Origin of the sequence: Acetobacter vaccinii (assembly GCF_008365315.1) — a bacterium.
Classification (GTDB): Bacteria; Pseudomonadota; Alphaproteobacteria; order Acetobacterales; family Acetobacteraceae; genus Acetobacter; species Acetobacter vaccinii.
Map to the genome: position 1 here is coordinate 1,271,677 of NZ_CP043506.1, position 57,671 is coordinate 1,329,347.

Sequence of the window (57,671 nt, forward strand, 5' to 3'; positions counted from 1 at the left end):
GGCGGCATCGGCGTTAATCACGCGCACATCCACAGGCTCAGGCAGGCTGGCGCTCCACAGGCCGACAAGGGCCGTGGCAAGCTGCTGCGGCGTGTGGTTGGCCAGCAGGCGCTCTGTCAGTTCCTGCGAGGCACCTTCCCCTTCCGGGGGCAGGGCGGCCAGCACAGGGGCGTTCAGCAGGCGTTCGGCATCGGCCTGGGCAATGGCCTGGCGGGTGGGGGCACCGCTCCATTCCGCAGTGATTTTTGCGGCCTGAAACAGGCGTTCAGCCACGCGGCGGCGTGCGGGCGGCACCAGCAGCACGCACACGCCCTTGCGGCCCGCACGGCCCGTACGGCCCGAACGGTGCAGCAGTGTAGCCGGGTTGGACGGCAGGCTGGCGTGGATGACAAGCCCAAGCTCGGGAATATCAATCCCGCGGGCCGCAACGTCGGTGGCTACGCACACGCGGGCCTGCCCGTGGCGCAGGCTGTCAATGGCGCGGCTGCGCTCGTTCTGCCCCAGGTCGCCCGAAATGGCGACGGAGGAAAAGCCGCGCTCGGTCAGGATACCCTGCAACTGCCGCACGGCTTCACGCGTGTGGCAGAACACAATGGCGGTCTGGGCTTCTTCCAGCCGCAGCACGTTGACAACAGCCCCGGCCATGTCGGGCTGGTCGGCCAGAACGGCGCGGTAGGTAATGTCGGTATGCGGGGTGTTGCCGCCGCTGGTGTCCAGGCGCAGGGCGTCATGCTGGTAACGGCGTGCCAGCGACGCGATTTCCCGCGCGATGGTGGCCGAGAACAGCAGCGTGCGGCGGTCCTTGGGGGTGGCGTCCAGCAGGGTTTCCAGCTCGTCGCGGAAGCCCAGGTCAAGCATTTCGTCCGCTTCGTCCAGCACCACAGCCTTGATCTGCGACAGGTCGAGGTTGCCACGCTTGAGGTGGTCGCACAGGCGGCCGGGGGTGCCGACAACAATGTGGCAGCCCATGGACAGGGCGCGAGCCTCGCGCCGGGGCTCCATGCCACCAACGCAGGAAACAGTGCGTGCCCCTGTTTCGGCGTACAGCCAGTCCAGTTCGCTGCGGACCTGAAGGGCGAGTTCACGCGTGGGGGCCACAACAAGGGCGACCGGCGCGGTGGTGAAGGAGCAGCGCTCCCCCCCGTTCAGCAGCAGGTCGGCCAGTGTCAGGCCGAAGGCAACGGTTTTACCGGACCCTGTTCTGGCGGATACCAGCAGGTCCCGGCCCTTGGCTTCGTCAGCAAGGACGGCAGCCTGCACGGAGGTGGGGGCGGCAAAGCCGCGCGCTGCCAATGCGCGTGCAAGAGGGGCGGGGGCGTTCTGAAAGGGCATGCGTGATTAGGTCCAGGCAACAGGGGGAGAAAAGGGGATTAAAGCCTATGCCCCAGAAAGGCCAGCCCCTTGAGCCCCTTGTATGTACGTTTCTCTGGCCGCCGTTGCGCGGATGCCAGAGTTGACGTTACTGGAATGGCAGGTAGCGGAAGTCCATAAACAGGGCGCTCAGGCTTGTATCGGGGGCGGCACCCTGGCCAACCCAGGCGCTGCGCTGGGTGTAGGCAAGCTGCACGCCGCCTTCCACCGTGCCATAATGACCTTTGAAGAAGCGGTACCACGCGCCCACTGTCGCTTCTATCACGCGGCGGGTGTTGCCTGTGCAGGCGGTGGACAGTTCCACCATGCAGCCGGTGTTGTCATAGGCAGGGTTGCCGTAACCATAGGACGAGCCACTGGCGTTAAAGTAGCTGCGGCCCGCCTGCTGCATGCCAAAAAAGCCGTAAACATCAATCTTGGGCGTGGGGTGGCCGACAATGCCCGCTGTAGCCTGGGCCGAAAACAGCGGCGCGGGCGCGCCCTGGGCGTTGAGTGTGGCGTCAGGCAGCAGGACCGAGCCGTAACGGCCGATTCCCGTCCCCACAAGCCCAGCCAGCCGGATTTCCATGGTGTGGGGGATGACGGGCAGAACCATGGAGCCCCCGCCACCACCGGCAATGGCCGTGTTGTTGTGGCCGTGGCCCAGGGTGGACACGCGGTCATGCGGGAAATGCAGGATACCCTCGACCTCGTAATGGCCCCAGTGCGGGTCCCAGGCGATCTTGCCGATGATGTCGGGTGCAATTTCGTTAGAGAACAGGGCGTTGTTGGTCAGGCCGGTGCCGGGGCTGCCAATGGTGGCAAGCTGGCCGTTGGGCATGACAATCTGCCCGTCGGACGATGTGGTCATGCCTGTGGTGTCATACAGTGTTGCCGAGTTTTCGATCGACAGACCTGTCCACAGCCGGTGGTTGAAAAAGTCCTTCACGAAGCGGAACTGGAGCTGCCGCGCCCATGTCTGTCCTGCCAGCATGGAGGATTCAATGGTTTCGGGCAGGCTTTCCTGGCGCGGGGTAATGCCCACGCGGCCGGGGGTCAGCATGCTCCAGGCCTGCCCAGCCAGGAAGTGGAAGTTCAGGTCGCTGTTGTCATAGGCCATATAGGCCTGCCGCAGGCGGAAGGCGTAGCTGTTGCTCTCATAGGCATCGGTCGTGGCAGCACCAGCGCCGAAATCCATTTCAAAAAAGCCGGAAATGGTGGAGTGCGTGTCCACATTGCCACGCGCCATGAGCGAAATACGGCTATAGCGCGCGCTGCCCTCAAAGTTGTCAGTGTGGTAGCGCGCCTGATTGGCAAACGGAATGTCCTGATAATACTGGAAGGTGCCCGTGGCCGTATGCCGGTTTTCCTCCACCGCGGCAGCGTCGAGGAAGCCGCCGAGGATCAGCGTGACAGGCCCCATGTGGAACACGCCGTGGTCGCCCAGCGCACCGGCGGCCTGTGCGCCCACGGTTTCCCGCGCATGGGGGCCAACATTGTTGTCTGCCAGGCGGGAAATGACATCCTCCGCCCTGTGGCCGATGACGGAATCCACCTCGGGCGTATCGGTCGCGCCAGAAAAACTGGGCTGCACATCGGCCCCGGCCACCATGCGGGCGCGGCCATGGCGGGTGGCGCGTACGGGGGTGGGTTCCACCAGCCCTGGGCCTTCTTCTTCCTCGCTCTGGGTGCTGGCAAGGCCTGTCAGGCCGTGCAGCCCGCCTGTGGCATGGCCTTGCGCTACGGCAACCCCGCTGCCCCCGCCTGTGGCGGCGCGCGCCTGCATGCCGCCATGCCCCCGGCCTGTCCGATGTGCCGCAATCTGTTTTTGCACCGAGACAAGGGCTTTTTGCAGTTCATGCTGCTCGGCCTGGATACGGGCTACCTGCTGTTCCAGCAGGTCCAGGTCATCGGCATGGGCGGGGCGGTCCAGCCACCCGGCCAGGCTGCCTGAAAGAAGCACGGTGCCTGCGAACAGGCTTTTCCTCAGATACGGAGCCAGAAAACATGGCGACATTCCGAAAGGGCGCATGCGTTCACTTTCAGGTTTTGCAAGAGCGGGAGTGTTTAAAGATGTGTGAACCACTTTCGTGACTGTTTCGTAAAGAGGACGGTTTTTAAAAAATATTTTCAATAAAAGCTCTTTTACTTTAAATAACGCCGCCGCCAGAATTTTTACGTTTATAAAGAGGGGAGAGAACACCCATGGCCAGACTGATTCATTCCATGCTGCGTGTGCTGGAGGAGGACAGGTCCGTCCGTTTCTACGCGGCAACACTGGACCTGCATGTGGTGGAGCGTTTTGTGTTTGACAGCTTCACCCTGGTCTATCTGGCTGCACCGGGGGAAACGTTTGAACTGGAACTGACAATCAACCATGATCGTACAGAGCCTTATGCTCTGGGCGACGGCTATGGTCATCTTGCGGTTTCGGTGGCTGATGTGCAGGCGGAACACGCCCGGATCAGCGCTGCGGGCTACCCTGTCACACCCGTCAAGGCGCTGGAGCATCAGGGCCGTGTTGTGGGGCAGTTCTTTTTTCTGACCGACCCGGATGGCTACCGGATCGAGGTGTTGCAGCGTGGGGCGCCGGGGCGTTTTCTGTAACCACGGGCTGCCCCGGTTTGCCGGGGCAGTGATGACGCGCCCCCACGTTATCCGCCATGGTATCCGGTTTGGAATTCGCATATAAGGCGCGCAATGCGGACACAGTTTTACAAGATGCACGGGCTGGGGAATGATTTTGTCATTTTTGACGAACGTCCCGCCCTCCTGCCCCTGACCCCCACCCGGATTGCGGCGCTTGCCCACCGCAAACGTGGCATCGGCTGCGACCAGCTTGTCACGCTGGGCAAGCCCGAGGCGGAGGGGGCCGACGTGCTGGTACGCTTCTTCAACCCCGATGGGTCCGAGGCCGGAGCCTGCGGCAATGCCTCGCGCTGTGTGGCCGCGCTGGTGGCGGGGCAGGGTGGGGGCGCGCACCCCGTGTTGCAGACCCGTGCTGGCCTGTTGCCCGCCCATATGCAGGCCGATGGTCTGGTCACGGTGGACATGGGGCCGCCGCGCACCGACTGGCAGGATGTGCCGCTGGCCTCCGCGATGGATACGCTGTGCCTGCCCCTGCCGGGGCAGCCCGCAGCTCTGTCCATGGGCAACCCGCATGCGACATTTTTTGTGCAGGACTTCAGCCTGCTGGCACAGGGATACGCGCTGGAGCACGACCCGCTGTTTCCCCAACGGGCCAATATCGGGCTGGCCATTATGGAAAACCGCAGCCGCATGCGCCTGAAAGTGCATGAACGCGGTGCCGGGCTGACCGAGGCCTGTGGGTCCGGGGCCTGTGCCGCCGTGGTCAATGCCGTGCGGCGCGGTCTGGCCGAGCGTGTGTGTGAGGTTGTGCTCGATGGCGGCGTGCTGCGTATTGAATGGTCGGCGCAGAACGACCATGTGCTGATGACCGGCCCCGTGGCCACTACCTTTGAGGGAACGGTCGATCTCGCCGCCTTTGCATCATGACAGAGCCGACTGACCTGCCGCCCCCGCCCCCCGCTGTGTCCACGGCCTCTGGCGCGCCCGAGATCCTGACATTCGGCTGCCGCCTGAACACGTGGGAAAGCGAGGTCATGCGTAATCACGCGCAGGGGCTCGACAATGTGGTCATCATCAACACCTGCGCGGTGACGGGCGAGGCTGAGCGGCAGGCCCGTCAGGCCATCCGCCGCGCCCATCGCGCTAACCCCGATGCCCGCATTGTGGTGACAGGCTGCGCCGCCCAGATCGACCCGGCCAGCTGGTCGGCCCTGCCCGGCGTGGCCCGTGTGCTGGGCAATGAGGAAAAGCTGAAGGCCGAAAGCTGGTCCCCCGCCGCCATGGCGGAGGCTGTGGCTGTGTCCGATATTATGGCCGCGCGGGAGACGGCGGCACATCTGGTGACCGAATTTGCCGGGCGCACCCGTGCCTTTGTGCAGGTGCAGCAGGGGTGTGACCACCGCTGCACGTTCTGCATCATTCCCTTCGGGCGTGGGCCGTCGCGGTCGGTGCCGGTGGGGGCTGTGGTGGAGCAGGTGCGCGCCCTTGTGCGCTCGGGCTACCGTGAGGTCGTGCTGACGGGTGTGGATATGACATCCTGGGGTGCCGACCTGCCCGGTCGGCCCGGCCTGGGGCAGTTGTGCCGCCGGGTGCTGCGGCTGGTGCCCGAGCTTGAACGGCTGCGCCTGTCCTCGGTCGATCCGGTGGAGATTGATGAGGACGTGTGGCAACTGCTGGAAATCGATCCGCGCTTCATGCCCTATCTGCACCTGTCGTTGCAGGCGGGGTCGGACCTTATCCTCAAACGCATGAAGCGGCGGCACCTGGTGGCCGATGCCGCCCGTGTGGTGGCCCGTGCCCGCGCCCTGCGCCCCGATATCGGGATTGGCGCGGATGTTATTGCCGGGTTCCCCACCGAGGACGACGCCCTGTTTGACCAGACACGGGCGTTTCTGACCGACATGGCGCTGCCTTACCTGCATGTGTTCCCCTACAGCGAGCGCCCGGGCACGCCTGCGGCGCGTATGCGTGCGGTGCCGGTGCCAGAGCGCAAGGCCCGTGCGGCCACGCTGCGCGCCGTGGGGGAGGCTGCGGCTGCGCGTTATCATGCCAGCCTGCTGGGCCAGCCCCTGCGTGTGCTGATGGAAACCCCCACCACGGGGCATAGTGAACAGTTTGCCCCGGTGCGTCTGGCACGGGGGGAAGCCGGAGTGGGGGATATTGTGACACTGGTGCCGCTGGCGGTTGAAGGCGGCGGGCTGGTGGCGGAAAGGATTTAAGAAACATGGCGCTTGGTTTTTTCTCCCGTCTCAAGCAGGGGCTGTCGCGTTCGACACAAAAGCTGGGAGGCGGGCTGAGCGGCATGTTCACCCGGCGCAAGCTGGACGACGCCGCGCTGGAAGAGCTGGAGGAACTGCTGATAACGGCCGACCTTGGGCCAGCCGTGGCAGAACGCGTGATCGAATCGTTCCGCTCCAGCCGTTTTGGGACAGAAGTGACGGATGAGGAAATCCGCACCGCTCTGGCCGATGAAATTGCCAGTATTCTCGAACCCGTAGCCAAACCGTTTGAGCCAGATACCACCCACAGCCCGCATGTGGTGCTGGTGGTGGGGGTCAACGGCGTGGGCAAGACCACGACCATTGGCAAGATGGCACGGTTTTTTACCGACCAGGGCCGCAAGGTCATGCTGGTTGCGGGCGATACCTTTCGCGCTGCTGCGGTCGAGCAGTTGCAGGTCTGGGGCGAGCGCACAGGCTGCCCGGTGATTGCAGGCCCCCCCAAGGCCGATGCGGCTGGGCTTGCGTTTGAGGCCCTCAAGCGTGGCCGGGCCGAAGGGGCGGACCTTCTGTTCATGGACACCGCAGGCCGCCTGCACAACAAAAGCGCGCTGATGGAGGAACTGGCCAAGATCATCCGCGTCATGCGCAAATTTGATGAAACAGCCCCCCATTCCGTCCTGCTGGTGCTGGATGCCACGACAGGGCAGAACGCGGTGGAGCAGGTGCGGGTGTTTTTGGAGCTGGTGAACGTGACCGGCCTAGTCGTGACAAAGCTCGACGGTTCGGCCCGTGGCGGCATTGTTGTTGCTCTGGCCGACACATTTGGCCTGCCCGTGCATGCCGTGGGTGTGGGCGAACAGGCCGAAGACCTGCGCCCCTTTGCTGCCGCCGATTACGCCCGCGGGCTTGTCGGTGTGGCAGCGCAGGAGTGAGCACAGGCGGCGTGCGGAGGGGCAGAATGCAAGTTTTTGGTGCAAAGCCCTGTCATGCTTTCTTGACAGGACATGGTAGCGCCGTTAGCAAGCGCCTGCACCCTTCGGGAGGTGTGAGGAATGGATAAGGACCACGACGATTCCTTCAACGCTCGGTTGAAGGCGGCAGAACGCCGCCACGGCCTGGTTGAGGAGGAAAAAAAGCCTGATCCGGTTCAGGCGGCTGATCAGTCGCTTGCCAGTCTGGCGTTGCGGGCAGGGACAGAAATGATCTCGGCTCTTGTCGTAGGCGTTGCCATCGGGTGGGGGCTGGATCACTGGCTTGGTACCCGGGCAATTTTTCTTGTCCTCTTCGCGCTGCTCGGCGGCTGTGCCGGAGTGTTCAATGTCTGGCGTCTTGTCAGGCTGATTGACGGGTCATAGAAAACAGAACCCCGAGACACGGATTCGGGCGCAGTGTTTAGGAGAGCGGTTGTGGCGGGTGGTTCCAGCATCAACGTACTTGAACAGTTTGAGCTCCATCCCCTTTTTGGTGGCATGGGTGAGGCGCTGCGTTTCAGCCAGGCCCCCCTGTACATGATTGTGGCTGTCTGCATCGTGCTGGCGTTCCTGTATTTTGGCATGCGGCCTGCCGCTGTTGTGCCGGGGCGTTTCCAGGCTGCGGCAGAAGTGTGCTACGAATTCATCCGCAACATGGCGGTCGACACCATCGGGCCGGAAGGTGCGTCCTTCTTCCCGTTCCTGTTCGCGCTGTTCTTCTTCATTCTGGTGGGCAACTACATCGGTCTGCTGCCTTTCCAGTACACTTTCACCAGCCACATCGCGGTTACCTTCGCGCTGGCGCTGATGGTGTTCGTGCTGACAGTCGTGGTTTCACTCAAGACCCAGGGCCTGCGCTTCTTCGCGCACTTCATGCCCGCCGGTGCTAGCCCTTTCCTTGCGCCGCTGCTGGTCCCGATTGAAATCCTGTCCTTTCTGTCCCGTCCCGTCAGCCTCTCCATCCGACTGTTCGCCAACATGGTTGCCGGGCACGTCATGTTCGATATTTTCGCCAGCTTTGTCATCATGCTCGCCAGCTTCGGCGTGGTGGGTGACGTGTTCGCGATCGGGCCTATCGCCATCAATGTGGCGCTTATGGCTCTTGAGTTGCTTGTCGGTGTGTTGCAGGCCTATGTGTTTGCCATTCTGACCTGCATCTACCTGCGGGAGGCCGTGGCTCACTGAGGAGCTGCTTTGCCCGTTTCTTTTCAAACTGTCTTGAACAAGGAAGTGACTGATATGGACATCGCTGCAGCCCGGGAAATCGGTGCAGGTATCGCCGTGATCGCCCTTGCCGGCGTTGGTATCGGCCTCGGCAACATCTTTTCAACGCTGGTCAGCAGCATTGCGCGCAACCCGGCATCTCGCCCGCATGTGTTCGGTCTGGGCATGCTCGGCTTCGCCCTGACGGAAGCTATCGCGCTCTTCGCTCTGCTGATCGCGTTCCTGATCCTCTTCGTCTGAGGTTAGGGCTTTCAAGGAGGAGACATTTCCGTGGCTGTGACGACGAAGACAGTTCGTGCCGGACTTCTGATGACGGTTTGCGGCATTTCCCTGCTGGTCGCATCAGCGCCTGGCGCATACGCCACGGGAATGCCTCAGCTTGATTTCGCCAACCCACTTGTGACCGGTCAGGTCCTGTGGGGGGCGGTTATCTTCTTTATCTTCTACATCGCGCTGAGCCGGGTCATGCTGCCCCGCGTTGGCCGCGTGCTGGAAGACAGAAGCAAGCGTATTTCCGGTGACCTCGATGTCGCCCGTGCTGCCAAGCACGACGCGGACAAAGCCGTTGCCGAACTTCAGCAGGCCCGCAAGGACGCCATGGCAGAAGCCCAGGCCCACCTGCAGTCCGTGCTGGATGAAGAACATCGCGCTGCCGAAAAGCAGATGCAGGACATCAACGCCCGGCTGGCGACAGAAATCGCCCAGGCCGAACAGCGGGTGGCCGAAGAAAAAGCGCGCGCTCTGAGCGCCCTTAAGGAAATTGCTGCTGACACCACCCAGGCTCTTGTCCAGCGCCTGACCGGTGTCGCGCCCGATGCACAGCTTGTTGCCCAGAAGGTCCAGGGCGCTTGCGCCCAGCGGACCCTCTGAGCCTGCTTTCTGGAGAATTTTCGATATGTCTGGAATTTTTCACGAAGCCGGTTTCTGGGTCGCTGTCTCGTTTGTCCTGTTCTTTGTCCTTGTGGGCAAAAAGCTGTGGACCCCTATTGCTGCTGTGCTTGACAGCCGCGCGGAACTGATCCGTCGCGAACTGGACGAAGCCGCTCGCCTGCGCCGCGAAGCCGAGCAGATGCTTGAAGACGCCACGCGTGAGCGTGAGCAGGCTCTGGCCGAAGCACGCTCCATGGTTGAACAGTCCCGCAAGCAGGCTGAAGACATGGCCGCCAAGGCCCGTGCCGAAGCCGAAGCCGCTGTCCAGCGCCACGAGCAGATGGCCCGTGACCGCATTAGCGCTGTTGAGCGCGCTGCCCTGAAGGAAGTGCGCCAGCTTGCCATTGATGCGGCAGTTGATGCAGCCCACGCCATTATCCCCCAGACACTGGACGACAAGGCGGCCTCCGCCCTGGTTGATCAGGCTCTGGCCGGGCTGCCTGCGGCCATGGCGCGCCAGGCCGCCTGACCTGCCCTTGCAGGCCAGCTCATCTTCGCGGGGGGACGCCAAGGGCCTCCTGGCTTCCCCCGCGCTTCATGATAACGATGCCCAGCCTGTGCTGAGCATCGTTATTGCCGTTTTGGACGAACAGGATAACCTGCCCCAGGTCTGCCAGGAACTGGCCGAAGCCTTGCAGGACCTGCCCCCGACTGAAATCATTTTTGTCGATGACGGCAGCCAGGACGCCACGGTTGATGTCCTGCGCCGCTTGCGTAACGACAGCCTGCCCGGTCTGCGGGTGCTGGCGCATGACAGGCGCTGCGGTAAGTCAGCGGCCCTGCGTACGGGCATAACCGCAGCTCAGGGCACATGGATTGCCACCATTGATGGTGACGCCCAGGACGACCCGCGTGAACTGCCCGCTCTGCTGGCGCTCGCGCGTACTGCGGCCGGTGTGCCGCCGCTGGTTGTCGGCGTGCGCCAGAAACGGCGGGACGGCTGGTCGCGGCGCTTTGCCACGCGCTTTGCCAACGGCCTGCGCCAGCGCTTGTTGCAGGACCACTGCCCTGACACGGGGGCACCGATCAAGATTTTCCGGCGCGAGGATTTCTTGCGTCTGCCCCAGTTTGAAGGGCTGCACCGTTTTCTGCCTGCCCTGCTGGGGTCTTATGGCGTGCCGCTGGTGTGCCACCCGGTCACACACCGGCCCCGGCTGCATGGGCAGTCCAAATACACCAATTTCAACCGTGCGGTTGTGGGTGTGCGCGATCTGCTGGGTGTTCTGTGGCTGCGTAACCGCACGCGCCTGCCACGCTCGGTTCGTGAATGTTGAAACCGACACTCTGGTTACAAAACCTGCTGACACTGCTGGGCTGGCGGCACTCCGGGCTTAAAACCCCCATGCCGGGCCGCTGGCTGGCCATGCTCGGGCTTGTGGCCTTTGTGCTGTTCCTGCCCGGTCGCGCCAGTATTCCGCCCTTCGACAGGGACGAGCCGCGCTATATGCAGGCAACGGCCCAGATGCTTGAGAGCCACAATTTTGTGGATGTGCGCTTTCAGGACAATCCGCGCTACCTGCAACCAGCCGGTATTTACTGGCTGGAGGCCGCAGCCGTCAGCCTGGTCGGGCCGCAGTATGCCCATGCTGTGTGGCCGTATCGTATCCCCTCGCTTCTGGCCATGACGGCGGCGGTCGTGCTGACAGCCCTGATCGGCGGCCTGCTGTTTGGCCCGCAGGCAGGGCTTGGTGCCGGTATTCTACTGCTGGCCAGTGTGCTGGTGACAGCGGAAAACCGCATGGCCACCATTGATTCGTGCCTGCTGGTCAGTGTGCTGGTGGCGCAGCTTGCTCTGGTGCGCGCCCTGCTGGACAGGCAGGCAGGCCAGCCAACACCCACGGGCACGGCTGTGCTGTACTGGGTGGCCATAGGTTGTGGGCTTATGCTCAAGGGGCCGGTTATTCTTATTCCCTCGCTCGCAACTCCGCTCGCGCTTGCGGCGCTGGAACGGAACGCGAGCCTGTGGCGTAGAATGCGCCCCGGTTGGGGCTGGCTGGTGGCCGTGGCTGTGGCGCTGCCATGGTGTGTGGCTATTGGCGTTGTCAGCCATGGCGACTTTTTTCGCCGGGCCGTGGGGGTCAATTTTCTGGGCAAGGTGGCGTCTGGCCAGCAGGCGCATGGCTTGCCACCGGGCTACCACCTGCTTGTGTTTCTGCTGGCGTTCTGGCCGGGGTCGTATTTTGCAGCCAGTGTTCTGCCTCAGGTCTGGCGGGACAGACAGGCGCTGAGAGTGCGTTACCTGCTATGCTGGATTGTGCCGCATTGGGTGGTGTTTGAGGCCATTGCCACCAAGCTTCCGCATTATGTGCTGCCAGCGTACCCCGCCATTGCCATCCTGACCGCCGGACTGCTGGCACAGGGGGGTGAGGTCTGGCGCGGCGGGCCGCAGTCCCGCTGGGGGCGGGTACTGCTGGGCGTTTATGGTCTGGCATGGTGCTTGGTTGGCTGCTTTCTGGCCCTGGCTGGCCCGGTGCTGCTGTGGAAGCTTGAACACACGCTGTCGTTGCCAGCACTGGTGCTGGCCGCAGGTGTGCTGCCGCTGATCGGGCTGGCCATGTTGCAGATCTGGCGGGTGGAACTGCGCCGGGCAGTGCTGACCAGCGCTGCGGCGGCTGTTTTGCTGTATGTGGGCCTGTTTACTGTGGTGGTGCCTGCTCTGCGGACCATCTGGCTGGCTCCGCGTCTGGCCGAGCTGGTGCATGACAGGCAGCCCTGCGCGCAGACAGACGTGTATTCGGTATCGTTTTCTGAGCCCAGTCTGGTGTTTCTGCTGGGGGGGCGTGTGCGCCTGACGGGGGCGGCACAGGCCGCACAGGCCATGCGCGCCCATCCGACCTGCACGGTCGCACTGGTTGACCGGCGCGACCGGGCTGCCTTTATGGCCGCACTCGGGGCTGCACAGGGGCGGGTCACCAGCCGTGGCACTGTGAGCGGGCTTAACTATTCCAATGGCCGTGTGCTGGAAATCAGTCTTTACGCGCTGAACATCACACAGCCAGAAACCTCCGCCAGCCCCGTTGACGGACGTGTTGACAGCCAGCACCCCATGGAACAAGGCAGCCTGAGCCGCTGAGCCGCTGAGCCGCTGAGCCGCTGAGCCGCTGAGCCGCTGAGCCGCTGAGCCGCTGAGCCGCTGAGCCGCTGAGCCGCTGAGTGTGGGCGATATGCTCTGGATACAGGTCCAGCCCTTGTAAAACATGTCTGACGATATGGAGGGAAAGGGCCTGGCAGTTTTTTGGGGGCGCTTTGTTTCAACACGCGTCAAAGAGCATCGCCTTTTTGAAAAAAGGCGACACCCAAAAACTTTTATCCAGTGTTGGACACAAAAGAGCGGGGCATTACCCCGCCGGTTGTGGTTGGCGGGGTGCGACAAGCTGGAACAGTGGGCCTGTCAGCAGGGTGGACAGCACAGCCAGTACCATGAGCGAGGCAAAGGCGAAGTCCGACAGCATGCCCTGACCATGCAGGATGGTGGCGGCTACAATTTCCATCAGCCCTTTGCACTGCAACAGCGCCCCGATCGCCAGAGCCTGCCGCTTGCTCAGCCCCGGAGCAGGCGGGAAGACGTAGACTGAGGCCACCTTGGCAACAATGGAAATGGCAACAAGCGCCAGAGATGCCACAACCGAAGGCCATGTCAGCGCATCGCCATTAATGTGCAGACCACTGTGCCCGAAGAACAGGGGAGCCAACCACACAAGGCTGAATGCTCCCACGCGCTCTACCGGCAGGCGGCGGACCCAGCTTGGGGGCATAATGGCCCCGGCAAAATACGCTCCAATCAGCTCGTGCAGGCCCAGTTGCTCGCTCGCCCAGGCACCAACAGCCAGATAAGCAGGCACTGCTGCCCAGATCAGCCAGAGCGGGGGGTGCCGGAAATGGCGTGATGCCCAGGACCCGGCAAGGGCCAGCACGATGAGAGAGGCCAGAGCAACAAATTCCAGCCCGCTCCAGCCATGCAGGGCGCTGCTGCCTTTTTCCGCAAATTGCAGCGCGGCCAGCCCGATCCACAGGGCGGCATCATCCACAACCGCCAGTTTTAGCGCCAGTTGGCCCAAGGGGCGCTGGGTGCTGTCCAGTTCGCGCACAACACCGATCAGCACCGGCAGGGCGCTGACAGCCACGCACAGCCCGATAGAGGCCGCAGCCACCCAGGGGGTAGCATGGGGGGCCTGCCAGCCCGGCAGCGGCAGAAAGACCAGATAGGCCAGTGTGGTGCCGATCAGCAGCGGGCCGCCAAGGGCCACCGCCGCACCAGCCAGAAGCCTGCCAAGAGACGGGGCTGGCAGGGTATGGGGCGAACCATCCTCACCCGGGTGCTGCCACATTTCCAGCCCGGCGGTAAAAGCCAGCACCAGCACGGCAACCCAGCCAATGGTGTTGCCATAGGTGGAGGGTATTCCCGCAGCACCGACAGGGATATGCCATACGGCAATACTGATCCCGACAAGTATAGGAATGACAACAATGGGTATTGTTTTACCCAATATGCGCCATAATACCCATGGCAGGATCACAAACAGGGCCGTGTCTGCAACAAGATGGATGATATCCGCCATCCTTTCTCCTCTCCGCGTTAGATGATCGGTAGAGTAGTCGGGACGTATCCTGTTATGCAATTTTTATATTTAATTTATGATATTAATGTATTTGTTTTTCTACCATCACTCCTGCGCGATGGTGGGGTTTATGGGCAGGGCCTGCCGCCACTACCCTGCTGTATCCTGTAAAAAAACGCACGGTTATGCCGGGTGGGAGAGCAGGTAGGCTGTACGCCACAGGGCAAGGGCATAAAGGGCCAGACACCGCAGGGCAGCGTCATAAACCGGGATTTTGACTGTAAGGGGAATAACCACAGGGGAAACATGGTGCCCGCTGGCGGATTCGAACCACCGGCCCCATCATTACGAATGACGTGCTCTACCAACTGAGCTAAGCGGGCTTTCACCGTGTGTGGCAGGCTGCTTATCACGCTCCGCCACACCACGCAACTGCAAACCTGCCAAAAATGAGGCTATGGGTGCCGGAAGCTGGTTTGCGGCCTGTGTGGCAGTGGGGTCATTTTTGCAGTTACGTGGGGCTGACTTTCGCTTTATGATGGCCACTTGATGACGCTCTCGCAGATCATGGCCTTGTTCAGGCAAGCGCTGGTGCCAGGCCAGGATATGCCAGCTTCGGCGGAAGGGCATGTCCATGTGCTGAGTGGCGTTGTGGAATGCCCCTGCTGTGGCTGCTTCCAACGCCTGTCGGAACTTAAGCCCGGTACACAGGCCCGCTGCTGCCGGTGCGGGCAGGGGCTGGACAGGCGCAACCGCACATCCCCCATTGCAACACCGCTGGCTTTTTGCATCAGCTCGCTGGCGCTGTATCTGGCCATGCTGGCCTCGACATTGATGATGCTCGACCTCTACGGCAGGCAGCGCACGGTCAATATCCTGACCGGGCCGATGGAACTGCTGCACGAGGGCTGGGGCACCATTGCTGCTCTGGTGGCGGTTGTGACCATTCTCATGCCCGGTGTTGTCGTGGTCATGATGCTCATGATCCTGAGTGGCGCGCTCCGGCCCCGGCTACCCTTCTGGGTGCCGCATTTGCTCAAGTGGTACGAACTGCTGCGCCCCTGGTCCATGGTCGAGGTGTATATTCTGGGTGTTTTCGTGGCCTACACCAAGCTGGTGGACATGGCCTATGTGGAGGTCGGGACGGCGGTTTTCCTTGTGGCCGGGTTGATGCTGACCATGGCCGCCACCGACGCCACGCTGGATACCGAGCTGGTGTGGCGCAAGCGCCCGACCGACAGCACCTTCCGCAGGATGGATAACAGCCGCATTACCCTGACCTGCGAAAGCGTGCCCGCCCATGCCCACCTGCCTCCGTCGGACCATATGGCCTCATGCCTGTCCTGCGGCACCGTGCTGGAGTTCGGGCATGCCGTGTCGGACACGCAGGCGCTTGGCTACTGCCCCCGGTGCGGGCATGTCCTGCGCAGGCGCAAGGCCAACAGTCTGGCGCGCGTGCTGGCGCTGCTGGTGTCGGCTATTGTGTTTTATGTGCCTGCCAACCTCTTTCCGGTCATGACGGTCATTACGCTGGGGCGGGGCAGTGGGCACACCATTGTTGCCGGGGCCATAGAGTTGTGGAACGACGGCATGATCCCCCTTGCCCTGCTGGTGCTGTTTGCCTCGGTCACGGTGCCGGTGCTCAAGATTGCAGGGCTGCTGGGCATGGTGCTGAGCATCAAGGCGCATTCTGGCGCGTGGCTGCCCTTCCGGTCATGGCTGTTCAGGGTTATCGACATTATTGGCCGCTGGTCGATGATCGATGTCTTCATGGTGTCCATTCTGGTGGCCATGGTACGCTTTAGCAGTATGGCCACCATCCGTGCCAACGGGGGGGTTGTCTGTTTTGCCGCGGTGGTGGTGCTGACAATTTTTGCCGTGCATGTGTTTGACCCACGCCTGATGTGGGATGTCGCGGGCCGCAACGGCCCGCTGCGGGCGAAACGCCCGGAGGATGGCGCGGTACAACAGGGGGCGGTAGACCGCCCGCCTAACAGGGAGCCGGACAGGGCGTGAACGACGGGCACACTCACAAGCAGACTTCCCCCGACGGAGGGGATGGCACGCAGGACGCGCTGGTCAGGCGTATCCGTTTTTCCGTCATCTGGGTGATACCGCTTATTTCCGTGCTGATTGCGGGCTTTCTGGTCTGGCGCAGCTTTGTGGACAATGGGCCGAGTATTACCGTGATGTTTGACACGGCCGACGGGCTGACCAGCGGGCAGACGCAGGTCAAGAACAAGTCGGTCGTGCTGGGCACGGTCGAGGGCATGTCCCTGACCACCGACCTGCGGCATGTGCGTGTGCGTATCCGCATGAACAAGGGCACGGGCGGGATGCTGACCGACAAGGCCCGCTTCTGGGTGGTGCGGCCGCGCATTAACGGCGCCAGCATTACCGGGCTGGAAACCCTGATGTCGGGCGCATACATCGCCTTTGACCCCGGCTTGGGGGCCGACGGCCAGCCCGCAGGCCGCCCCTCGGACACATTTGTCGGGCTGGAAGCCCCGCCGGGCATGCGCTCCGACCAGCCCGGCCGCACCTTTACGCTGGTGGCCAGCAGCATTGGCTCCATCGGGCAGGGTGCGCCGGTTTTTTTCCGCGATGTCAACGTGGGGGAAGTGCTGGGCTACACCATGCCCCCCGGTGGGCGCGGCCCGGTGCTGATCCAGATTTTTGTGCAGCAGCCCTATGACCAGTATCTGACTGCGTCCTCGCGGTTCTGGAATGTTTCGGGCGTTAAGGTCGGCTTCGGGGCAGGGGGGCTGAAAGTGCAGCTTCAGTCGCTTCAGGCGCTGTTTTCTGGCGGGGTGGCGTTTGGCCTGCCCCCGCAGGACGACAAGGTCGAGGCGGCTCCGGCGGATTCGGTCTTTACCCTGTATGACACCCGTGAAGATGCGCAGAACGCAGGCTATCGCCAGCGGCTGCTGCTGGCCACGTATCTGACATCCTCCGTCAAGGGGCTTGCCCCTGGGGCCGAGGTGGACATGTTCGGCATCCAGGTTGGCAATGTGACCAGTGTGCGGCTGGACCTGACATCAACCCCCGGCCACCCACGGGTGCGGGTGGGTATGGAAGTGCAGCTTGAGCGTATTTTCCCATCCGGCACCATGCCGCGTGACAAGATGCTCGACCTGTTCCGTACGCTGGTGGGCAACGGTCTCCGCGCCTCGACCGACAGTGTGAGCATGCTGACGGGCGAGAGCATGATCTCGCTTAACTTCATCAAAAACCCCGGCTCAGCGACGACCAGCATGGAAGGCCCGACCCTTGTCATCCCGGGGCAGGCTGGCGGCATGAGTGGGATTATGGACAATGTGTCCACCCTGACAGCCCGCGTGGCGGCCATGCCGTTTGAGCAGATTGGTGTGAGTGCCAACAACCTGCTGACCCATCTGGATGGCACCCTGACCAGCCCGGATGTCAAACAGACACTGACCAGCCTGCGGCAGTCGATGCAGAACTTGCAGGCTCTGTCGCACGACCTGCGCAATGGCGTGGCTCCGCTGAGCAAGCGCCTGCCTGCCATGGCCGACCAGTTGGAGCAGACATTGACCAACGCCAACAAACTGCTGGCCAGCTACGGCGGCAACAGCGACTTCCACCGCAGTGTGGAGGCCATGGTGCTGCAACTTGGGCAGACAGCGCGGTCCTTGCGGTTTCTGTCTGATTTCCTGACCAACCATCCCTCCGCTCTGATATGGGGACGATAAGGGCCATGACACGTCGCACAACGGTATTTTCCGCCCATCAGCCTGCCGTGGCTGGCCCTGCACAGGGGGGGCTGACACGGCGCACCCTGCTGGCCGGGGGCAGCCTTGGCCTTATGGCGCTGGGGTTGGCGGGCTGCGCCGGGGGTGGCCCGGTCTATTACACGCTGGCCGTGGTACCGGGGGCAGTCGTGCCCCTGCCGCCCGGTGCTCCCACTGTTGTGGAAATACGCCAGCCTGGCATTGCCGGGGGGCTGAACCGCGACCGGATTGTGACAGCGGATGATGGATACCGGCTGAGTATTTCCAGCACCGGAGCATGGAGCGATTCTCTGGCCGAGCAGCTTGGCCGTGTGCTGGCCGGGGACCTGGCCCAGCGCCTGCCCAACGCTGGTGTGTTTGTTGAAAATGACGCTGTTTCCACAACGCCCCAGGCTATTGTGGAACTGTCAGTAACCCGCTTTTCCACCAACCCGCAGGGTTTTGTGGCCCTTGATGGCACGGTGCTGGTGCGCCGGGCCGGGCCGGCGGCGGCTACCCCGGTTATCCAGCGCGTAACGCTCCAGGGGGCACGGGCGGGCAATACGCTGGATATGGTGCGTGAACTCAGCACCCTTGTCGGGCGTCTGGCTGATCTGGTGGCCCGCAGCCTGTGTGCGTTGCCCCCCTTGCCAGACCCCGCACAGGGATAAAAAAAACGCCGCCGGGTCTAAAACCCCGGCGGCGTTTTTTGTCTCTGGGTGGCGGGCAAAAACCCGCCGTGATGGATCAGACCGTGGCGGAGTCGCTTTCGTTCTCATAGTCCACGAGGGGGATCGGGTATTCCCCTGTAAAGCAGGCGTCGCAGTAGCTTTTGGCGCAGCCGTCGCGGCTTTCATGCCCCATGGCGCGGTACAGCCCGTCGAGCGAGATAAACGCCAGACTGTCCACCCCGATCAGCTCCGCCATGGTTTTCAGGTCGTGCTGGGCAGCCAGCAGCTTGCTGCGTTCTGGCGTGTCGATCCCGTAAAAGCAGGAATACTCGGTCGGCGGGGAGGAAATACGCATATGCACCTCCTTGGCCCCTGCCGCGCGCACCATGTCCACGATCTTGCGTGATGTGGTGCCACGCACGATGGAGTCGTCCACCAGAATAACCCGCTTGCCGTCCAGAATGGGGCGGTTGGGGGAGTGTTTCATCTTCACGCCCAGATGGCGGATCTGGTCTGAAGGTTCGATGAAGGTGCGGCCCACGTAGTGGTTGCGGATAATCCCCAGTTCAAAGGGGATACCGCTGGCTTCGGCATAGCCAATGGCCGAGGGCACGCCGGAGTCTGGCACCGGCACCACCACATCAGCTTCCACACTGCTTTCATGCGCCAGTTCACGCCCGATTTCCTTGCGGACATTGTAAACCGGCAGCCCTTCCAGCACGGAATCGGGCCGGGCGAAGTAGATGTATTCAAACACGCAAAAACGCGGCTTGTTGGTGCCAAACGGCCGGAGGGAGCGAATACCGCTGTCATCAATAATGACCAGCTCGCCCGGTTCCACATCGCGCACAAACTCAGCGCCGATAATGTCCAGACCGCAGGTTTCCGACGCCAGCACCCAGGAGGCTTCACGCCCCTGTTCGGCAGGCAGGCGGCCCAGCACCAGCGGGCGCACGCCCATGGGGTCACGCACGCCGATCAGCGCATCCTGCGACAGCACAACAAGCGAATACGCCCCTGTGACACGCTTGAGCGCATCAATCAGCCTGTCTTCCACCGTGGCGTAGAGGGAAATGGCAATCAGGTGGACAAACACTTCCGAGTCCGTGGTGGACTGGAACAGGCAGCCACGGCGGATAAGCTCGCGCCGCAGAGTGTTGGCGTTGGTCAGGTTGCCGTTATGGGCCACACCCAGGCCGCCAAAAGCGAACTCGGCAAACAGGGGCTGCACGTTGCGCAGCAGTGTCGCACCCGAGGTGGCATAGCGGTTGTGGCCAATGGCGCGTGTGCCGTGCAACGTGGCCATGGTGCGCGGGTCACCAAAGACATCGCCCACAAGGCCCAGGCCCCGGTGGGAATGAAAGCGTTTGTCTTCAGGGTCAAAGCAGACAATGCCTGCGGCTTCCTGTCCACGGTGCTGCAGGGCATGCAGGCCCAGTGTGGTCAGTGCTGCGGCGTCACGCGCGTTCCAGATCCCAAAGACCGCGCATTCCTCATGCGGGTGGTCATCATCGCTGGAGACGGGTTCGGGCAGGGCCGTGCAGGCGTTGCCAGCAGGGCTGGTTACGCTGTCAGGCTGCAGTGCGGACAAAGGCGCGGACACGGGGGGGCGGGCGAACATGGCGGGACAGGGCCTCCCAAAAGGCTGGCAAGTGCCGTGGGGACATCAGAAGCTGGCGTCATGGCCTGTAGACAGTTTCCGCGCAACCCCTTTTAGGTCGAAATCCGGCAGATAGGAACGCAGGCCGCTTGCGCCAGACTGAATATATGGGGTTAGCCTGCTGTTGTTTTCCAGTGCCTGCAGGTCGATTGGCTGCAACAGCAGACTGGCCACGGTAAACAGGACCACCACCACCACCGCCCCGCGTGCCAGCCCGAAGGCACCACCCAGCAGGCGGTCTGGCCCGTCCAGCGGGGTGGCCCGCACCACGCGCACAAGCCCGGCCGAGGCCATGCCCCCCACCACAATCACCCCGATCAGGATTACCAGCACCGCCACAGCCTGCGCACCGAGGGGGGAGGCTACATACTGCCCCGTCCATTCTGCCATGGGGGTGTGAAAGCGCATGGCAGCCATAAAGGCCACGGTCCACAGGCACAGGCCCAGTGCCAGCCTGGTAAAGCCACGCCAGGCCCCATGGAGTGTGGAAAATGCCACAATCAGCAGGGATATGCCGTCTATTGCCGCCATATCAGCCCCTGCGTGCCCAGCCAGAAGCCTCTGGCACTGTGGTCAGGGAATTTTGCTGGTGGAAATGCGCCATGGCCGCGTGGCCCTGTTGTTGCGTTTGGAACTGTAGGGGGGGTGGTTAAGTCGGTGCAGCAGGTTGGACACCTCCAGCCTGCGTGTCAGCTCGGTCCAGACTTCGGCCGGGGGCAGGCCCTGCTGCGCCCAGATGTCCTCCAGCGCCAGCAGGAACAGAGCACTTTCCTCGGCAATGGCGGCATTCTGCCCCGCAATATAGGCGGCGGTGCAGTTCATGGCATGTTGCCCGGCCCGGCGGCTCAGGCGGGTAATATCGCGCCCTTCCGGCGGGGGTGCTGGTGTTGTGGCATCGGGGTGCTGGTGGTGCTGGTGGTGCTGTGGCCCTGGCCCGGTGGGGCCGCCTGTGTCCCCGGCTGGGGGCGGGGCGGAACCATGAGGGGGATGGACAGTCATCCCACCATCATGCGCGGTCTTGCCGGTCCAGGTCAATGTTGCGGTGTCAGATCGTAAAATACCGGGCATGCTTGTTCAGCACGACCAGGGCGGAGGTTGACTGCTCGGGGTGGAGCTGGTCGCCATCGGTCAGCGATACGCCAACCCGGTCGGCTTCCAGCAGTTTCAGGATCGGGGCCTGGTCTTCCAGCCGGGGGCAGGCCGGGTAGCCGAAGGAATAGCGCGACCCGCGATAGCCCTGCTGCAACAGTGTTTCCAGCTCCCGCGCATCTTCCCCCGCAAAGCCCAGTTCGGAGCGGATGCGCTTGTGGGTGTATTCGGCCATGGCTTCTGCCATTTCGACCGACAGGCCGTGCAGGTAGAGGTAGTCCTGGTAGCGGTTTTCCTCAAACCAGTCGCGCGCGATGTCAGAGGCTTTCTGCCCGACGGTTACAACCTGCAGGCCCACGACCCCACGCTCGGCCGCGCTGATGTCGGGCAGGAAGTCGGCAATACATTCCCCGTCCTCACGCGGCTGGCGGGGCAGGGTAAAGCGGGCGGCCTCGGTCGTGCCGTCGGTCTCAAACAGGATCAGGTCGTTGCCGTCGCCTGCGGCTTTCCAGTAGCCGTAGGACGCCCGGGGGCGCAGGATGCTGTCCTTGGCCGACAGGTCGAGCATGCGGCGCAGAATGGGCCGCAGTTCCTGCTTGGCCCAGACCAGGAAGTCATCCAGCGAGCGGCCCTGTTTGCGAAAGCCCCACTGGAACTGGTACAGCGCGCGCTCGTTCAGGAACGGCAGGACAGCCTCGGGCGTTGCCTCCAGCACACGCGGCCCCCAGAACGGAGGGGACAATGCGGGTTCGTCCGCGACCATCCGGGCACGGCGCGCACGGGCGGTTGCAGCGTCGATCGGGGCAAAGCCGCGGGTTTCGGCGGCTTCTGGCGCACGGGCGTTGCGGCGGGTGGCCTTGCCTTCGCGCCGTTTCTGGATGGCGCTCAGGTAGTCGTCAAACCGTGTGCTGGTAATCTGGTCCATCAGGGTCAGACCATCAAAGGCATCCCGCGCGTAGGCCACGCGCCCGGTGGGGGCGTAGGCGGTCACGCAGTCTTCCTCGACATAATTGCGGGTCAGGGCGGCACCCCCCAGCAGCACGGGGGTCTCCAGCCCCGCGCGGGCAATTTCCTCAAGGTTTTCACGCATGATCACGGTGGACTTCACCAGCAGGCCGGACATGCCGATGGCATCGGCGCGCTCGGTCCGTGCGGCCTCGATCATGTCCTGCACAGGCACCTTGATGCCCAGGTTGACCACCCGGTAGCCGTTGTTGGTCAGGATAATGTCTACAAGGTTTTTGCCGATGTCGTGCACATCGCCCTTGACGGTGGCCAGTACGATGGTGCCCCGGCTCTGCCCTTCGGCGCGTTCCATGTGGGGTTCCAGCCAGGCGACGGCGGCTTTCATGGTCTCGGCGGATTGCAGCACGAAGGGAAGCTGCATCTTGCCCGCGCCAAACAGTTCGCCCACCACCTTCATGCCGTCCAGCAGCACGGTGTTGATGATGTCGATGGGGGCCATGGTCTGCATGGCTTCCTCAAGGTCGGCTTCCAGCCCCTTGCGGTCCCCATCGACAATGCGGTCCTTCAGGCGTTCGGTCGCGGTTTCGGCGCGTTTGCGCGTGGCCGCCTGCGATGCCTTGCGGTCAGCGAACATGGCCAGCAGGGTCTGGAGCGGGTCATAGCCCTCGGCCCTGCGGTCGAAGATCAGGTCTTCCGCCACCTTGACTTCCTCGGGGGAGATCAGGTGCAGCGGGCGGATCTTGGACACATGCACAATGGCGGCTGTCATGCCTGCGCGCACGGCGTGGTCCAGATAGACCGAGTTCAGCACCGCGCGGGCGGCGGGGTTCAGCCCGAAGGAAATGTTGGACAGCCCCAGCACGATCTGGATATCGGGGAAGGCCTCGCGGATCAGGCGGATGCCCTCCAGCGTCCACAGGCCCAGCTTGCGGTCGTCCTCCGCGCCGGTAGCGATGGTAAAGGTCAGCGGATCAATCATCAGATCCGATTGGGGTAGGCCGTAGCGGTCGCAGGCAAATTCCACCAGACGGGTGGCAATGCGCAGCTTGTCTTCCGGCTTGCGGGCCATGCCTTCTTCATCAATGGTCAGGGCTACCATGGCCGCGCCAAAACGGCGGGCCAGGGTCATGCGGTCGGCGGCCGGGCCTTCTCCATCCTCAAAGTTGATGGAGTTGATGATGGGCTTGCCGCCATGCAGCTTCAGCGCGGCTTCGATGACCGGGGTTTCGGTCGAATCGATCACCAGCGGCGCATTGACGGAGGAGGTGAAGCGCTTGACCACCTCGTCCATTTCCGCGCGTTCGTCGCGGCCGACAAAGGCGGTGCAGATATCCAGCGCGTTCGAGCCTTCGCGCAGCTGGTCGCGGCCAAGGGCCACGCAGCCGTCCCAGTCGTGGCTTTCCTGCAGTTCGCGCCATTTTTTGGAGCCGTTGGCGTTGCAGCGTTCACCGATGGAGAAATAGGCGTTTTCCTGCCGCAGCGGTACCTGTGAATACAGGCTGGCGACAGAAGGCACCCAGACAGCGGTGCGCGGCACGGGGGCCGGGCGGTGGCGGCCTGAGGCCTCGGCCCGGCGGCGCAGCATGGCGTCCAGCGCGGCAATATGCGGGGTGGAGGTGCCACAGCACCCGCCGATCAGGTTGATGCCGTCTTCCTGGATAAAGCGCTCAACCCAGGTGGCCATGTCAGCCGGGCTCAGGGGATAATGGGTTTTGCCGTCCACCAGTTCGGGCAGGCCCGCGTTGGGCAGGACCGAGATCAGGCGCGGCCAGTTTTCCGACAGCCAGCGCACATGTTCGGACATTTCCTGCGGGCCTGTGGCGCAGTTCAGGCCGATCAGGTCGGCTTCCAGCGCGTGCACAACGGTTGCTGCGGCGGCAATGTCCGGACCGACCAGCAGTGTGCCGGTTGTTTCCACCGTGACCTGCACAAAAATGGGCATGGCAACGCCTGCCTCGGCCCGTGCGATCTTGACCCCGTTGACAGCCGCCTTGATCTGCAACGTGTCCTGGCAGGTTTCAATCAGGACAGCATCCACCCCGCCTTCAATCAGCCCGCGTGTCTGCTCGGCCAGGGCGGCTTCCAGCGTGTCGTAGTCGATGTTGCCCAGGGACGGCAGCTTGGTGCCCGGCCCGATGGAGCCCAGCACATAGCGGGCTCGGCCATCGGCAAAGCCATCGGCGGCCTCCCGCGCCAGAATGGCGGAGGCGCGGTTGATCTCCCGCGCGCGGTCCGTCAGCCCGAACTCCCCCAGCGTTATGGGGGAGGCCCCAAAGGTATTGGTTTCCACCATGTCCGCCCCGGCTTCGAAATAGCCGCGATGGATGTCACGGATCAGTTCGGGGCGTGACAGTGTCAGCACTTCGGTGCAGTTTTCCTGTCCCCAGTAATCACGCTGTATGTCCAGATCCAGCATCTGTATGCGTGAGCCCATCCCTCCATCACAGAGCAGGACCTGGTCACGCAGGGCATCAAGAAGCGGCAGACGAGAAGACATGGCGCAGAAAAACCACATAGTAGGGGAGGAAAAGCCCCGCCCGGAGCGGGCGGCAGCGGGGGATACCTTATTTCAGACCGTGGCCCCGCTGTCCACCAGTGCCGGGCCGCAGGGCGGGGCGGGGGCCGGGCGTTCTGGGCGTATTGTACTGGATATAGGGACCAGCGTGCCCGACAGCTCCACCCTGCGGCAGGCTGCGGCTGTTGTGTTTGCCGGGGTGGTGCCAACCCCAGACCAGCAGGCGGGCTGGGCTGCGGTGTGGCCATGGGCCAACCCTGCCGGGCCAGACGGGGCGGTGCATCCGGGCGGGTGTGTCTGCTGTGTGGGGCCGGGGGCCTGGGGCGGGTTGGACCGTTTTTTGCTGGTGCAGGCCCAAAATCAGGCGCGGGGCACAGGTGTTGCGTTCAGCCGTGTTGTGGTGGTCTGCCCGGCCCAGAGTGTTGAAAAATTACATAAAGCGTTGCAGGGCTCGGTTTTTTTATCGGTTTTTTACGTTTTTGGGTCATCAATACGAAAGGATGTTTCCTGAATATTTAACGAAATATCACCACTGCGGCAAAAACCACGGGCACCGCCACCGCCCCGCCGCAATGGCCCCGGACAGAAGGATCAGGCGTGGATAACAGGGATCATACGCCAGACCAGGGGGGGCCATCACCCAAGACCGCATCTGACCGGCCAGAGGGGGCTGCGGCCTCCATGCCCGGTTTTGCCCGCCTGAAAGCCGCTGCCGCTGCGGCCCGCTTCCATGGGCTTGACCCTGATTTGCAGGATTTTGTTGCCGACCCGACCGAGGCCGTGCCCTCCGCCGCCGCCCTTGCCCGCTGGCTGGACGACCAGGGGGCCGTGGCGCAGGGCATGGTGGTGCGCTGGCGGGCCTTGGTGCGTATGCGCGCAGCCCCCCCCATCGTGCTGCTGCTGCGTGACGGTGGGGCGGCGCTTATGGTCGGGGCCGACCCCGAGCGCGGCGTGGTCTGGCTGCGCGACCCGCTGGAGGACGACGCCGTAGCCCCCGTGCCGGTTGATGCCCTGCGGCTGGAACACCTCTGGGCGGGGGATATCCTGCTTGTCCGCCGCAGGCGTGACGAGACTGAGGCCGATGCCCCCATCACCATGCGCTGGCTTGCGCGGATGGTCCTGCGGGAAAAACATGCTCTGCGGGACATTGGCATTGCCTCCATGACCTTGAGCATGTTGCAGATCTTCCCGCCGCTGATTGTCATGCAGGTGATCGACCGGGTGGTGAATTACCGCTCCATGTCCACGCTGGTGTCCATTTCCGGGCTGATCATTATTTTCTCGTTCTACGAGGTGCTGCTCAGCTACGCCCGGCGCGAGTTGTCCATGGTGCTGACAACCCGGATCGATGCCCGGATCTCGCTCCATGTTTTCAGCCGCCTTCTGGCCTTGCCGCTGGAGTATTTTGAGCGCCAGCAGGCGGGCAATGTGCTGGGCCGTGTCATGGCCATTTACAAGGTGCGCGACTTTCTGACCGGGCGGTTGATGACAACCCTGCTCGACCTGTTCACGCTTGTTGTCATTCTGCCCTTCCTGTTTCTGCTCAGTCCCGCTCTGGCGTGGATGACACTGGCCGCGGCAGGCATGATCGGGCTTGTGGTGGTGGTGTCCATGGGGCCGGTGTCGCGGCTGATGGTGCGCCAGCTCAGCGCCGAGCGCGAACGCGGTGCCATGCTGTATGAAAGTGTGGCCGGGATCCGCACCATTAAAACCCTGGCGCTGGAACCTGTCCGCCGCCAGATGTGGGACGAGGCCACAGCCCGTGTCATCCGCTGGAAGCTCGATGTCGGCCGCCTGTCCAACTGGCCGCAGACACTGGCCATGCCGTTCGACCTGTTTATTACCCGCGGCATTATTCTGGTCGGGGCGTTCATGGCGCTGGAAAACCCGGCTTCGGTCGGGGTGGGGGCGCTGGTGGCCTTTATGATGCTGGGGGGCCGTGTTGCCGCCCCGCTGGTCGGCATGGCCCGCCTGCTTGATGACATGAACGAGGTTCTGGCCTCGTTGGGGGAGGCCGGGTCGGTGCTGAACCAGCCGACCGAAACCCGCGCCCTCACAACTGGCCTGCGGCCACGTATTATGGGCGGGCTGGTGTTTGAGGGCGTTACCTTCTCCTACCCCGGCGCATCCGCCCCGGCCTTGCGGGATGTCAGCTTCAGCGTGCCTGCGGGCACCATGCTGGGGCTTGTGGGGCGTAGCGGGTCGGGCAAATCCACCATCACACGGCTGTTGCAGGGGGTCAGCCGGTCCTACAGCGGCTACCTGCGGCTGGATGGCGTGGACCTGCGTGAAATCAATCTGACCCACTTGCGCCGCTCGCTCGGGGTGGTGTTGCAGGACAACTTCCTGTTTCGCGGCACCATCCGCGACAACATTACCGCCGGGCGACCGGGCCTGACGCTGGATGACGTGGTGCGCGCCGCCCGCCTGGCCGGGGCCGAGGAGTTTATAGAACGCCTGCCCGCAGGCTACGAAACCTTCATCGAGGAAGGCTCGACCAACATTTCAGGCGGGCAGCGCCAGCGGCTGGCCATTGCCCGCGCCGTCATAACCGACCCACGGGTGATGATCCTGGATGAAGCAACCTCCGCCCTCGACCCTGAGAGCGAGGCGGTGGTCAACGCCAATCTGGAGCGCATCAGCCAGGGGCGCACCATGGTCATTGTGTCGCACCGGCTGTCGTCCCTTGTGGGCTGTGATCTGATCTGCGTGATGGATCAGGGGCAGGTGGTCGATATTGCCCCCCATGCCGTGCTGCTGGAGCGCTGCGCCATCTACCGCACGTTGTGGCGGCAGCAGAACCGTCACATGTCCGACGGGCCAGAGTCCGGCCCGGCCAGCCTGCCTGTCAGCGGGGGCTAGGTCCATGCACATCGTCTATGCCGGGAGGGCCGCATGAGCGACGACCACGATCCCCCGCCCATGCCACCAGGCACAACCCCCTCCGGCCCGCCGGAGGATGACATGCTGGGCAGCCCCCCACTGCCCCGCGCGGGGGACGACCTGCACGCCCCGCCGGACATGCCGCTGGCGCTATTGGCCTTCCATTCCCCCACCACAGCTCTGGTCAACCTGCCGCCCATGGCATCGGCCCGGCATATTGTGTGGCTTGTGGGCGGGCTTATGGCGTTTTCGGTCGTGGGGATGACCGTTTTCCCCCTCAGCCGGGTGGTCACAACACAGGGCCGCATTGTCTCGCGCGAGCCTGCTCTGGTGGTGCAGTCGCTCGATACCGCCATTATCCGCTCCATTGATGTGCAACCCGGTGATGTGGTGCACAGGGGCGATGTACTGGCCCATCTGGACCCCACACAGGCCGGGGCGGATACCGATAACCTGAAAACCCAGTGCGACCAGTATCAGGCCGAGGTCAACCGTCTGGAGGCCGAGGCGCAGGGCCGCATTTACGCGGCAGACCCCGCAAATACCCAGAGCCTTCCGCAGGTGCAGGCGTTTATCCGCCGTGTGGCCGAGGACCGGGCCAGACTGAGCGAGTATGACAACAAGATCGCAAGCCTGCGGAGCGAGCTGCAAGGTTACGGGGCCAGCGCGGCCATGTATGCCGCGCGTGTGCGTGTCATGTCCGACGTGCTGGGCATGCGCCAGAAGTTGCAGCGCGAGCAGGTGGGCAGCCGCCTGTCCACTCTGGCGGCCCGGAATGACCTGATGGAGGTTGAGCGCACACAGGTGGCCTCCCGCCAGCAGGCCGCCGCCACCCAGGGCAAGCTGGAGGCTGAAACGCAGGGCAGGGAGAGCTATCTGCAAAACCACAAGGCCGAAATCTACCGTGACCTTGTGCTGGCCGAGCACAGGCTGTCCGAGGCCCAGGGTGAATACTCCAAGGCCCGCCTGCACCACGACATGGTGCTGCTGCACGCGGCGGAGGATGCGGTGGTGCTCAACATCGGCAAGGTGTCGCCCGGCGCGGTCGTCACCCCGGCCCAGACCATCATGACCCTGGTGCCTCTGGGCAAGGGGCTGGAGATCGAAACCGTGATGTCGGGGCGTGATGCCGGGTTTGTCAGGCTGGGGGACAAGGCGCTTATCAAGTTCATCAGCTTTCCCTACCAGCAGTATGGCGGGGCCGAGGCCACGGTGCGGACCATCAGTGCGGATTCCTTCGTGCCTGGCGGGGCGGGTGGCCCCACGGCGGATATGACCCCCGACAACGTGGGCACCGCCTATTACCGCGTCCGTCTGGGTATTACCCGCTACACCCTGCGCGGGGTGCCCTCCTTCTTCCAGCCGCAGCCGGGCATGCCTGTGACGGCGGATATCCACGTGGGGGAACGTACGATCATGCAGTATCTGCTCAACACCGTGGTGCCGCTGGTCGGCACTGGCATGCGCGAGCCCTAGGGCCGTGGGGGGGCTGGGCCAGTGGCTGTCGGCTACGCGTCTTTCTGCTCTGGGGCAGGGTACTGGTCAGTCACGCCTGTCGCGCAGGCTCGCGCGTATCCATGCCACCGCGCAGCATGACCCCTACGCAGCGTTTGCCGCGAGTGTAGAGCTGGCCCGCGCGGGTGAGGCCGAGGGCCAGCATCTGGTTGGTCAGGCGTATCTTGCGGGCAAGGGTGTGCCGCCAGACCTGACCGAGGGTGTGCGCTGGACCCGCCGCGCGGCGGAGGGAGGGTGTCGTGCGGCCATGATCACTCTGGCCGTGCTGTGCCTGCGCGGCATGCCCGATACCGTGGCGGAGGGGGCAGGCCCGCAGGTATTTGGCACAACCCCGCAGCCCGGCCCACCCGACCATGCCCGCGCCGCCCATTGGGCGGGGGAGGCCGCCGCCCTGGGTGATGCCGAGGCTCAGGCTCTGTACGGCTATGTTCTGTCCACAGCCCCGGCCCCTTTGCGTGATGGTACTCAGGCGCGGGAATGGTACGCCCGGGCGGCACAGGCCGGGTGCGCGCGCGGGCACCTTGGCATGGCTCTGGTCATGCTGGAGCAGGCGCAGACGCCGCAGGACTGGGCGGCAGCCGCCCAAAGCCTGCATGTGGCGGCCAGCGCCGGGCTGGGAACGGCGCTGTATCTGCTTGGGCAGTTGTATGAGCGCGGGACCGGTGTTGCCTGCGACATCGGGCGTGCCATCGGGTATTTTGCCGCCGCGGCGGAAAGAAACGTGCGCGAGGCTCAGGCCCGCTACGGTATGGCGCTGCTCAGTGGTTACGGCGTTGCGGCTGACCCGGCCCGGGGGCAGACATGGCTGCGCCGCGCGGCCTTGGCGGGTGATGCTGAAGCCGCCGCCGTCTTGGGTGACCTGTGCGGGCGTGGGCTGGATATGGCCCCCAATTATGCCGAGGCCGTGGCTTGGTACCGTCTGGCGTCCGGCCTTGGGCATGCCGCTGCCAGCCGCACATTGGGGCGCATCTATCTGGCGGGTGTGGGTGTGCCTGCTGACAGGGCAGAGGCAGGTCACTGGTTTGGTGTAGCCGCCCGGCAGGGTGATACGGTGGCCGCGGCCGAACTGGGGGCGCTGCTGGTAGCCGGGGTGGTGCCGCGTGAGGAAGGCGGCGGCCTGATGGATGTTTTTCGCAAGGCGGCGCAGGGGCAGGACATGCTGGCCATGTTCAACCTTGGGGTGGGGCTGGCCCATGGGCTGGAGGGAGACCAGAACATACAGGCCGCAACCCATTGGCTGAAAACAGCGGCCAGCAAGGTTGTCAACGCCCAGTACTGGTATGGCCGCATGGTGCTGACAGGCTGCGGCATGCCCGCCAACCCGGAGCAGGGCCGCGCCTGGATTGCTCTGGCTGCCGGGGCAGGCATGGTTGAGGCCATGGTGGAGTATGCCCACCTGCTTGTGGCGGGTGTGGGTGGGCCGCGCCATCACCCGCAGGCGCTGGCATTATACAGGCGCGCGGCGGAGGAAGGATCGGTCGCGGCCATGTTTTCCGTCGGGGCCATGCTGGGGGGTGGCCACGCGGTGGAAGAGGATAGACCCGCCGCACGGAGCTGGTTTGACCGTGCCGCCCAGCAGGGCCATGCGCTGGCGCAGCTTATGCTGGCCCGCTATCTGGCCCAGGGTCTGGGGGGCGGGGTCGATCTGGCAGGGGCGCGGCAGTGGTATCAGCAGGCCAGCGCGCAGGGTGTGGGCGAGGCCAGCGCCGAACTGGCACAGCTTGGCAGCGTATAGGCCATGGGGGCGTCCGCTGTGGGCGGGCGTGTGCGCACCGCATTTCTAACCCCGAGGGAACATAGGGTATTGGCCCGGCGGGCCAGCACACAGGCCCAGCATGCATTTGCCCAGGGGCTGGCTGCGTGGGAGCAGGGCCACGCAGCTCTGGCGTGGGACTGGCTGGAGCGCGCGGCCCGCCTTGCACCAGAGAGCGCACAGGTGTTGTTCCCCCTTGCCATGGCACAGCAGGCTGTGGGCCTGCCAGACCGCGCCATAACCACACTGCAAACCTTGCTGGCCCGCTATGATGTGCGCGAGGGCTGGCTGCTTCTGGCCTCCCTGTGTCTGGCGCAGGACAGGGCGCAGGGAGGGGGCGGCCCCTTGCTGCGCCGTGCGGTAGCGGCCGTGGGGCACCTGCTGTCGTCCTATGCCTGTCGGGCTGATAGCGCGGCCCTTGCAGCAGCGGTTGCCCAGGCAGCGGGGCTTGGCCCCTGGTGTGGGCTGCTGCCCTCGGGCCAGCTTGTAATGGGCGGGGGCGTGCTGGCTCCTGTCCTGCGGGTGGGGGGGCGTTCAGTTCCTGCGTTGGCGCAGGGCGGGGCGTGGTTCTGGCCGGGTATGGGGGAGGGGCTTCATGCCGCAGCACCCCCCCGGCATGGTGCGGTGTGGTCGCAGGGGCAGGCGGTTTTTCCGCCCTCTGGCCTGTTTCCAGCCCGTATGAGCCAGTGCGAGGGTCTGGTCTGGCGCACACGTCACGGGCTACGGGGCTGGGCCTGGTTTCCGTATGATCCAGCCCGCCTGCCAGTGCTGCGGGTGTTGGATGCCCAGAGTGGGGTGCTCTTGCAAAGCTGCACGGCAACGGCGGTGTACAGCAGGGGGGCGGTGGACAGACCTCTGGCCTGCTACCGGGGTTTTGCTGTGTCCTGCACGGGTTTACAGGCGCGACAGATCCGTGTTGTCGGCCCGGGTGGCCGCGACCTTGCGGGTAGCCCACTGCGTCTTGAGCCTCTCCCTTTGTTAAAGGGGGTTACAGCACACCACCCGACACCTGCGGATGGCCCCCACCAACAAGGTGGGGAAGGCGCGGCGATCCCTGGGACAAAAGCGTCGGCTGGCTCTTCTAAGGAGGCCGTGCCACTGGTGCCCACTGGCGCAGTATGTTCCTGCCAGCAGGATGGAGAGGTTGCGGCTGGAGACAGAGCAGCGGGAGCTTCCTCTCAGGGAACTGGGCCGCCGGTGCCCGCCGGTGCAGCGTGTTTCAACCCGCAGGGTGGAGAGGCTACGAGTGTAGCGCAATTGGTCGAGGGGTATTCTGGGGCATCGTCCCGGCCCTGGACGCCTCCAGAAGCCACGCCCCCACCGCAGGATGTACCTGCTACTGCCCCTCTGGCGGTGGTTGTGCCGGTTTATGCGGGCTATGCTCCCACTCTGGCCTGTCTGTCAGCCCTGCGGGATACGCTGGCAGATGTGCCGGAGGGCGTGCGCGTGGTGGTGGTGGATGATGCCATGCCTGACAGGCGTCTGGCGCGGGCGGTGGCGCGGCTGTGCGCGCAGGCCGGGTTTACCCTGCTGCACCACAGCGCCAATACGGGCTTTCCGGCGGCGGTCAACACCGGACTGCGGTTTCTGGCCGGGCATGATGTGATTGTTCTGAACGCGGATACGCTGGTGGCCGGGCCATGGGTGCAGGAACTGCGCAAGGTTGCTTACGCCACAGCGGATACCGGCACGGTCACGCCACTGTCGAATGCTGCGGGCATTGTGTCTTACCCCACACCAACCAGCCCTGCCCCCATGCCTGACAGCCCTGCCGTGGCCCGGCTGATGCAGGTGGCGCAGGCGGCCAATGCGGGCTGTGCTGTGGACCTGCCCTCGGCCTGTGGGTTTTGCATGTTCCTGCGCCACGATTGCCTGGCTGCAACAGGGCTATTGCGCGAGGATGTGTTTGCCAAAGGCTATGGTGAAGAAAACGATTTTTCTCAAAGAGCCAGTGCCGCCGGGTGGCGGCATGTCGCGGCAGTGGGGGCATTTGTCGCCCATGTGGGTGGGGTGTCCTTTGGCACGGCGGGGGATGTGCTGTGCCAGCATAACCAGAGTGTGCTGGCATACCTCCACCCTGGTTATCAGGCCCATGTTGCCCGCTGGATGGCGGCCGACCCGCTGCATGCGGCCCGCAGGCGGATGGATATTGTGCGCTTTTGCGCTGACAGGCTCGCTGGTCGCCCCCCTCGCGCTGTGCTGTTGCTGACGCATGATACCGGGGGTGGTGTGGCGCGTGTTGTTGCCCGCCGGGTGGCCTATTGGCGCGGGCAGGGTGTGCGGCCACTGGTGTTGCGCGCTACCGCACATGGCAGCGTGCTGGGGGAGGAGGCAACGCAAACGGCCTACCCCAACCTGCGTTTTTCTGGTGCTGCTGACATGCGCCTGCTTGAGCGCCTGCTCCGGGCGGAGGGTGTGTGCCATGTGGAGGTGCATTACCCCGAGGGTCATCCCCCCGCAGTTATCAACCTGCCAGCGCGGCTTGACTGCCCGTATGATGTGTATGTGCATGACCATCTCTGGCTATGCCAGCGTGTGACCCTGCTGGGAGCGGACGGGCATTATTGTGGGGAACCGGGGCCACAGGCCTGCGGCCCCTGTCTGGAGCGTCTTGGGCGCAGGGTTGCGGGGCGTCAGGCGGTTGGTACGTATCTGCGTCGGTCCTGGGCGGTGCTGGCACATGCCCGGCGGGTGGTTGTTCCCTGTCCGGAGGGAGCCGCCCGGCTACGCCGTCACTGGCAGGCTTACCAGCCTGGGGGCGGAGCATTCCCCTTGCGGATACACATACGTGCTTTTGAAAATGATCGTCTGATCAAAAAGAATTTTCAGAGACTTCAAAAAATAAAGCCCGCAATGGCAACCGTGCCGGGGCGTGGCGTTCTGGCGGGCGGTCGTGGCCGGGTGCGGGTGTGTGTGGTCGGGGCCATAGGGCCGGATAAAGGGTATGATCGTGTTCTGGCCGCAGCGCAGGACGCCGCACGGCGGGACCTGCCGCTGGAGTTCGTGCTGGTGGGCCACACTCCGGATGATGAAACATTGATGCAGACAGGGCGTGTTTACGTGACCGGGCCTTTTGCAGCGTCTGAGGGGCAGGCCCTTGTGCGGGCCATGCAGGCTGATATTGGCCTGCTGCCCTCGGTCTGGCCCGAGACATGGTGCTTTGCCTTGGGAGATATGTGGCGGGCGGGCCTGCGGGTTGTGGCGTTTGACCTTGGTGCGCCAGCATGGCGGATCCGTGCGACAGGGCTTGGTGACGTGCTGCCGCTGACGGCTGGCGCTGAAGAGCTTAACAATATGTTGGTAAGTTCTGCTTTTATTAAGAAATAAAAGGCGTTTACAGAGTATTTAATGGGCAACTGTTTACCTTCATTTCGACTTTCTATGTTCTACAGGAAGAATGTCGCCCGATATGATGGAAAGCAGACCCTATGTCCCCAACAGCCCAGCAGCGCATTACAGACTTGCAGGTTTCAGGCTATCTGATGACCCTGCACAACGGTCTGTTCTGTATCATGCAGGCGTCGGAACAGCAGCGGGTGGATGCATCCGGCCTGCCGGGGGTGCGTGTTGCCCTTGCCCCGCGCACGGCCGCCGGTGCTGCGGATATTCTCAGTTTTGACCCCGGCGGCTGGCTGGACGGTGCCGATGGGGCCGCTCTGGTGCGGGTGTGTCAGGGGCCAGTGCAGTTGATGGTCACGTTGTATCAGGCCCCCGGTGGCACGGGGGAAATGCCCCGCCTGAGGGTCATCCGCCTGGGGGAGGACACCCCGGCAGCACCCCCCGCAGCTCTGGCTCCGCCCCCCCTGCCAGCCGCCCGGGTGGGCGACAGGGTGGCAGAGGGTGCGGGTGTTCAGGTGGATGTGAGTGCTCATATCCAGTGCGTGGGGGATGTTGTGGCGGGTGCGGGCCAGTGGGTGGGCACGCCGGGGAGTCAGGCCTGGATCGAAGGGTTTGGCATTGCGCCACAGGCCGGGCTGTCGGGGGATGATATTGAATATCAGGCCGTGCTGGGCAAAGGCTGGCAGTCTCCCTGGGTTGATGGGGGGGAGTATTGTGGCAGTCGCGGCATGGCCCTGCCGGTGCTGGGCCTGTGTGTGCGCCTGAAAGGGCAGGCTGCTCAGGCATGGACCTGCCGGGTGAGTGCCAGCTTTATGGATGGCACGCGCCTTGGCCCGGTTGAGGGCGGGCAGGTGCTGGAAGCCGAAAGCCTTGCCCCGCTGGAGGCGTTCCGTGTGGAGTTTCTGCCCGTGGTTGCCCCAACTCCGGCGCTGCCGCCCCCAGTTGAGGGGCAGGCCGATGGGCAGGCCGTGCCGCCGCGTGGTAAAAAGACATCCCGCCGCACGGGGGCTGCCCGTGGTCGCCCCCGTGCGGCCCCGGCGCTGCCTGCCAGTGCCGCGCAGGATCTGGCCCTGCTGCTGGACGACAAAGCTGTAGCCCCCCAAAAAACCACGGCCTCGAGCAAGCCGGTCAGGCGGGCGCGGGCAACCCCTCCAACCCCGTCAGCCAGTACGCCGCGTGCCCGTGCGGGACGGGGCCGCAAACCTGCTGGCTGACAGCGTGGGGTAGGCATATCGGTTTTTTCATAGCGTGGGCCATCCGGTTTGTGGATGGACGGAAATTTGAAATATCTTTTTATACACCAGCATTTTCCCGGTCAGTATCTCCATATTGTAAGACATCTTGTGCGCGCTGGCGGGAATGAGATCGTTTTTATCAGCGAGGATAATCCCAATGTCGTGCAGGGTGTGCGGCGTGTCATTTACCGTATTCCGCATTGTGCGTTTGACGGTGGGCATATGGCCACGCGCGATCTTGACCATGGCATGGTGCGTGCGGCCGAGGTTGAGCGGACGGCCCGTACCATCCGCCGTCTGGGTTTTGAGCCTGATATTATTATCGGCCACCATGGGTGGGGAGAACTCCTGAATATTCAGGACGTTTTTCCAGATGTTCCTGTCCTTGGGTATTTTGAATTTTTCTATCACAGCACACCGGGGTTTGACGCTCATTTTGACCCTGAGTTCCCCCTGCGGCAGGAGCTCTCGCCCCTGATCCGGGCCAAAAACGCCATCAACCTGCTGGCTCTGGCGGCTCCCGGCCATGGGCAGACCCCCACGCTGTTTCAGAAAAACACGTATCCTGCCTGCTTTACCGATAAAATTTCAGTCCTGCGGGAAGGGGTGGACCTGGACCAGTGCCGCCCCGACCCTGCGGCTGCGGGCCGGGTGTTCCGGCTGGGGGATATCCACATTACGCCGGGGCAGAAGCTTGTGACCTATGTGGCGCGGGACCTGGAGCCTTATCGGGGTTTTCATGTGTTCATGCGCGCACTGGTGCCGCTGCTGGCCGAGCGGGCAGATATTCAGGTTGTGCTGGTGGGGGGCGACAGTGTCAGCTACGGCGCAGCACTGGCCGCAGGCACATGGCGGCAGGCCATGCTGGCCGAGCTGGAGGGCAAGCTGGACCTGTCGCGCATCCATTTTGCAGGCAAGGTAGCGTATGAGGATTTTGTGCGCCTGCTCCAGCGCTCTGATGTGCATGTGTATCTGACCTATCCGTTTGTGGCGTCCTGGTCCTTGCGGGAGGCCATGGCCATGGGCTGCGCCATTGTGGGCAGTGCGACCGCCCCGGTGGAGGAGTTTCTGACCAACGGACGCACGGCGCGGCTTGTGCCATTTCTGGACCCGCAGGCCATTGCGCGGGGGGTGTTGGAACTGCTGTCCAACACGCGGCTGGCTACCCGCCTGCGCCGTGCGGTGCGCGCCCAGGCAGAGAGTAGACTGTGCCTGCATGCCTATCTGGCGGAGTATGAAGCCCTGATCACCCAGCTTGTCGGGGCCAGAGCCGCCCCTGCCGCGCGGCCTGCCCGCCTGCGGGCGGCACCCCGACGGCGCGTGCTGTCCTGACACCTGCGTGCTAGGGTCACTGCTCCGTCCGCACACTCTGTATCAGGGCCGTCTTTTAGCCACCCCACGCGCGCTGGCATTGACGTGCCATACGGGAAGTGAAAGATGACGGGCAAAGACAGCCCGCTCCGGCCGCCGTCTGGGCCGGGGGTGTGCCGCCAGCCGGGCTGGTGGTCAGGGTGGTCTTAACTTCTCCAGCCAGCAGACTATGGAGGCCTTGCGTGTTTGACGGCCATCTTTCCTCCTTTTCGGGTCGGGCGCGGGCATGGACAGACAGCCTGTTTGTGGACCATGCGATTTTCCGCCTGATCTGGACCAATTTCCATGCTGTCATCCCCGGCAAGGTCTATCGCTGTAACCACCCGACTCCGGCCCGCCTGCGCCGTGCGGCGCGGGTGTTGGGGTTACGCACATTGGTGAACCTGCGGGGCCACAGGCGCTGCGGGTCGGATGCCCTGTCACGCCAGGCGGCCGAACAGGCCGGGCTTGTGCATGTGGATATGGCGTTTGAAAGCCGTGGCGCCCCCCACCGGGACCGTATTTTGCGGTTTGCCGGACTTTATCAGGACATGGCGTTTCCCATGCTCATGCACTGCAAGTCGGGGGCCGACAGGGCGGGGCTGGCATCGGCACTTGTTGTCATGTTTGAGGGTGGTAACACCCGGCAGGCCCTACAGCAGTTGTCCTGGCGGTATGGGCATTTCAATACATCGCGCACCGGTATTCTGGACGCGTTTTTCCTGCGTTATCAGGCCGAGGCGGAAGGGCGGCTGCCTTTTCTGCGCTGGGTGGAAACGGAGTATGATGAAGTCCGCCTGAAGCAGGATTTTGTGGCTGGCAAACTGGCGTCCTTCATGACCGATCAGGTGTTGCGGCGGGAGTAAGGACGGATATGAGCGCGCCTAACAGGCCTGCGGGCGGCCCGCCCACAGTGCCCCTGCTGCCGTTGTGTATTGCCATTGGGTCGTGGGCCAGTGCGTACCCGCTGATCAGGCTTGCCCTAGTTTATCTGTCCCCCGTACCGCTTGCGGCTGTGCGCTATGCGGTGGCGGCGCTGTTTTTGGTGCCCTGGCTTGTAGCCACACGTGCTGCCCTGCCCAAGGGGGCGGATATTCCGCGCTTTCTGCTGTGCGGCGGGGTGGGTATTGCGCTGTACAACTTCCTGCTGAACACGGGTGAACGTACGGTGTCCGCCGGGGCGGCCAGCCTGTTGATCAACATTGCGCCGTTTCTGGCCGCTATTGTTGCAGTGCTGTTCATGGGGGAGAGCCTGACCCTGCTGGGCTGGGTTGGCTCTGTCATCAGCTTTGCCGGGGTGGTGCTGATCGGCAGCGGCCAGCCGGGTGGGTTTTCCTTTGGGTCGGGGGCAACCTATGTGCTGGGTGGAGCGGTCTGCTCGGCGGTGTATTACTTGCTGCAAAAACCGCTGATCCTGCGCTACGGCGCGTTGCCCACAACTGCGTGGAACCTGCTGGCTGGCGCACTGGTGCTGCTGCCGTGGCTGCCACAGGGCATGGGGCAGTTGCACGGGCAGGGCGCTTATCCGTGGGTTTTGGTGGCTATTCTCAGCCTTGTGCCCGCCATTGCAGGGTATGCCGCCTGGGCCAAGGTGGTGGGGCGTGTGGGGGTTGCGGCCTCGTCAGGCTTTTTATACCTGCTGGCCCCGACAACACTGGTGCTGGCGTTTTTTATGACGGCGGAAGTGCCCAGCCTGACAACGCTGCTTGGTGGTGCGGTGGTGATGGGTGGTGTGGCGCTGATGCAGCTTTATGGCCGCCCCAGCCCCACACCTTTGCCCCTGCCAGACGGCGAGGGCTAATAAAAAACCGCCGGAAACCCAAGGGCTCCCGGCGGCTGTGGCCTGCACCGTATGTGGTGGCAGGTCAGATCGGCACAGTTCTTTCCAGCGTGGCGCTGATGGCTGTCAGACCCGGCAGAACCTTGCCTTCCAGCCATTCCAGAAACGCCCCGCCTGCGGTCGAGACATAGGTCATGTCATGCAGCACGCCTGCGTGGCGCAGGGCGGCGACAGTGTCCCCCCCACCGGCAATGGTCTTGAGCGTGCCAGCCTTGGTCAGGCGTGCGGCTTCCTGGGCGACGGTGTTTGTACCGTTGTCAAAAGGCGGCAGTTCAAACACACCCAGCGGGCCGTTCCAGACCAGGGTTTTCAGCCCCGCCAGCTTGCTGTTCAGCAGTGCGACGGTTTCCGGCCCGGCATCCAGCGCCATCCAGCCATCGGGAATGGCCGTAACGGGCACAACCTGTGTCGGGGCACCGGCAATCAGTTCTTCCGCGATCACAACGTCAATGGGCAGCACCAGGTCGCAGTTGCGCGACTTGGCCAGGTCCATGATCTTGCGGGCGGTGTCGAACATTTCCTCTTCTTTAAGAGACTTGCCGACCGAAAGCCCCTGCGCTGCCAGGAAGGTGTTGGCCATGGCACCGCCAATGGCCAGCACGTTCACCTTGGCCAGCATGTTCTCCAGCAGTTCGAGCTTGGTGGAGATCTTGGCGCCACCCACAATGGCCCCAACGGGGCGCTCGGGGTTTTCCAGCGCTGCGAACAGGGCCTGGAGTTCGGCTTCCATCAGGCGGCCACCGAAGGAGGGCAGATGCCCCGCAACCCCGGCGGTGGAGGCATGGGCGCGGTGCGCGGCCGAGAACGCGTCGTTCACGTACACATCACCCAGACGTGCCAGGGCGGAGGACATGTCCTGGCAGTTTGTTTCCTCACCGGGCTGGAAACGCGTGTTTTCCAGCAGCAGCACTTCGCCATCCTTCAGGGTCCGGGTTGCGGCCTCGGCTTCCTCGCCCACGCAGTCGTGCACGAAGTTGACCGGGCGGCCCAGCGCTGTGGCCAGTGCCGCGGCAATGGGCTGTAGCGACATGTCGGGCACAACCTTGCCCTTGGGGCGGTCAAAATGGCTGAGCAGGACCACACGGCCCCCCTTGTCAGCCAGTTCGCGGATTGTGGGTACAATCCGCTCGATCCGCGTCTGGTCACCGACCTGCCCGTCCTTCATGGGCACGTTCAGGTCCACACGGACCAGAACGCGCTTGCCCTTGGGGTCGAGCGTGTCGAGCGTTGCAAAAGGCAGGGTGTTGGCCATTACAGCGCTCCGAACAGGGCAGCCGTGTCAGACATACGGTTGGAGAAGCCCCATTCGTTGTCATACCAGGAGCACACGCGCACCAGCTTGCCGCCATCGACCAGCGCGGTCTGGGTGGCGTCGAAGGTGGAGGAGGCAATGGCGTGGTTGAAGTCGGAGCTGACCAGCGGGGCATCGCAATAGGCCAGAGCGTTCTTCATGGTGCCTGCGTCAACCACGGCCTTGATGGCGTCGTTCACTTCGGCAACGCTGCCGGGGATGGTGCGGGGCACGAAGTCGAGCGACACAACCGACACATTGGCCGTGGGCACACGAATGGCCGTGCCATCCAGCTTGCCTTTAAGCTGCGGCAGCACCAGGCCAACCGCACGGGCCGCACCGGTGGAGGTCGGGATCATGTTCAGCCCGGCGGCGCGGGCGCGGCGCAGGTCCTTGTGCAGGGTGTCCACGGTGCGCTGGTCACCGGTGTAGGAATGGATGGTCACCATGTAGCCGCGTTCGATGCCGAACGTGTCTTCCAGCACCTTGGCAATCGGGGCCAGGCAGTTGGTGGTGCACGATGCGTTGGAAATGACCGTCATGTCCGATGTCAGGACGGATTCGTTCACGCCGTACACAATGGTTGCATCAACATCGGTCGCGGGGGCGGACACAATGACCTTGCGCGCGCCAGCGGCCAGCAGCAGGGCGGCCTTGTCGCGGGAGGTGAACAGGCCCGTGCATTCCATGGCCACGTCAATGCCCTGGAAAGGCACCTTGGAGGGGTCACGCTCGGCGGAAACCGTGATCGGGTCCCAGGTGCGGCCATTGGCGGAAATGATCAGCTTGTTGCCTTCAACGCGCACATCGGCGGGCAGACGACCATGGATGCTGTCGTAGCTGAGCAGATGGGCGTTGTCTTCCACGCTGCCCAGGTCGTTAATGGCCACCGGCACGACATCCGTCCGCCCGCTTTCGATAATGCCACGCAGAACAAGGCGGCCGATGCGTCCGAAGCCGTTAATCGCGATTTTGACTGCCATGGTGTCTCTTCTCCGTTCCGTGATTTTCTTATTGCTTGCAGATGGGTCCCGCCCTTGGGGTCAGGTCAGAACCGGCGCATGCACGGGTATTGCCTCATTGCCGCCGGACGCGGCAAGGTGGTTTATAACCCTGCTACAGATTGCCCCGGTCGTAATGCCAAAGCGTTCATACACCGCGCTGGCGGGGGCGGAAACGCCAAAATCATCCATGCCGATGAAAATTCCGTTGGGTCCAAGCCAGCGTTCCCACCCAAAACCGCTGGCGGCTTCAATCCCCACCCGCAGCCCGGTTTCGCCCAGTACAGCGGTGCGGTAGGCCTCGGGCTGGGTGGCAAAAACCTCCCAGCAGGGCAGGGCCGCCACGGCGGTGCGGATGCCTGTTTCCTCCAGTGCGCGGGCAGCGGCCAGCGCAATGGTGACCTCCGGGCCGGAACTGACCAGCGTGACCTGCCGCTGCGGCCCGCCATGCAGCAGGTAGCCGCCATGGGTGGCCGAGCCAAACCGGCCGGGGGGCGGTGTGGGGGTGTCGGGCGTGTCATGCGGGCATAGCACCAGCAGGGCGGGGCCGTTCCAGCGTAGCGCGGCCTGCCAGCAGGCAAAGGTTTCCTCCGCACAGCCGGGGCGGAAAACTGCCAGGTTGGGCATGGCGCGCAGGCTGGCAAGCTGTTCCACCGGCTGCCAGCCGCCGCCGTTGCCGCTTAGGGCCAGCCCGTCGTCTGTGAGCAGGTACAGGACCTTGCGGCGCATGAGTGCGGTCATGCGCAGGGCTGCGCGCATGCGGTCTATGGTAATCATGCCCGCCACGGCGCAGGGCAGCAGCCCGCCATGCAGGGCCATGCCGTTGAGCATGCCCGCCATACCGTGCTCCTGCAGGCCGCAGGGCCAGTCGGGCTGGTCCGCATGGGCGGGGGCCGAGCGTGCGCCGGATGTAGCTGTCAGCACGGTCAGTTCGGGCCGGGTGGCTGCCAGTGCCGCCAGACCGGCCATGGCCGCCTGTTGGGAGGAATGGGTGGGCTGGTGTTGCAGGGTCTGCCGCCACAGGCGCAGCCAGTCCTCGGCCAGCAGGGGCGGGGGCGCGCCTGAACATTCGCGCTCAAAACTGTAGCGGCCCCTGTGGCGGGCCAGCCGCCGCAACCATGACCGCCGGACCGAAGCCCCGCGCCGGGCGGTGGGGCTCCATGGGCCTGTCAGTTCCTCCTCCGGTGGGGCGGCTGTGGGGTGGGGGGTGTCTTCGGGCAGGAACGCCACAAGCGTGGGCTTTCTGGCGCGCAGGGTGGCTGTCAGGGCGGTGGTAATGGCGGCCAGATTACCCGCCCCCACACTGCGGACACTCCAGCCCGATGCGCTGAAGCGGGCGAGAGAATCTGCAAATTCGGCCGGGTCTGTCGTGGGGGCGGGGCTGACAAGGACGGCCAGCCGGTTCAGCCCAAAACGCCCTGCAAGCTGGGCGGCCTCCAGCGCAACACCGGTTTGCAGGTCGGTGTCGCGCGCCAGCACCCAGGTGCGGTGGTTGACCAGCGATCGCCCATGCCGGGTGGCCATGACCTGCTCGGCCAGGGCCATGCCCGCAGCTGCGGCAATGCCCTGCCCTGCGGGGCCGGGTGCTATTTCCACCGCCGGGTGCTGCCCGTAGCCCAGCGTCTGCGGGGGTGGTGTGGGCGCGCTCAGGTGCAGCATGGCGTGCAGCAGCGGCAGCATGGAGGCCGAGGGCACAACAAAACGGTCCCGGTCGGGCCAGTCCGGTGTGGCAGGGTCGTAGCGGAGCAGGCGGCTCCATAATGTGACCACGGGCAGGCAGAGTGTCTGCAATTCGGGCAGCAGCGCGTGCTCGCCCATGTGGTGCTGGGCCAGAAACAGCCGCGCTGCACTGTCCAGCCGCAGGATCAGACTGTCCTGCGGGGCCGGGGCGGGCAGGGTCGCGGGGGGTGTGGTGGGGAATGCGGCCATGGTCTGCCTGTGCGCTGTCTCCGGGCCTGTGGTGGGGGAATACTCGTAGTATTCAGGGCGGACAGGGCATTTTTATGGCTGAACAGACAGTTTTACCAGCGCCTTGCCAGTGCAGTGGGGCAGGGCACTGGCCAAAAAGTAGCCTGTGCGGTGTGTCATGCCGTGTTGTGAACCCGTGGGCAGTCGGGCTGGGGGAAGGGACACGTTAAACCAGAGGGCGGTGCCTACAGGCAAGGGGTGTGGGGCTGATGGGCCGTGTGCGTAACGTTTTGTCATGGCAGGGCTGGTCTGACGGGGCTTGCATGCACGGGCCGGGAGCGCGAAAGAGAGAAAAAGGGTGCGTGCCCGCGTGGCCCGGTTCTCCACGCCTGACTGTAAGGAATTGCCTGCCGATGCTGTCTGTCTTTCGTGCCCTTGGGGGGCGTGTCATGCAGGGGGGGCCATCCCTGCGTGTTGGCCTGTCGGCCTGCCTGCTGGTGGCGGTTACGGGCTGCAAGCTGGTAGACCAGCGGACGTTTGACGCCAACGCGGGCAAAGCACCCCAGCCCTATATTCCCCCGCCCCCCCCGGCACCGCCCGGCCCGCCGCCGGTGCCACCGCTGGTCACGCTGGTGGCAGGCACCCCCCAGGCCCAGTGGCAGGGGCCGGTGGACCGGGTGGTGCACCTGGCACTGGCGCGCAAGCCCGGCGTGCTGTTTGTTGTCAAATGTCTGGTGCCCCAGGGGACGGATGTGGACACCGAGCAGGCCGCCCTTGTGCGGCTGGTGCAGGGTGATGGCCGGGCGGTCATGCAGGCGATCATCAACGCCGGTGCGCCCGAAACGCAGGTGGAAATGTCGGCCATGCCGGATTCGACCGTGACGGCGCCGGTCGTGCGGGTGTATGTGCGTTAGGGACGGTTACGGACGTCAAAACACAAAACGATGACAACGACACGACAGGCCAGACGGCCGACGGGTAACGCCATGCCCCGACCGGTTCTGACAGGGAGCGAGGAGAGACCTAGCGTGGGAGCGATCAAGAACGCACGCCATCCTTTCTACGAGCATTGTGAAGACACGCTCGACCGTATCAGGCAGCAGGGGCGTTACCGGACATTTACCCCACTTGCGCGCCAGGCCGAGCGGTTTCCTTTATACGAGGAAGAATACCCCGGCCTGCCCGAAGGGCGTGAGGTCATAGTCTGGTCCACCAATGACTATCTGGGCATGGGGGTTGTGCCCGAAGTGCAGGATGCGGCCATAGCCGCCATCCGCGACCATGGGGCCGGGGCCGGGGGCACACGCAATATTGCAGGCCACAGCCCGCTGCACGCCCGGCTGGAGGCCGAACTGGCCGCCCTGCATGGTAAGGAAGCAGGACTGCTGTTTATTTCGGGCTATGTGTCCAACCAGGCCAGCCTGCAAACCATTCTGTCCTCCATGCCGGGGTGGATCTGTTTTTCCGACAGGCTCAACCACGCCTCCATGATTGCGGGCATCAAGGGGGCCAAGGGGTCCAGCACGGTCATTTTTGAGCATAATGATCTGGCTGATCTTGAGGCCAAGCTGGCGGCCGCCCCGGTCGATGCCCCCAAGATGATTGCGTTTGAGAGCGTGTATTCCATGGATGGGGATGTCTCGGACATCGGGGCCATCTGCGCGCTTGCCCGCAAATACGGGGCGCTGACCTATCTGGACGAGGTCCATGCCGTGGGCCTGTACGGGCAGGAAGGTGGCGGCGTGTCACAGCGTGATGGCGTGGCCGACCAGGTGGATATTATCGAAGGCACGCTGGCCAAGGGCTTTGGTGTGCATGGCGGTTACGTGACGGCCTCGGCGGAGATTATTGACTTCCTGCGCTCCACGGCGTCGGGCTTTATCTTTACCACTTCGCTGCCGCCGTCGGTGGTCGGGGCGGCGCTGGTGAGTGTGCGCAAGGTGCGTGCCGAGAACTGGCGGCGTGAGGCATTGTTTGAACGGGTTGCCACCTTCCGCCAGCGGCTGCGGGCGGCGGGTGTGCCGTTTACCATGACGGACAGCCACATTGTGCCCATTCCCGTGGGGGATGCCGAACGCTGCAAGCGTATCAGCCGCCGCCTGCTGAACGAGTTCGGGCATTATGCAACCCCCATCAACTACCCCACCGTGCCTGAAGGGACCGAGCGCCTGCGCCTGACCCCCGGCCCCTTCCACACGGATGAGATGATGGACGACATGGTGCGCGCTCTGGCCACCCTGCTGCGGGCGGAAGGGCTTATGCCCACGCGTGAGGTCGCGCAGCAACTGGCCTGACAGGGCCAAGGTCTGGCAGTCTGTGGCCCGGTGCGGTGGCGTTAAAAGCCACAGGCACCGGGCCATTACGCCAGTTTGAACCGCCAGACCGGGTGACCGTGCTGGCGCAGTCACCCCACAGACAGGGCGTTGCCGCGGTCCTGCTGCACAACGGGGCGGATGGCAAAGTTGCTCTGTATGCGCACGACACCGGGCATACGCGACAGTTCTTCCTTATGAATCCGCTCGTAATCCTGCATGTCGCGGGCTTCTACCCGCAGCAGGTAGTCGGCGTCCCCTGTCATCAGGTAACATTCGCGCACATCAGGACATTCCCGAATACGGCTTTCAAACCGGCGCTGACATTCCTCTGTCTGGCGTTCAAGCGTGATCTGCACAATCACGGTTGCCATCGGGGTGGCGGCGGGGCGGGCGACAATGGCCTGATACCCCCGGATAACGCCTTCTTCCTCCAGTTTGCGGACACGGCGCAGGCAGGTCGAGGGCGAAAGCCCGATCCGCTCGGCCAGGTCGGCGTTGCTCAGTCGTCCGTCGTGGCGCAGGTGGCGTAAAATGGCCTGTGTGATACGATCTGACATGATCTGTCTTTTTTGGATAAAAATTGCAATAATCTGCGAAAATAAACAGAAAATGGCATGATCTGCAACGTATTGGCGGGATTTTCCATCAGCTCTGATGGTAAACTTTCGCTTGTGAAACAATAGCGGACAAACAGCCGTGACCCAGCCTCCTCCACCGTGTAGTGCTTCCTGGCCCGCCACCCGTGCAGGGGCTGTCTTGCGGGTCGATCTTGCGGCGCTGGTCCGTAACTATGGGCACGTGGCAGGTCTGGCGCAGGGGGCTGCGTGTGCCGCTGTGGTCAAGGCCGATGCCTACGGGCTTGGGGCCGCTCAGGTCGCCCCGGTGCTGGAGCAGGCCGGCGCGCGCGAATTCTTTGTTGCCCATGTGGATGAAGGGCTGGCCCTGCGGCCGTACGTGTCCCCACAGGCGCGCATTACGGTGCTGCACGGCCCCCGCCCCGATGCGGTGGAAGCCTGCCTGGCCAACGGGCTGCGACCGGTGCTGAACAGTCTGGAACAGATCGGCTGGGTGCAGGCCGTAGCCCGGCAGCGCGGCACGGTGGTGGATGCGGTGCTGCAACTGGACACGGGCATGTCGCGCTTTGGCCTGTCAGAGGCAGACATTCACACCCTGGCCAACGACCCGAGTGCGTTTGATGGCCTGTCCCTCAGCCTGATCATGAGCCATCTAGCCTGCGCGGATAACCCGCAAGACCCCGCCAATGCCATGCAGGCGGCCCGACTGCGTGCCTATGCCGCCCTGCTGCCGCCTGCGCCGTTGAGCCTTGCGGCCTCGTCTGGCGTGTTTTTGGGGCCGGACTATCACTTCAACCTCGTGCGGCCGGGGGCAGCCCTGTATGGCGTGGCCCCGCAGACCGGGCAGGCCAACCCGCTGGAGGCCGTGGTGCGCCTGCAGGCCCATGTCTTGCAGACCCGCCAACTGCGTGCGGGCGACAGGGTTGGCTATGGGCTGACATGGCAAGCCCCAGGCCCGTGCCGGGTGGCCACGATCGGTGTTGGTTATGCTGACGGGTTTGCCCGCCAGGGGGCAGCGCTGGGGTGTGCCTGGTTTAAAGGCCGCCGCCTGCCGGTGGTGGGGCGGATTTCGATGGATTCCATGACAGTGGACATCACCGACCTTCCCGCTGGTGAGCTGGAGGCCGATGGCATGGTGGACCTGCTGGATGCCACCCATGGCGTGGATGCCGTGGCCCAGGCGGAAGGCACCATTGGTTACGAGGTGCTGACATCACTCGGGCGGCGTTATCACCGTGTCTATGACACGGCGGGCGTGGCCCATCCCGGTTCCTGACTGTCTGTTACAGAAATTGCCATAAGGTTGGGCGTCCATCGGCGTGTGTGCCTGAGAGCGTTGCCTGCCCGCCCCGGTGCTTTTGGGGTTGGGGCGCGTTTTCGCCTTCAGGCTGCTGGTGCCCGGTCTGCTGCAACAGGTTTTTGTAACAGCCCCTGAGTGTACATTTCACACGGAAAGAACGCAGACATGAAGATTCTTGTTCTTGGTAGCGGTGTTGTGGGTGTGACGTCCGCCTGGTACCTGGCTCAGGCCGGGCATGAGGTCACGGTGGTGGACCGCCAGCCTGCCGCGGGCATGGAAACCAGCTTTGCCAATGCGGGTCAGGTTTCGCCCGGATATTCCGCCCCGTGGGCCGGGCCGGGCGTGCCGGTCAAATGCGCGCACTGGCTGTTGATGAAATACCGCCCCTTTGTGTTCTGGCCCATGCCGGACCCGCATCTGTGGCGCTGGCTGGTGCAGATGCTCGAAAACTGCACATCCGCCGCCTATGACCGCAACAAGGGCCGTATGGTGCGCCTGGCGGAATACAGCCGCGATGTCATGTGCGCCCTGCGGGATGAAACGGGCATAAGCTACGATGACCGCCAGCGCGGCACGTTGCAGGTGTTCCGCACCCAGAAGCAGCTTGACGCCATCTCGGGCGATATTGCCGTGCTGCGCCGCTACAACGTGCCGTATGAGGTGCTGGATACGGCAGGCTGTATCCGTGCCGAGCCGGGGCTTGAATCCGCCCGCCATAAACTTGTGGGCGGGCTGCGCCTGCCGGGTGATGAAACGGGCGATGCCTTCAAGTTCACCCAGACTCTGGCGGGCATGGCGCAGGCCGCGGGTGTGACTTTTCAGTACGACACGTCCATCCGGCGGGTGCGGGCTGATGGCGGGCGTGTCATCGGGGTGGAAACATCACGCGGGCTGCTGACCGCCGACAGCTACGTGCTGGCACTGGGCAGCTATTCCCCCGCGTTGCTGCGGCCGCTGGGTATTCATCTGCCGGTTTATCCCATCAAGGGCTATTCCCTCACGGCGCCGATCACACAGGAAAGCAATGCCCCTGTGTCCACCATCATGGACGAAACCTTCAAGATCGGTATTACCCGGCTGGGTGACAGGGTGCGCGTGGGCGGCACGGCGGAAATTGCGGGCTTTAGCCTGCGGCTGCGCAAACCCCGGCGGGAAACGCTGGAACATTCGGTGACAGACCTGTTCCCCGGTAGCTGTGTGGCTTCCGAGGCCCAGTTCTGGACCGGGCTGCGGCCCATGACCCCGGATGGCACACCCGTGATCGGCCGTACCGGGCTTGAGAACCTGTACCTCAACACCGGGCATGGCACGCTGGGCTGGACAATGGCGTGCGGGTCGGGCCGGGTGCTGGCCGATATCATCTCCGGCCGTAAGCCCGATATTGCGCATGAGGACCTGAATATCTTCCGTTACGGAATGTAAAACTTCTGTTTCGGGGTCGCTTCCCGGCATTCTGGAGGCTGGGTTGCGGGCATGGTCCTTAATCCTGTGTTACCATGCCTGCACTGGCCCGCCGCGCCACGCATGCGCGGCGGCGCCGCCCGGCAACAGGCAGGTAAAACAGTACATATGAAAGCGGATTACAAAGGTTTACGTTCTGGCGGCATAACCGGGTGGGCAGGTGCGCGTGTTCTGGCGGGTGTCCTGGCGGTGTCGTCCCTGGTCCCGCAAGGGGTGCATGCCCAGGAGGGCGGACAGCCGCCCGCCCATGCTGCCCAGCCCAGTCCGCCAGCCGTGCAGGCGCAGGACGGCACCCCCCATCGCCTCCACTCGGTGATCATGCGCAGGCAGCGCGCGGGTGTTTCCCCCCAGGATATGGCCATGATCGCGGAACTGGAGAACAGAACCTTCCAGTGGTTCTGGGACTCGGCAGACCCCGTGACAGGGCTGGTGCCCGACCGGTATCCGTCCGACCAGACACAGGCCAGCGTGGCGTCGGTCGGTTTTGCGCTGACCGCTTACGGCATCGGGGTGGAGCGCGCCTATATTACCCGTAACCAGGCGGTAGAGCGCACTCTGCGCACACTGCGCACCCTCCAGCGTCTGCCGCAGAATGCCACGACTGACAATGCGGCGGGGTATCATGGGTTTTTCTACCATTTCCTCGACCACCGCACGGGGTTGCGTTTCAACCACGATATCGAACTGTCCAGTATCGACACTGCGCTGCTGATGCAGGGGGTGCTGTTTACCCGCAGCTTCTATAACCGCGACACCGTGCAGGAGCGCGAGGTGCGCCAGCTTGCTCAGGCCCTGTTCAACCGTGTGGACTGGCGCTGGATGCTGCGGCCCGACAACAGGCTGAGCATGGGCTGGACGCCCGAACATGGGTTTCTGTCCAACTACTGGGAAGGCTATAGCGAGGGGATGATGGCCTATGTGCTGGGTCTGGGCTCACCCACCCATGCGCTGGAGCCTGCGTCCTGGCAGGCCTGGCTGGCCACCAACGACAAGCGCTGGGGCGATTCCTACGGGCAGACGTTCCTGAACTTTGCCCCGCTATTCGGCCACCAGTACACCCATGCCTGGATTGACTTCCATGGCATCCGCGATGACTGGAACCGCCGCAAAGGGCTGGATTACTTTGAGAACAGCCGCCGCGCCGTATATTCCCAGCGGGCCTATGCCGAGGCCAACCCCGGCAAATGGCAGGACTACGGGGCCAATATCTGGGGTTTGACAGCCAGTGATGGCCCGGCTGACACAACCTTGGTGGAAAACGGCCAGCAGCGGCGCTTCTTTGGTTATTCGGCCCGTGGCGTGGGGCGTGACTATACGCAGGATGATGGCACACTGGCCCCCACGGCGGCGGGTGGGTCCATTGCTTTTGCGCCAGAAATTGTTATCCCCGCCCTGCGCACCATGAAGGAGCGGTATGGGGCGCGTATTTACGGCAAATACGGCTTTGTGGATGCGTTCAACCCCAGCTATCGCCCGGCCGGAGCCAATGGTTTCTGGGTGGATGACACCTATCTGGGGATCGACCAGGGGCCGATCCTGCTGATGATCGAAAACTGGCGCACCCAGCTTGTGTGGAACACCATGAAGCGCAACGAGGTTATCCGCCACGGTCTGCTGCGGGCGGGCTTTAGCGGGGGCTGGCTTGGGTTTGCCTCCACCCAGCAGGCCAAGCCTGTCGCTGCCCCGGCGGCGGATGGGCACAAGGGCTAGGACAGGCAGGCAGGGTCTGCGGGGCTACCCCACAGACCCTGTATTTTCTTGGAGTGCCCCAGGCTCGGGCAGGGCCACTCCTGACCGCCTTACCCCTGGTAAGAGGCAATCTCGATCAGGTTTTCATCCGGGTCGTGGCAATAGACCGAAATAATCGGCCCGATGGCCCCGATCCGCGCCGTCGGCCCTTCCACAACGCTGACCCCGCAGGCCTTGAGGTGTTCCACCACATCCGTGCTGGTAATGGCGGTAATAAAGCACAGGTCGTTGCCACCCGGCAGGGCGTGGGGGGCTGTGTCCCAGCCTGTGGCATCATAGGGGCGCAGGTTCAGCTTCTGCCCCCCAAAGCGCAGGGCGGTGCGGTTGTTGCGCCCGTATTCCTCCAGGTCCATGCCCAGAACACGCTGATACCAGGAAGCCGAAACTTCCAGATTTCTGACAGTCAGGACAACATGGTCCAGACGATCCACCGTAAAGCGCATGAAATCGCGGTGCTCCTCTCCTGCTGGCCCCCCTTGGGTGGAAGGGCCAGTCCCCTGCACATGGTGGCAGAGGTTACAGTTCAGCGTAGAAGTCGTTGCCTTTGTCATCAATAACAATAAAGGCGGGGAAGTCTTCCACTTCGATTTTCCACACGGCTTCCATCCCCAGTTCGGGGTATTCCAGCACTTCCACCTTGCGGATGCAGTCTTTGGCCAGGCGTGCGGCAGGCCCGCCGACTGACCCGAGGTAGAAGCCACCGTATTTCTGGCAGGCGTCGCGCACGGCTTTGGAGCGGTTGCCCTTGGCCAGCATGACAAAAGACCCGCCATTGGCCTGCAATTCATCCACGTAGGAATCCATGCGCCCGGCGGTGGTGGGGCCAAAGGAGCCTGTGGGCATGCCTTCGGGGGTTTTGGCCGGGCCTGCGTAATAGACGGGATGGTCCTTGAGGTACTGCGGCAGGCCTTCGCCCCGCTGCAACCGTTCACGGAACTTGGCATGGGCGATGTCGCGCGCCACCACCACGGTGCCGGTCAGGGCCAGGCGGGTTTTGACCGGGTATTTGGACAGTTCCTTGCGGATGTCGTCCATCGGGCGGTTGAGGTCGATTTTAACGGCCTCGCCTTCCAGATGTTCGTCCGTGGTTTCGGGCAGGAAACGCGCGGGATCGTGTTCGAGCTGTTCCAGAAAAATCCCTTCCGCCGTGACCCGCGCCTTGATCTGGCGGTCGGCCGAGCAGGACACCCCGATTCCCACCGGCAGCGATGCCCCGTGGCGCGGCAGGCGGATGACCCGCACATCGTGGCAGAAATACTTGCCGCCAAACTGCGCGCCAATGCCCAGCGTGCGGCTGAGTTCAAGCACCTTGCGTTCCATCTCGACATCGCGGAAGGCGTGGCCTGTCATGTCGCCCGTGGTGGGCAGGGCGTCATACCAGTGGGTGGAGGCCAGCTTGACGGTCTTGAGCGTTTGCTCGGCCGACATGCCGCCAATGACAATGGCCAGATGGTACGGCGGGCAGGCGGAGGTGCCCAGCGTGCGGATTTTGGTGTCCAGCCAGTCCAGCAACTGTTTTTCCGACCCCAGCAGGGCGCGGGTTTCCTGGAACAGGAAGGTCTTGTTGGCTGACCCGCCGCCTTTGGCGACGAACATCATGTCAAACTCTTCGTCATGCTCCCCGGCGGGGCTGGCAAAGATGTCGCACTGCACGGGCAGGTTGGTGCCTGTGTTCTTTTCCTCGAACATGGTCAGCGGCGCCATTTGCGAATAGCGCAGGCTGGTGCGGGTATAGGTTTCGTACACACCTTTGGAGAAGGCGACTTCCTCGTTCCCGTCCACCCAGACGCGCTGGCCTTTTTTGCCAAACACAATGGCGGTGCCGGTGTCCTGGCACATGGGCAGTACGCCGCCTGCGGCAATGCAGGCGTTTTGCAGCAGGTCGAGGGCCACAAAGCGGTCATTGTCCGAGGCTTCGGGGTCCTTGAGGATCGCGGCCAGTTTTTCCAGATGGCTGGGGCGCAGGAAATGCGCCACCTCGTGAAACGCCTGGGCGGTCAGTTCTGTCAGCGCCTCGGGCGTGACATGCAGCACAGTGCGCCCCCCGCAGGCCGAGGTGCTGACACCGGCAATATCCAGCTTGCGGTAGGTGGTTGTGTCCTTACCCAGCGGGAAAAGGGGCGAATAGGCAAAAGCCGGAACGGGGGGGCGGGGGGGCTGGCTGTTCATGGTCCTGTTACTCTCCTGAAGCCTGCCCCATGAATGGGAGGTCAGGCTGGTGATGGTCCTTTCCTGCGGAATGCGTCAAGGCTGACCACCTGGGAAGAGGCATCACCCGCCGCGTCGTCCGCATCGGCCTGGTCGTCTTCTGCCCCGGCTACGCTGTCTTCCTCCAGATCAACCTCAAAATGCAGGTTGAGGTGGATGGAAGGGTCCGCAAACCCGGTAATGGCCCGGGTAGGGATGACCAGTATGGAACCAACACCCCCAAAGGACAGGCCGACAGACACGATGCCTGCGACGCGGTCAACCTTCAGGTCCCAGAACTGGTGCTGGAGCACAATGGTCATCTCATGCGGATACTGAGCGCGGAGCCGGGACGGAATGTCCACGCCGGGGAAGTCCGTGAGGAAAGTCAGATAGAAATGATGCTTGCCCGCAAGCCCCTCGTGGCTCACATATTCGAGCGCACTGAGCATGATGCTGCGGTGTGCCTCATCCAGCCACTGGTCGTAGGGCAGCAGGCTGTCGGGCGCAAAGGTGCCATCACCGCCTGTTGTATCGTGGTCGTCTGCCATGGGGGGGGCTCCTTGCTGTCCGTCCGTCCTGAAAAAAATTCAGGGTAACCATACCGTAATGTTGTCCATGCGCGAAGGGGCGATGGCACGGGCAGGCCATGGCCTGCGGGTATGGAAAACGGGGGATGAGGTGGGAGGGCTTCTGTTGCCCGGTGCCCTCCCGAACCGCGCTTATCGCTTATGCAGCGACAGCGAGCACCTCAGAGTTATCATTGGCACTTGTGAAATTAGCCCGATGACGGTGGTACAATGCCGGGCAAAAGAAGTGTCTTTACTGCGCGTGTCGAGCCTGTTTCGTCCCCTGCGGTCCGGGTCATGCAACCCGGATACTGGTGGAGACGCCGGGTACCGCCCCCGGGTCCACTACGCCTATTCCACACACCGTTTATCGCCATAGCCGCGGGAAAATCCTGCGGCATCCTCACAATAAGCTGTGGCCTGGCCGAATGCAAGCAGTGTGGGTGGTTTTCGTGGTGGGTTGCCGTTCCCGTGGGGGGGAAAGCCTGCTAATGACCGCGCTCTCGACACCCGTTTGCACCAAGCCGGAGGCCACGCGCATGTCCCTGACCGAAGACCAACGCGCCGAAATCGCAGCCCACGGGCGGGAAAGCTTTTCCACCCGCCGGCCCACCGTAGCCGCGCTGGAGGCTATGCTCTACCAGCCGTTGGAAGTGCTGGACCACGGCTTTTTGCGTGTGGTGGACTACATGGGCGACGACAGCGCCATTGTGCAGGCCGCACGCGTGTCCTACGGGCGCGGCACACGGCGCGTGTCGGAGGATGCAGGGCTGATCCGCTACCTCATGCGGCATCGCCATTCCTCGCCGTTTGAAATGTGCGAGATCAAGTTTCATGTGAAACTGCCGATCTTTGTGGCGCGGCAGTGGATTCGCCACCGCATGGCCAGCGTGAATGAGTATTCGGCCCGCTATTCGATTCTCGACAGTGAGTTCTATCTGCCCGCGCCCGAACACATGGCCGCCCAGAGCGAGGTCAACCGCCAGGGCCGTGGTGACGTTCTGCCGCCCGATGCCGCCAGCGAGGTGCTGGACATCCTGCGGGGGGACGCCCTGCGGACCTATGGCAATTACGAGCGCCTGCTGGACAAGGACGAAGGCTTTGGCCTTGCGCGGGAACTGGCGCGCGTCAACCTGACACTGAACACCTATACCCAGTGGTACTGGAAGACCGACCTGCATAACCTCATGCATTTCCTTGCCCTGCGGCTGGACCCCCATGCCCAGTACGAAATACGGGCCTATGCGGAGGAAATGCTGGCAGTCCTGCACGCCTGGGTGCCGCAGACCGCCGCCGCGTTTGAGGAATATCGCCGGGGGGCTGTTACGTTCTCGGCCTCCATGATGGCGGTGCTGCGCCGCATGCTGGCGGGTGAGACCGTGGTGCGCGAAGGCACCGGCCTGAGCCAGCGCGAGTGGGATGAAATGATGGCAAGCCTTAACCCGTCTGCCTGACAGGACTTTGCCCACCGGGCGCAGGTCTGCCGGGTGGGCCTGCCCTGTGGGGCAGAGTATTTTTTACAGCCATTTGCGTGACTTTATCGCGAATGCACCCTCCAGAGGTGGTGCGGGCGCAAATCCATGGTCTAACGTGGCAGGTAGTCGAAGCCGGGCGTGGTCGCCGCGCCATAGCCAAGGAGAGCCGCCTTCCATGCCTGACGGAACAGCGCGTTTGCCCACCCCCGCCCATTCCCGTTCCCTGCTGCGCGGCCCTTGGGGCCTGCGTGCCCTGTCTGCCGCGCTGGTGCTGGCCATGGCGGCAGGGGGTGCTGCCCATGCCGAAACAGAGCGCGAGCGCCAGACCAAGGCCTGCCGGGGTGACGCTGTGCGCCTGTGCGCCTTTGCCATCCCTAACGAAGCCAAGATTACCCGCTGCATGGAGCGCAAAAAGGACAGGCTCAGCCCCGCCTGCCGCGTTTATTTTAAAGGAAGCGGCAAGCCCCACCCCAAGGGGTAAGGGCTGATGCGGCCTGTGGGTGGGCTCAGGCTTTGCGCCCCGCCCGCAGGCTTCTGGCCAGCGTGTGGGCAATTTTCCGCCAGGCCCGCCCGCCCTCGCTGTCGGGTGCGCCAATAACCACAGGCACCCCGCTGTCCCCGCTGGCGCGGATGTCGGCCAGCAGCGGTACTTCGCCCAGAAAAGGCACATCCATGGCTTCGGCTTCCTGCCGTGCGCCGCCGTGGCCGAACAGTTCGGTCGTGTGGCCGCAGTTGGGGCAGCAGAAATACGACATGTTTTCGATCAGCCCCAGAACGGGCACATGCACTTTCTCAAACATGCTGACCGCCCGGCGGGCATCGATCAGGGCAATGTCCTGCGGGGTGGAGACAATGACCGCCCCTGCCAGACTGGTTTTTTGAATAAGCGATAGCTGCACATCGCCCGTGCCGGGGGGCAGGTCCACCACCAGCACGTCGGGCGTGCCCCAGTCCACATCGCCCAGAAGCTGGTTGACGGCCCCCATCACCATGGGGCCGCGCCAGATCATGGCGGCTTTTTCATCAACCAGCATCCCCAGCGACATGGCGGTAATCCCCCACGCCTGCACGGGTTGCAGCCTGCCGTCCACAACTTCGGGCTTGCCCTGCATGCCCAGCATACGGTGCAGGCTGGGGCCGTGGATGTCAGCATCCAGCAGGCCCACTTTCAGCCCTTCCATGCCCAGCCCGACCGCAAGGTTGACAGCCGTGGTGGATTTACCCACCCCGCCCTTGCCAGATGCCACGGCAATAACGGCTTTAACACCGGGCAGCAGCGGGCCTTCGGTCGGGGCGGTGCCGCCCAGCGGGCGGTGGCCCTGGGGTTGTGCCGCCTGTTTGGGGGCCCCTGCGGGGCGGTGGGCTGTCAGCATGATGGTGGCTACCGTAACACCGGGTAGGGTTTCCAACTGGCGGCTGGCAGCGGGGCACAGGGCGGAGAGAGCCTCGGCCTTGTCGCGCGGGATGGCCAGGGTCAGCAGGAGCCGCCCGTTGTCCAGGCTACAGCTTTGCACCTGCCCTTCGGCAGCAAGGGAAAGGCCGGTGGCGGGGTCTCGCGCCATGTCCAGCAGCCGGGTGATCTCGTCGGTGGGGAAGGGAGCGTTCTGCGCCAATGGTCTGGTCCTGTAGTTCCTGAAGGGCATAAGCCCTGTCTTTCGCACACTGGTGGACAGGGGCGAAAGGGGCAGGGCTGGCGTATGTCATGCCTGCCTGTGTCTGGCAGGCGGTGTGCTGCTGTGCGGGCAGGGGCGCTGGTGCTGGCATGGCCACCCCCAGGCGGGGTAGGTCGCAGGCTGCCCCGATCAGGCAGGCCCGTCAGACCTTTGCTGCATTTTTTCTGGCACAGATCGGGCAGGATGGGTAGATGGGCAGCCGGGTGTGGGCATGATGGCGGGCCATGTGGCACAATGCTGCATCGGGCCATGGGGGTGGGCAGGCGTATGCAGCAGGTGGACAGGCTGGGCATGAAGGAACCGCTGGCAGGGCAGGGCACACCGCATGAGCAGCCCGCACGGGCAGGGCAGGCGGTTGCAGGCACAGGGCGGGACCACCGAATAGATGCCCTGCGCGGTCTGGCCCTGCTGATGATGTTTGTGGACCATATTCCACAAAACCTGCTCAACCGTTTTACCATGCGCAATATCGGTTTTGCTGACGCGGCCGAGGTGTTTGTGCTGCTGGCGGGCTATGCCTCGTGGCTGGCATATGGCCGGGGGTTTAAAAAATACGGTGTGCCCACCACGCTGCGGCGGCTGGGGCGGCGCTGTGTGCAGCTTTACGTCGGCCAGTTTATCATGGTTGTCAGCTATGTGCTGCTGGTGCGGGTCTGGCGCTATTTTACCCCGGTCTCGGTGGATTATCTGGAGCCGGAACTGGCCCATGGTACGGACTGGGTGTGGCGTGTGCTCATGTTTGACGCCCTGCCCAGTAACCTCAATATCCTGCCACTTTATATTGTGCTGCTGGCGGCGCTGCCGCTGATCTGTGTGCTCATGCGGTTGCACCGTTCCCTCGCGCTGGCGCTGTCAGGCGGGTTGTGGCTGCTGATCAACCTGGACCCGGAACTCAATTTTCCCAACTGGCTGGACCCCGATGGCTGGTATTTCAACCCGCTGGCCTGGCAGTTCCTGTTTGTGCTGGGCATGACGGCCTCGGCCGAGGCCGAGCGCAGGGGCTCGGACTTCCCCCGTCTGCGCTGGCTGTCGGGGCTGTGCTGGTCGTATCTGGTGTTTTCGGCGTTTCAGGCGTTTCCATGGGGTCTGTGGGGCCTGCCTGACCTGCGGCCCTTGGGGGATTCCCTGGCCCCGTCCAAGACATGGCTGTCCCCCGTGCGGCTTTTGGATGTGCTGGCCATTTTTTACCTTGTGCAGTCCTCGGCCTGGGCGCGGCGCTGGTCGGCACATGCGCGCGCGGGGCAGGTGCTGGCCTGCGTTGGCCGCCACTCGCTGGAAGTGTTTGTGGTGGGCACGGTGCTGGACCTGCTGGCGCGGCTGCTGTTCAGCACGTTCGGGGAGGGCTGGCCCCTGCAGGTTGCGGTCAATGTGGTGGGGCTGGCGTTTCTGATCACGCTGGCGCATGGGCTGGACGCCCGGCGCACCCGTGCACGGGCACGTGCCAGGGCGGCCTGATCTTGCCGCCTGTGGATGGAATGGCCTAACGTTTTGCCCCGTTGTGTTTACTCCTTCCATTTCCAGACAGAAAGTTCACCTGTCCATGCCCCTGTCCGCCCGCCTGTTGCACATTGTTTCCCTTTCCGGTGTCTTGCTGGGAGCAGGTGTGGGCGTGCCCGCATGGGCTGAAACCCCAGCTCTGCCAGCTCCCGCGGCACCGGCCACCCCAGCGCCTGCCGTGGTGGCCCCCCGCCCTGTGCCGGAAAGCTTTGCCGACCTTGCCGCGCGCCTGCTGCCTGCGGTTGTCAATGTCTCCACCACCCAGACCGTACACGGCA

The 57,671-nt window shown here is 63.8% G+C and carries 47 protein-coding genes, 1 tRNA gene and 1 other RNA gene (2 of these 49 only partly in view); 32 read left to right on the forward strand and 17 right to left on the reverse strand.

Features of this window, described 5'->3' with window-relative positions; translation table 11 throughout:
- Both FLP30_RS05670 and FLP30_RS05675 read right to left on the reverse strand, forming a co-directional pair.
- Positions 1-1,332, reverse strand: partial view of a DEAD/DEAH box helicase gene (locus FLP30_RS05670; RefSeq protein ID WP_149278961.1) — the 5' portion only. 438 nt of this gene lie to the left of the window's left edge; the window shows 1,332 of its 1,770 coding nt (coding positions 1-1,332); its start codon is at positions 1,330-1,332; the stop codon falls past the left edge of the window.
- Between the two features lie 127 nt (positions 1,333-1,459).
- Positions 1,460-3,523 carry a hypothetical protein gene (locus tag FLP30_RS05675; protein WP_408834562.1) on the reverse strand — a complete coding sequence of 688 codons (2,064 nt, stop codon included), beginning with the start codon at positions 3,521-3,523 and terminating at the stop codon, positions 1,460-1,462.
- 32 nt (positions 3,524-3,555) lie between these two features.
- On the opposite strand from FLP30_RS05675, the gene FLP30_RS05680 reads away from it, so the two are divergent.
- From FLP30_RS05680 to FLP30_RS05730, 11 genes are all read left to right on the forward strand, one after another.
- Positions 3,556-3,957, forward strand: a complete 402-nt coding sequence (locus FLP30_RS05680) for a VOC family protein (protein ID WP_149278963.1) — start codon at positions 3,556-3,558, stop codon at positions 3,955-3,957.
- Between the two features lie 93 nt (positions 3,958-4,050).
- Positions 4,051-4,866 (forward strand): diaminopimelate epimerase, encoded by an 816-nt coding sequence (gene dapF / locus FLP30_RS05685; RefSeq protein WP_149278964.1) that lies wholly within the window; start codon positions 4,051-4,053, stop codon positions 4,864-4,866.
- A complete protein-coding gene (gene mtaB / locus FLP30_RS05690; protein WP_149278965.1) occupies positions 4,863-6,158 on the forward strand; it encodes a tRNA (N(6)-L-threonylcarbamoyladenosine(37)-C(2))-methylthiotransferase MtaB in 1,296 nt (431 codons plus the stop codon). Before dapF ends, mtaB begins: the two co-directional genes overlap by 4 nt.
- Before the next feature lie 5 nt (positions 6,159-6,163).
- Positions 6,164-7,093, forward strand: coding sequence for a signal recognition particle-docking protein FtsY (gene ftsY / locus FLP30_RS05695; protein ID WP_149278966.1), 930 nt, complete (start codon positions 6,164-6,166; stop codon positions 7,091-7,093).
- A 120-nt stretch (positions 7,094-7,213) separates the two neighbouring features.
- Complete coding sequence (locus FLP30_RS05700) at positions 7,214-7,516, forward strand: AtpZ/AtpI family protein (protein ID WP_149278967.1); 303 nt, start codon at positions 7,214-7,216, stop codon at positions 7,514-7,516.
- 51 nt (positions 7,517-7,567) lie between these two features.
- A complete protein-coding gene (locus tag FLP30_RS05705; protein WP_149278968.1) occupies positions 7,568-8,317 on the forward strand; it encodes a F0F1 ATP synthase subunit A in 750 nt (249 codons plus the stop codon).
- Between the two features lie 54 nt (positions 8,318-8,371).
- Positions 8,372-8,596 carry an ATP synthase subunit C family protein gene (locus FLP30_RS05710; RefSeq protein WP_003624142.1) on the forward strand — a complete coding sequence of 75 codons (225 nt, stop codon included), beginning with the start codon at positions 8,372-8,374 and terminating at the stop codon, positions 8,594-8,596.
- A 69-nt stretch (positions 8,597-8,665) separates the two neighbouring features.
- Positions 8,666-9,226 (forward strand): F0F1 ATP synthase subunit B family protein, encoded by a 561-nt coding sequence (locus FLP30_RS05715; RefSeq protein ID WP_149280240.1) that lies wholly within the window; start codon positions 8,666-8,668, stop codon positions 9,224-9,226.
- A gap of 34 nt (positions 9,227-9,260) precedes the next feature.
- Entirely contained in the window at positions 9,261-9,755 is a 495-nt protein-coding gene (gene atpF / locus FLP30_RS05720; RefSeq protein ID WP_210419348.1) for a F0F1 ATP synthase subunit B, read from the forward strand.
- A 49-nt stretch (positions 9,756-9,804) separates the two neighbouring features.
- Positions 9,805-10,560, forward strand: a complete 756-nt coding sequence (locus FLP30_RS05725) for a glycosyltransferase (protein ID WP_149280241.1) — start codon at positions 9,805-9,807, stop codon at positions 10,558-10,560.
- A 68-nt stretch (positions 10,561-10,628) separates the two neighbouring features.
- Positions 10,629-12,359, forward strand: coding sequence for an ArnT family glycosyltransferase (locus FLP30_RS05730; protein ID WP_149280242.1), 1,731 nt, complete (start codon positions 10,629-10,631; stop codon positions 12,357-12,359).
- A gap of 265 nt (positions 12,360-12,624) precedes the next feature.
- Here the strand turns inward: FLP30_RS05730 and FLP30_RS05735 are convergent, their stop codons facing one another.
- Together FLP30_RS05735 and FLP30_RS05740 are read right to left on the reverse strand one after the other, a co-directional pair.
- Positions 12,625-13,845, reverse strand: coding sequence for a cation:proton antiporter (locus tag FLP30_RS05735; protein WP_149278970.1), 1,221 nt, complete (start codon positions 13,843-13,845; stop codon positions 12,625-12,627).
- Between the two features lie 307 nt (positions 13,846-14,152).
- Positions 14,153-14,228: transfer RNA gene (locus FLP30_RS05740), tRNA-Thr, on the reverse strand.
- 166 nt (positions 14,229-14,394) lie between these two features.
- Between FLP30_RS05740 and FLP30_RS05745 the strand changes: the two genes are divergently transcribed.
- From FLP30_RS05745 to FLP30_RS05755, 3 genes are read left to right on the forward strand one after another with little or no spacing between them, the layout of a single operon-like run.
- Entirely contained in the window at positions 14,395-15,861 is a 1,467-nt protein-coding gene (locus FLP30_RS05745; RefSeq protein WP_149278971.1) for a paraquat-inducible protein A, read from the forward strand.
- Positions 15,858-17,558: a PqiB family protein gene (locus tag FLP30_RS05750; RefSeq protein WP_149278972.1), complete on the forward strand. Its 1,701-nt coding sequence runs from the start codon at positions 15,858-15,860 to the stop codon at positions 17,556-17,558. The genes FLP30_RS05745 and FLP30_RS05750 overlap by 4 nt, the downstream gene beginning before the upstream one ends.
- 5 nt (positions 17,559-17,563) lie before the next feature.
- Positions 17,564-18,247 carry a PqiC family protein gene (locus FLP30_RS05755; RefSeq protein WP_168200050.1) on the forward strand — a complete coding sequence of 228 codons (684 nt, stop codon included), beginning with the start codon at positions 17,564-17,566 and terminating at the stop codon, positions 18,245-18,247.
- Between the two features lie 76 nt (positions 18,248-18,323).
- Here the strand turns inward: FLP30_RS05755 and purF are convergent, their stop codons facing one another.
- The 4 genes from purF to metH are packed head-to-tail and all read right to left on the reverse strand — an operon-like array spanning position 18,324 to position 24,459.
- Positions 18,324-19,868, reverse strand: a complete 1,545-nt coding sequence (purF, locus tag FLP30_RS05760; RefSeq protein WP_149278974.1) for an amidophosphoribosyltransferase — start codon at positions 19,866-19,868, stop codon at positions 18,324-18,326.
- A gap of 45 nt (positions 19,869-19,913) precedes the next feature.
- On the reverse strand, positions 19,914-20,438 hold the full coding sequence (locus FLP30_RS05765) for a CvpA family protein (RefSeq protein WP_149278975.1): 525 nt from the start codon (positions 20,436-20,438) through the stop codon (positions 19,914-19,916).
- A gap of 42 nt (positions 20,439-20,480) precedes the next feature.
- Positions 20,481-20,906: a phosphoribosyl-ATP pyrophosphatase gene (locus FLP30_RS05770; RefSeq protein ID WP_168200051.1), complete on the reverse strand. Its 426-nt coding sequence runs from the start codon at positions 20,904-20,906 to the stop codon at positions 20,481-20,483.
- A gap of 46 nt (positions 20,907-20,952) precedes the next feature.
- Positions 20,953-24,459 (reverse strand): methionine synthase, encoded by a 3,507-nt coding sequence (gene metH / locus FLP30_RS05775; RefSeq protein WP_149278977.1) that lies wholly within the window; start codon positions 24,457-24,459, stop codon positions 20,953-20,955.
- Between metH and FLP30_RS05780 the strand changes: the two genes are divergently transcribed.
- The 9 genes from FLP30_RS05780 to FLP30_RS05820 all read left to right on the forward strand — a co-directional run bounded on the left by FLP30_RS05780 (position 24,458) and on the right by FLP30_RS05820 (position 38,353).
- Entirely contained in the window at positions 24,458-24,988 is a 531-nt protein-coding gene (locus tag FLP30_RS05780; RefSeq protein ID WP_149278978.1) for a hypothetical protein, read from the forward strand. The genes metH and FLP30_RS05780 overlap by 2 nt on opposite strands.
- Positions 24,989-25,074: 86 nt before the next feature.
- Entirely contained in the window at positions 25,075-27,339 is a 2,265-nt protein-coding gene (locus FLP30_RS05785; protein WP_246856606.1) for a peptidase domain-containing ABC transporter, read from the forward strand.
- Between the two features lie 33 nt (positions 27,340-27,372).
- Positions 27,373-28,836 carry an HlyD family type I secretion periplasmic adaptor subunit gene (locus FLP30_RS05790; protein ID WP_246856607.1) on the forward strand — a complete coding sequence of 488 codons (1,464 nt, stop codon included), beginning with the start codon at positions 27,373-27,375 and terminating at the stop codon, positions 28,834-28,836.
- 4 nt (positions 28,837-28,840) lie between these two features.
- Positions 28,841-30,610, forward strand: a complete 1,770-nt coding sequence (locus tag FLP30_RS05795) for a tetratricopeptide repeat protein (RefSeq protein WP_149278979.1) — start codon at positions 28,841-28,843, stop codon at positions 30,608-30,610.
- Between the two features lie 3 nt (positions 30,611-30,613).
- Positions 30,614-33,955 (forward strand): glycosyltransferase, encoded by a 3,342-nt coding sequence (locus tag FLP30_RS05800; protein ID WP_149278980.1) that lies wholly within the window; start codon positions 30,614-30,616, stop codon positions 33,953-33,955.
- 101 nt (positions 33,956-34,056) lie between these two features.
- Positions 34,057-35,181 (forward strand): hypothetical protein, encoded by a 1,125-nt coding sequence (locus FLP30_RS05805; RefSeq protein ID WP_149278981.1) that lies wholly within the window; start codon positions 34,057-34,059, stop codon positions 35,179-35,181.
- A gap of 66 nt (positions 35,182-35,247) precedes the next feature.
- Complete coding sequence (locus FLP30_RS05810; RefSeq protein ID WP_149278982.1) at positions 35,248-36,534, forward strand: glycosyltransferase family 4 protein; 1,287 nt, start codon at positions 35,248-35,250, stop codon at positions 36,532-36,534.
- Between the two features lie 221 nt (positions 36,535-36,755).
- Positions 36,756-37,418, forward strand: coding sequence for a tyrosine-protein phosphatase (locus FLP30_RS05815; RefSeq protein WP_149278983.1), 663 nt, complete (start codon positions 36,756-36,758; stop codon positions 37,416-37,418).
- An 8-nt stretch (positions 37,419-37,426) separates the two neighbouring features.
- Positions 37,427-38,353 (forward strand): DMT family transporter, encoded by a 927-nt coding sequence (locus tag FLP30_RS05820; RefSeq protein WP_149278984.1) that lies wholly within the window; start codon positions 37,427-37,429, stop codon positions 38,351-38,353.
- 64 nt (positions 38,354-38,417) lie between these two features.
- On the opposite strand, the gene FLP30_RS05825 is transcribed toward FLP30_RS05820, so the two are convergent.
- The 3 genes from FLP30_RS05825 to FLP30_RS05835 are packed head-to-tail and all read right to left on the reverse strand — an operon-like array spanning position 38,418 to position 42,613.
- Entirely contained in the window at positions 38,418-39,644 is a 1,227-nt protein-coding gene (locus tag FLP30_RS05825; RefSeq protein ID WP_149278985.1) for a phosphoglycerate kinase, read from the reverse strand.
- Complete coding sequence (gap, locus tag FLP30_RS05830; protein WP_149278986.1) at positions 39,644-40,666, reverse strand: type I glyceraldehyde-3-phosphate dehydrogenase; 1,023 nt, start codon at positions 40,664-40,666, stop codon at positions 39,644-39,646. The genes FLP30_RS05825 and gap overlap by 1 nt, the downstream gene beginning before the upstream one ends.
- Before the next feature lie 60 nt (positions 40,667-40,726).
- Complete coding sequence (locus FLP30_RS05835; protein WP_149278987.1) at positions 40,727-42,613, reverse strand: transketolase-like TK C-terminal-containing protein; 1,887 nt, start codon at positions 42,611-42,613, stop codon at positions 40,727-40,729.
- A gap of 392 nt (positions 42,614-43,005) precedes the next feature.
- On the opposite strand from FLP30_RS05835, the gene FLP30_RS05840 reads away from it, so the two are divergent.
- Entirely contained in the window at positions 43,006-43,506 is a 501-nt protein-coding gene (locus FLP30_RS05840; protein ID WP_149278988.1) for a hypothetical protein, read from the forward strand.
- A 72-nt stretch (positions 43,507-43,578) separates the two neighbouring features.
- Positions 43,579-44,886, forward strand: a complete 1,308-nt coding sequence (hemA, locus tag FLP30_RS05845) for a 5-aminolevulinate synthase (RefSeq protein ID WP_149280245.1) — start codon at positions 43,579-43,581, stop codon at positions 44,884-44,886.
- Positions 44,887-44,996: 110 nt separating this feature from the next.
- On the opposite strand, the gene FLP30_RS05850 is transcribed toward hemA, so the two are convergent.
- The gene (locus tag FLP30_RS05850) at positions 44,997-45,464 is read right to left on the reverse strand and encodes an Lrp/AsnC family transcriptional regulator (protein ID WP_149278989.1); all 468 of its coding nucleotides are present in this window, start codon (positions 45,462-45,464) and stop codon (positions 44,997-44,999) included.
- A 139-nt stretch (positions 45,465-45,603) separates the two neighbouring features.
- On the opposite strand from FLP30_RS05850, the gene alr reads away from it, so the two are divergent.
- The 3 genes from alr (at position 45,604) to FLP30_RS05865 (ending at position 49,953) form a co-directional block, all read left to right on the forward strand.
- On the forward strand, positions 45,604-46,758 hold the full coding sequence (alr, locus tag FLP30_RS05855; RefSeq protein WP_149278990.1) for an alanine racemase: 1,155 nt from the start codon (positions 45,604-45,606) through the stop codon (positions 46,756-46,758).
- A gap of 189 nt (positions 46,759-46,947) precedes the next feature.
- The gene (locus FLP30_RS05860; RefSeq protein ID WP_149278991.1) at positions 46,948-48,204 is read left to right on the forward strand and encodes a D-amino acid dehydrogenase; all 1,257 of its coding nucleotides are present in this window, start codon (positions 46,948-46,950) and stop codon (positions 48,202-48,204) included.
- Positions 48,205-48,351: 147 nt separating this feature from the next.
- Entirely contained in the window at positions 48,352-49,953 is a 1,602-nt protein-coding gene (locus FLP30_RS05865; protein WP_246856608.1) for a glucoamylase family protein, read from the forward strand.
- A gap of 89 nt (positions 49,954-50,042) precedes the next feature.
- Here FLP30_RS05865 and FLP30_RS05870 read toward each other — a convergent pair whose 3' ends face one another.
- From FLP30_RS05870 to ssrA, 4 genes are all read right to left on the reverse strand, one after another.
- Positions 50,043-50,435, reverse strand: coding sequence for a VOC family protein (locus FLP30_RS05870; protein ID WP_149278992.1), 393 nt, complete (start codon positions 50,433-50,435; stop codon positions 50,043-50,045).
- Positions 50,436-50,508: 73 nt separating this feature from the next.
- A complete protein-coding gene (locus FLP30_RS05875) occupies positions 50,509-52,161 on the reverse strand; it encodes a fumarate hydratase (protein ID WP_149278993.1) in 1,653 nt (550 codons plus the stop codon).
- A gap of 41 nt (positions 52,162-52,202) precedes the next feature.
- Positions 52,203-52,730 carry an SspB family protein gene (locus tag FLP30_RS05880; protein ID WP_149278994.1) on the reverse strand — a complete coding sequence of 176 codons (528 nt, stop codon included), beginning with the start codon at positions 52,728-52,730 and terminating at the stop codon, positions 52,203-52,205.
- A gap of 131 nt (positions 52,731-52,861) precedes the next feature.
- Positions 52,862-53,186, reverse strand: a transfer-messenger RNA (tmRNA) gene (gene ssrA, locus FLP30_RS05885).
- A gap of 101 nt (positions 53,187-53,287) precedes the next feature.
- Here ssrA and thyX point away from each other — a divergent pair.
- The gene (thyX, locus tag FLP30_RS05890; protein WP_149280247.1) at positions 53,288-54,202 is read left to right on the forward strand and encodes an FAD-dependent thymidylate synthase; all 915 of its coding nucleotides are present in this window, start codon (positions 53,288-53,290) and stop codon (positions 54,200-54,202) included.
- A 196-nt stretch (positions 54,203-54,398) separates the two neighbouring features.
- Positions 54,399-54,704, forward strand: a complete 306-nt coding sequence (locus FLP30_RS05895; RefSeq protein WP_246856609.1) for a hypothetical protein — start codon at positions 54,399-54,401, stop codon at positions 54,702-54,704.
- A 25-nt stretch (positions 54,705-54,729) separates the two neighbouring features.
- Here FLP30_RS05895 and FLP30_RS05900 read toward each other — a convergent pair whose 3' ends face one another.
- Positions 54,730-55,785, reverse strand: a complete 1,056-nt coding sequence (locus FLP30_RS05900; RefSeq protein WP_246856627.1) for an Mrp/NBP35 family ATP-binding protein — start codon at positions 55,783-55,785, stop codon at positions 54,730-54,732.
- Positions 55,786-56,187: 402 nt separating this feature from the next.
- Between FLP30_RS05900 and FLP30_RS05905 the strand changes: the two genes are divergently transcribed.
- A complete protein-coding gene (locus FLP30_RS05905; RefSeq protein ID WP_168200119.1) occupies positions 56,188-57,351 on the forward strand; it encodes an OpgC family protein in 1,164 nt (387 codons plus the stop codon).
- An 85-nt stretch (positions 57,352-57,436) separates the two neighbouring features.
- Positions 57,437-57,671, forward strand: the 5' end (the start) of a protein-coding gene (locus tag FLP30_RS05910; protein ID WP_149278996.1) for a DegQ family serine endoprotease. It continues 1,319 nt past the right edge of the window; the window shows 235 of its 1,554 coding nt (coding positions 1-235); it begins with the start codon at positions 57,437-57,439; the stop codon falls past the right edge of the window.

Bases quoted from the DNA above. Each gene is read 5' to 3' on its own strand.
- FLP30_RS05680 (WP_149278963.1), top strand. From the start codon at position 3,556: ATGGCCAGACTGATTCATTCCATGCTGCGTGTGCTGGAGGAGGACAGG.
- dapF (WP_149278964.1), top strand. From the start codon at position 4,051: ATGCGGACACAGTTTTACAAGATGCACGGGCTGGGGAATGATTTTGTC.
- mtaB (WP_149278965.1), top strand. From the start codon at position 4,863: ATGACAGAGCCGACTGACCTGCCGCCCCCGCCCCCCGCTGTGTCCACG.
- ftsY (WP_149278966.1), top strand. From the start codon at position 6,164: ATGGCGCTTGGTTTTTTCTCCCGTCTCAAGCAGGGGCTGTCGCGTTCG.
- FLP30_RS05700 (WP_149278967.1), top strand. From the start codon at position 7,214: ATGGATAAGGACCACGACGATTCCTTCAACGCTCGGTTGAAGGCGGCA.
- FLP30_RS05710 (WP_003624142.1), top strand. From the start codon at position 8,372: ATGGACATCGCTGCAGCCCGGGAAATCGGTGCAGGTATCGCCGTGATC.
- FLP30_RS05715 (WP_149280240.1), top strand. From the start codon at position 8,666: ATGACGGTTTGCGGCATTTCCCTGCTGGTCGCATCAGCGCCTGGCGCA.
- FLP30_RS05730 (WP_149280242.1), top strand. From the start codon at position 10,629: ATGCCGGGCCGCTGGCTGGCCATGCTCGGGCTTGTGGCCTTTGTGCTG.
- FLP30_RS05735 (WP_149278970.1), bottom strand. From the start codon at position 13,845: ATGGCGGATATCATCCATCTTGTTGCAGACACGGCCCTGTTTGTGATC.
- FLP30_RS05745 (WP_149278971.1), top strand. From the start codon at position 14,395: ATGACGCTCTCGCAGATCATGGCCTTGTTCAGGCAAGCGCTGGTGCCA.
- FLP30_RS05755 (WP_168200050.1), top strand. From the start codon at position 17,564: ATGACACGTCGCACAACGGTATTTTCCGCCCATCAGCCTGCCGTGGCT.
- purF (WP_149278974.1), bottom strand. From the start codon at position 19,868: ATGTTCGCCCGCCCCCCCGTGTCCGCGCCTTTGTCCGCACTGCAGCCT.
- FLP30_RS05765 (WP_149278975.1), bottom strand. From the start codon at position 20,438: ATGGCGGCAATAGACGGCATATCCCTGCTGATTGTGGCATTTTCCACA.
- FLP30_RS05770 (WP_168200051.1), bottom strand. From the start codon at position 20,906: ATGACTGTCCATCCCCCTCATGGTTCCGCCCCGCCCCCAGCCGGGGAC.
- FLP30_RS05780 (WP_149278978.1), top strand. From the start codon at position 24,458: ATGGCGCAGAAAAACCACATAGTAGGGGAGGAAAAGCCCCGCCCGGAG.
- metH (WP_149278977.1), bottom strand. From the start codon at position 24,459: ATGTCTTCTCGTCTGCCGCTTCTTGATGCCCTGCGTGACCAGGTCCTG.
- FLP30_RS05790 (WP_246856607.1), top strand. From the start codon at position 27,373: ATGAGCGACGACCACGATCCCCCGCCCATGCCACCAGGCACAACCCCC.
- FLP30_RS05800 (WP_149278980.1), top strand. From the start codon at position 30,614: ATGGGGGCGTCCGCTGTGGGCGGGCGTGTGCGCACCGCATTTCTAACC.
- FLP30_RS05805 (WP_149278981.1), top strand. From the start codon at position 34,057: ATGTCCCCAACAGCCCAGCAGCGCATTACAGACTTGCAGGTTTCAGGC.
- FLP30_RS05820 (WP_149278984.1), top strand. From the start codon at position 37,427: ATGAGCGCGCCTAACAGGCCTGCGGGCGGCCCGCCCACAGTGCCCCTG.
- FLP30_RS05825 (WP_149278985.1), bottom strand. From the start codon at position 39,644: ATGGCCAACACCCTGCCTTTTGCAACGCTCGACACGCTCGACCCCAAG.
- gap (WP_149278986.1), bottom strand. From the start codon at position 40,666: ATGGCAGTCAAAATCGCGATTAACGGCTTCGGACGCATCGGCCGCCTT.
- FLP30_RS05835 (WP_149278987.1), bottom strand. From the start codon at position 42,613: ATGGCCGCATTCCCCACCACACCCCCCGCGACCCTGCCCGCCCCGGCC.
- FLP30_RS05840 (WP_149278988.1), top strand. From the start codon at position 43,006: ATGCTGTCTGTCTTTCGTGCCCTTGGGGGGCGTGTCATGCAGGGGGGG.
- hemA (WP_149280245.1), top strand. From the start codon at position 43,579: ATGCCCCGACCGGTTCTGACAGGGAGCGAGGAGAGACCTAGCGTGGGA.
- FLP30_RS05850 (WP_149278989.1), bottom strand. From the start codon at position 45,464: ATGTCAGATCGTATCACACAGGCCATTTTACGCCACCTGCGCCACGAC.
- FLP30_RS05860 (WP_149278991.1), top strand. From the start codon at position 46,948: ATGAAGATTCTTGTTCTTGGTAGCGGTGTTGTGGGTGTGACGTCCGCC.
- FLP30_RS05865 (WP_246856608.1), top strand. From the start codon at position 48,352: ATGAAAGCGGATTACAAAGGTTTACGTTCTGGCGGCATAACCGGGTGG.
- FLP30_RS05870 (WP_149278992.1), bottom strand. From the start codon at position 50,435: ATGCGCTTTACGGTGGATCGTCTGGACCATGTTGTCCTGACTGTCAGA.
- FLP30_RS05875 (WP_149278993.1), bottom strand. From the start codon at position 52,161: ATGAACAGCCAGCCCCCCCGCCCCCCCGTTCCGGCTTTTGCCTATTCG.
- FLP30_RS05880 (WP_149278994.1), bottom strand. From the start codon at position 52,730: ATGGCAGACGACCACGATACAACAGGCGGTGATGGCACCTTTGCGCCC.
- thyX (WP_149280247.1), top strand. From the start codon at position 53,288: ATGTCCCTGACCGAAGACCAACGCGCCGAAATCGCAGCCCACGGGCGG.
- FLP30_RS05895 (WP_246856609.1), top strand. From the start codon at position 54,399: ATGCCTGACGGAACAGCGCGTTTGCCCACCCCCGCCCATTCCCGTTCC.
- FLP30_RS05900 (WP_246856627.1), bottom strand. From the start codon at position 55,785: ATGGCGCGAGACCCCGCCACCGGCCTTTCCCTTGCTGCCGAAGGGCAG.
- FLP30_RS05905 (WP_168200119.1), top strand. From the start codon at position 56,188: ATGAAGGAACCGCTGGCAGGGCAGGGCACACCGCATGAGCAGCCCGCA.